The sequence below is a fragment of the Collinsella sp. AM31-2AC genome, assembly GCF_003469285.1.
Classification (GTDB): Bacteria; Actinomycetota; Coriobacteriia; order Coriobacteriales; family Coriobacteriaceae; genus Collinsella; species Collinsella aerofaciens_AT.
In genome coordinates this window covers 1-56,294 of record NZ_QSJB01000015.1, presented here as the reverse complement: position 1 = coordinate 56,294, position 56,294 = coordinate 1, and the positions used below count along the sequence as shown (strand labels likewise).

The window sequence follows — 56,294 nt, the reverse complement described above, 5'->3', positions numbered from 1 at the left end:
TCGCCGGCCACATTCTGGACGCCGGCTATCCCGTCACGGTCAACAACCGCACTAAGTCCAAGGCGGCGGCGCTTATCGAGCACGGCGCAGTCTGGGCCGATACGCCGGCAGATGCCGTGGCGAACGCCGACGTCGTCTTTACCATGGTGGGTTATCCCTCCGAGGTCGAGGAGCTCTACCTGGCGGGCGACGGCCTGCTGGCCTGCACTAAGCCCGGCGCGGTGCTGATCGACCTCACCACGAGCTCGCCCGAGCTCGCCCGTGACATTGCCGAGGCCGCCCAGGTTTCCGGCCGCATGGCGTTTGACTGTCCCGTCACCGGCGGCGAGTCGGGTGCTATCGCCGGCACGCTTACGGCTATCGTTGGCGCTACCGAGAACGACATCGCTCCGGTCCGCGATATCCTTTCCACCTTTGCGGCAACCATCTGCTGCTTCGATGGTGCCGGCAAGGGCCAGGCTGCCAAGCTCGCCAACCAGGTGTCGCTGGGCGCCTGCATGGTCGGCATGGCAGACGCCATGGCATTTGCCGAGCTGAGCGGCCTTGACCTGGAGAAGACCCGCCAGATGATCCTGGGCGGCACCGGCAAGTCCGGTGCCATGGAGAGCCTGGCCCCCAAGGCGCTCGACGGCGACTACAAGCCCGGCTTTATGGTCGAGCACTTCATTAAGGACCTGCGCCTGGCCCTTGCCTACGCCGACGACCGCGAGCTCGCGCTGCCCGGTGCCGACGTGGCCTTTACGCTCTACGATATGCTTGACGCCATCGGTGGCGCCAAGCTGGGCACCCAGGCCATCACGGTCCTCTACAAGGAGGAGGCCGACGCCATCGCCGCCGGTCTGGACTGGTCGCAGTATCGCCCCGAGGAGCACGGTGCCCACGAGGACGGTTGCGGTTGCGGCGAGCACGGCGACGACCATGAGTGCGGTTGCGGCCACCATCACGGCGAGGACCACGAGTGCTGCGGCGGCCACGGCCATGATGACGGCCACGAGTGCTGCTGCGGCCACCATCACGGGGAGTAGCGCCTATGAGCTGGACGTTCGTGGTGCTTGCGCTGGTGCTCTTTCTCTTTGCGATCTACATCGGCTTTTTGTGCGGCCAGTGGGCCTGCGAAAAGCGCGTCATCACCAAGCGCGACTACTGGATCGCCAACTTTGCAGGAGCGGCGGCAGTCGTCCTGCTGACTTGGGTGTTCTCGCTGTTCCCGCTGGTGCAGTTTGCGCCGATTGGCTGGCTCGGCGGCTTTATCGCCGGCCTTAAGATGAGCTTTGGCGAGTCCGTCGGCCCGTGGCGCAAGCACGACGAGGTTTTTAACGTCAACAAAGCCCATCGCGCCGCCGCCGATGCGGGCGATGCCGAGGAGCGCCGCCGTGCGCGTCGCAAGGGCGCAGCCAACCGGCAGCTCATCTCGGTCACCGATGACAGCAAGGGTGCTGGCAAGCACGCTAAGAAATAGTAAGAAGAGGTAACTATGGCAGAAAATAAAGACGAACAGCTCACCGACGAGGAGCTGGCACAGCTTCAGCTGGCAGAGGAGAACGAGAACGCCGTCGACCGCCTGGTCCAAGAGCTCGGCTGTCCCACGCGCCGCATCCGCCAGTTTGCCGCCCGCGTGCTGCACCTGCTTGCCGAGCGCGATCCGCAGCGCGTCGTGCCCTGCGTGCCCGCGCTGATCGAGGCGCTCGATCGCCCCGAGGCGCAGACCCGCTGGGAGGCCCTCGATGCCTTGGCGGCACTCGCCACCACCTGCCCCGAGCAGATGGAGGACGCCTTTGAGGGTGCCGAGACCGCGCTGTTCGACGAGATCTCCTCCACGCTGCGCTATGCCGCCTTCCGCCTGCTGTGCGTGTGGGGTGCCACGAGTGTCGAGCGTTCGCGCGAGGCTTGGCCCATCCTGGACGAGGCCATCCAGTGCTACCACGGCGACCTTGAGTATCGCGACATGCTCGGTTGCCTGTACGAGTTTTGCCAGGGCGAGATCGACGCCGAGGTCGCAGAGAAGCTTGCGCTGCGCCTTAAGTTCGATGCCGAGAACGGTAAGGGCAGCTATCTCAAGGCCCGTTCGAGCGAGATTTGCGAAATGCTTGTTAAACGTTTTGACCTGGATCTCTCCAAAAAGAAGAAGCGTGCTAGCGTTAAAAAATCTGACGACGCCGAAGACGAGGAGTAACAGATTATGGCGCACGATGTAGTCCTGATTCCCGGTGACGGTATCGGTCCCGAGATTACGCAGGCTATGCGCCGCGTGGTCGAGGCCACCGGTGTCCAGATCAATTGGAACGTCCAGGAGGCCGGCGCCGGCGTCATGGACGAGTTTGGCACGCCGCTGCCCCAACATGTGCTCGATGCGGTTGCCGAGACCAAGGTTGCCATCAAGGGCCCCATCACTACGCCGGTCGGCACGGGCTTCCGCAGTGTCAACGTGGCCCTGCGCAAGCACTTCGACCTGTATGCTTGCGTGCGCCCCTGCCTGTCGCAGCCGGGCGACGGCTCGCGCTTCCGCGACGTCGACCTGGTCATCGTGCGCGAGAACACCGAGGACCTCTACGCCGGCATCGAGTTCGACGAGGGTGCAGCCGAGGTCGAGGAGCTCTCACAGCTCGTCGAGCGCTCGGGTCAGAAGACCTTTGCCGCCGATTCCGCCATCTCGATCAAGCCCATCTCTATCGCCAAGAGCCGCCGTATTGTGGAGTACGCCTTTGAGTATGCCCGCCGCTGCGGCCGCAAAAAGGTGACGGCCGTGCACAAGGCCAATATCATGAAGGCGACCGACGGTCTGTTCCTGCGCGTTGCGCGCGAGGTGGCCGCCAACTATCCCGATATCGAGTTCAACGACAAGATTGTCGACGCCACCTGCATGGGCCTGGTCCAGAACCCCAACGACTTCGATGTCCTGGTGCTGCCCAACCTGTACGGCGACATCGTGAGCGACCTGTGCGCCGGCCTGGTGGGTGGTCTGGGCATGGCCCCCGGCTCCAACATCGGTGCCGACTGCGCCATTTTTGAGGCAACGCACGGTTCGGCACCCGATATCGCTGGCCAGGATATCGCCAACCCCACGGCCGAGATTCTGTCTGCGGCTATGATGCTCGATCATCTGGGCGAGAACGATGCAGCCAATCGTATCCGCGCCGCCGTGTCCGCCACGCTCGACGAGGGTAAGCAGGTTACCGGTGACGTGCGTCGTGCCCAGACCGGCTCCGTTGAGGGCGCTGTGGGCACGCAGGCCTTTGCCGATGCCGTTATCGCGCACCTGGCCTAAGGTATGCACGCTGCAAACGCCTAAATAGTACTTAAGTGTTTGCGTATAACCTAAGAATCAATACGCCCGGCGCCTCGTCGGGCGTATTCTATTGAGGACTATGTTTCCTAACAAGGAGTAACTGATATGGGTCTGATTCAAAAGAAGGACGAGAAGGACGAGATCGACGGCATCCAGATCATCGAGCGCGGCGAAGGCCCCGACGGTGACGAGGACGAGAAGATCGATCTGGTCGCCGGTACGTCTGCCGAGCACATTGCTGCCGGCACGACCGCCGAGGAAGAGGACGCTCGCCTGGAGGCAAAGATCGCCGCGGACGCCGCCGACGAGAACCTCATGTCCGAGGAACAGGGCGAGGACGACGGCTCCGACGCGGACGACCGCGCATCCAACCACAAAAAGACGATGATTGCCGCCTTTGTGGTTGCAGTCGTGATCGCTGCGGTGGTCGGCTTCTTTATTGGCAATGGCGGCTTTGGCGGCAAGGGTGTCGGCTCGGCGACCCTCACCGAGGACCAGCTCGATTCGAACGTGGCAAGCTATAGCTACAACGGCAAGAAGAGCGATATCACCGCGCGCGAGGCCATCGAGAGCCAGTACAGCCTCGATACCGTCAAGGATAGCAACGGCAACTACACCGCCCCCTCTGCCGACGTCATCCTGTCTTACGTGCGCAACAAGATTCTGCTCGATGCTGCTGAGGACGAGGGCATTACCGTCTCCTCTAAGGAGATGAAGAAGTACGCCGAGGATTCTATCGGCACCTCGGACTACGACACCATGGCCAAGCAGTATGGCGTGTCCAAGGACCAGGCCAAGCAGATCGTCCGTCAGTCCGCGACGCTGCAGAAGCTCTACAAGAAGAAGGTGGGCGATGCTTCCGCGAGCATGCCGACCGCTCCGACCGAGCCTTCTGACGGCAACGAGGACACCGCGAGCAAGGATTACGCCGACTACATCATCAACCTTGCCGGCGACGAGTGGGATAGCTCGAAGGGCACCTGGAAGGACGCCGACAGCACCTATGCTAAGGCCTTCGCCGACGATGCCTTTACCGCCGATAGCGCCACCTATAAGCAGGCCATGACCGCCTACTACACTGCCTATCAGCAGTATTCCTCGCAGGCCTCGAGCGCCAGCTCCAAGTGGACCGAGTATGCCAACGGCCTCTATGCCAAGGCCAACATCAGCATCTACGGCCTGTTTGCGTAAGATCTGCCTGAGCTTTCGAGCGCGAAGGCGAAATATCTGATTGAGCCCGCTAGAACGCATCGTTCTGGCGGGCTTTTTGCGTTGAGGGCGTGATTGGCGGCTTAATTATGGCTATTCATCTTTAAGCCCAAAGAGGCTATCGGCTTCATCGTCAGGTATGTATTCCAGAACATCGCCCGGTTGGCAGTCGAGTGCCCGGCATATCGCGTCAAGAGTTGAAAAGCGCACGGCAGAAACCTTGCCCGTCTTGATACGCGACATATTGACCTGGGAGATACCCACGCGTTCAGCAAGCTCTTTGGATGAAATCTTGCGTTCGGCAAGCATGCGGTCGAGCCGCAGAATAATCATGGATTCCCCCTAGAGCAACTCGTCATCTTGTTTTTGCAGGATACACCCGTACTGGAAGATGCTAGCAATCAGGCTAATAATTAGGCCTGCAAAGAGCATAGAGAGGTCGAGATGCTGCCCGCCAAGTGCATCCGTAAAGCTGCCGCCAAATCCTGAGAGTATCAGCCCTGTGACTATGGCACCAAAAAGTTTCACGGCGGCGCCGCCGATAAGGAACAAATGTCCTATTTGACGTAGTATGCGAATGCATTCGAGGTCAAAGGGCCTGCCCGCCTTTTCAATGGCGGAGAAAAACCTGTATGCGCTTAGCGCGATGGCAAGCGCGAGGCATGCCATCATGCCGCTCCCTATGGCAGTATGACCGTCGTGCGCGACAAGCATAAGAGGAGTCTGTTCATTGGTGCCGACGAGAGCGAGAATTGGCCCTTCGCTAGCCTCAAGCTCTACGGATTGGAGACAGAACCCTTGGGAGAGGCTAGGCAATATGAGTAGATCGTAGATTGCAATGACTGCGAGGAGTCCCAGAGCGAGCGCCACGATGGTGCAGATTGTGCCCCATTTGCAGTAGCGAGTGAGCTTCCTCAGTTTGGCTATTGCCTGTTCACGGTCGATGGCTTCATTCGATTTGGATACGTTCCAGCGGATCATAGCTCCTCCAACCAATGTCTTGGATGATACTTGTATCTTATATCATACTTAATGATAAACGATAAACAATTACAGATTAGAGTAAGAGTAAGTAATGTTTGTGAGACGAATAGCGAGAGCTTGTGGCATATTTAGGGAGTGAGAGTTTGGCACGTGGGGGATGGACGAGTATCTAAATATCCTGCAACCGCGCAAGTGCTTCATCGGGTCTCCCTAATTCATCCGGGAAAACGGCCGTAAACGATTGCAAATAACCGGTGAACGGTCGAAAACTACCGTTCACCGATAATATCGAAACTGGTTCTTACTGGTATTAAGTCAAAAAGACCAATTCACAAATCTTCACAATGACCTGCAATTTTTCTACACGCCATTTTTAGCCACCCTGCGTTGTTTAGACACAAAAAAAGTTCCAATCTTTCGTCAAATCATTTCGAAACGGTTTCAAAACCGCAGGTAGAAGTGTTAATGAGCGGTAAACGGTCGATTTTTCACCGTGAACGGTGCAAAAACGTTTTACTGTATGAATCAACGAAAGCAACCTCTTCTGTGGTGATATAGTGACAACAACACGTCACGTGGTTACTACCAGTTAAGAAACCACTGGTCTTTAAAGAACGCTTTCCAAGAAGCTTTAAGGGCACTCGCCCGCTGGCTTCCGAACATCATCGGACTCAGATCGTACACACCTTCGGAAGGGAAATTTGAATGGTTGGCTTTATTCTTACCGGTCATGGACAGTTCGCACCCGGCCTTGCAAGCGCTATCGCTATGGTTGCCGGCGACCAACCCGCTTTTACCGTCGTTCCTTTCGAGGGCGACCAGGCTGCTTCCTACGGTGAGGATCTCCGCGCCGCTATTACCGCCATGCGCGAGGAGTGCGATGGCGTGCTCGTCTTTACCGACCTGCTTGGCGGCACCCCGTTCAACCAGGCAATGATGATTGCCCAGGATGTCGACAACGTTGAGATTCTGACAGGCACTAACCTTCCCATGGTTATTGAGCTTCTGTTCCTCCGCGGCAATGCCACGCTCGCCGAGCTTGGCGAGCAGGCCGTGACCGTTGGCCAGACGGGCGTCACCGCCCAGACGGTCGCATCCGTTGCCAGCTCCGAGGATGAGGATATCTTCGGCGACGAGGACGGCATCTAATGGCCGATTTCGGAGCCAGCGTCCTGAGCTCCTCGGTTGCTCTTTTAGGCCTGCTTGTCATCATGGGCTTGATTTACACCATCTGGTCGCAAATCAACATGAAGAAGAAACAGAAGTACTTCAAAGAGCTACACACCGAGCTCAAGCCGGGTCAGGAGGTTCTTTTCGCCGGCGGTATCTACGGAACCGTCAAGGGCATCGAAGGCGAGAAGGTCCAGATTAAAGTCCGATCCGGTGCCGTCGTAGATGTTTCGCGTTACGCGATTCAGGAGATTAAGTAACTGTCGTCAGCAATCAACGAAAGGAAGCTGATCAACATGGCAGAACCCAACATTCTTCTTACCCGCATCGATAACCGACTGGTTCATGGTCAGGTCGCAACCCAGTGGAACTCCACCCTGGGCTCCAACCTCATCCTCGTCGCCAACGACGATGTGTCGACCAACACCATGCGTCAGAACCTCATGAAGATGGCCGCTCCCGCCGGCGTCGCTACGCGTTTCTTCTCCCTGCAGAAGACCATCGACGTCATTGGCAAGGCGAGCCCGCGCCAGAAGATCTTCATCGTGGCCGAAACACCGGAAGACGTGCTTACGCTCGTCAAGGGCGGTGTGCCTATAAAGAAGGTAAACATCGGCAACATGCACATGTCGGAAGGAAAGCGCCAAGTCGCCACCTCCGTCGCAGTTAACGACGAGGATGTCGCTGCGTTTAAAGAGCTGCAGGAATTGGGGGTGGAGTTGGAGATCAGGCGCGTTCCGAGCACGCCTGTTGAGGATACGAGCAAGCTCTTCTCGTAATCCTCGTGATCCACGTTGTCAGGAGTGAAACCCTGACATTCTGTACGTGAACCAAAAGTGCGTACATACATTTTGAAAGGAGGAGCAAGATGGAATTCTCGATCATTCAGGTCGCACTGGTCTTCGTTGTTACGTTCATCGCGGCAATCGACCAGTTCAACTTCCTCGAGTCTCTCTATCAGCCCATCGTCACCGGCGCCGTCATCGGTCTTATCCTTGGCGACCTCAACACCGGTCTTCTCGTGGGTGGTACTTATCAGCTCATGACGATCGGCAACATGCCGATCGGAGGCGCTCAGCCGCCTAACGCCGTCATCGGCGGCATCATGGCAGCCATTCTCGCTATCGCTACGAAGCTCGAGCCCAACGCGGCAGTCGGCCTCGCCATTCCGTTCGCTCTGCTTGGCCAGCTTGGTGTTACCCTGGTCTTCACGCTTATGTCCCCGCTTATGTCCTCGGCCGATAACATGGCTCACAACGCGGACACCAAGGGCATCGAGCGCCTGAACTACTTCGCCATGACCCTGCTCGGCCTGATCTTCGCTATCGTCGTCACGCTGTTCTTCATCGCTGGCGCCACCATCGGTGCGACCATCGCCGCCGCCATTCCGGATTGGCTGCAGACCGGTCTCTCCGCTGCAGGCGGCATGATGCGCTTCGTCGGCTTCGCCGTCCTGCTCAAGGTTATGATGAACCGCGATATGTGGGGCTTCTTCCTCATGGGCTTTGGCCTCGCGCTCATCACCGTTGCCAACGATTCTCTGGCAACCCCTGCTCTGCTCATCCTCGCTCTCATCGGCTTCGGCATCGCCTTCTGGGACTTCCAGCAGCAGACCGAGCTGAAGGGTGCAGCTGTTTCTGACGGAGGTGACTTCGAAGATGGCATCTAATGAGTATGTGATCCCGGAGCACTACGAGGATCTCACTCCTGCTCCGCAGCTCGACCAGAAGACCCTCAACAAGATGGCTTGGCGCTCCTGCTTCCTGCAGGCCTCGTTCAACTACGAGCGTATGCAGGCCGCTGGCTGGCTCTACTCCATCATCCCCGGTCTGGAGAAGATCCACACCAACAAGAACGACCTCGCGGCTTCCATGAGCCACAACCTGGAGTTCTTCAACACTCACCCGTTCCTCGTCACCTTTGTTATGGGTATCGTGCTTTCGCTCGAGCAGAACAAGGTTGACATCCCCACGATCCGCGCCGTCCGCGTCGCCGCAATGGGCCCGCTCGGTGGTATCGGTGACGCCCTGTTCTGGCTGACGCTCGTGCCTATCACGGCCGGCATCACCTCCAACATGGCTATCAACGGTAACGCCGCTGCGCCGCTGATCTTCCTGGTGATCTTCAACGTCGTCCAGTTCGCTCTGCGCTTCTGGCTCATGAACTGGTCCTACAAGCTTGGCACCAGCGCTATTGACGCTCTGACCGCCAACATGCAGGCCTTTACGCGTGCCGCTTCCATCATGGGCGTCTTCGTCGTCGGTTGCCTGGTCGTCACCATGGGTGGCACCCAGATCAACCTCCAGATCCCCAACGGCACCACCCGCGGCATTGCTGCCCACACGGTTGTCGTCTCCGAGGAGGAGGCCGAGAACTTCACCGGCCTGGAGGGTATTGATACCGAGACCGCTGAGGCTGGCACCATGGCCATGACCGATGCCGACGGTAACGCTCTTACCGCTTCCGATGCCGACGGCAACGCTGTCGAGTGCGGCGTCACCGATCTGGGCAACGGCATGGCGTCCGTTACCTACGGTACCGTCACCGAGGATCCGGTCAACTTCTCCGTTGCCGACACCCTCAACACCATCGTCCCGAAGCTCGTCCCGCTTATGCTTACGCTGCTGCTTTACTACATGTTCGCTAAGCACAGCTGGACCCCGACCAAGGGCATTCTCCTGCTCTTCGTCCTGGGCATCCTGGGCGCTGGCCCGCTTGGTCTCTGGCCGAGCATCTGGTAAGGCTCTAGCTTGAGGGGTGTGTCCCTACGCGGCTCACACCCCGACCCCTTAAGCCATGTGTATGTTAAAAGCCGCGTGCTCGAAAGAGCGCGCGGCTTTTGTTTTCTTAATGATTCGGGTGTTGCGGACAGATAATGCTTAACACCCAAGGTAGTTAGCCGAGTTCGAGCAAAAAGGGAGGATAGAATGACGATCGGAGCGCGCAAACAGCCCCTATACGATCAGCTGGTCGATATTCTGACCGAAAAGATTGACCATGAATATCATGCCGGTGACATGATTCCTTCCGAGCGCGAATTATCGGAGCGCTATGGTCTCTCGCGCACCACAGTGCGCCTGGCCCTGCAGGAGTTGGAACGCTTGGGGCTGGTGGTTCGGCAGCACGGTCGCGGCACCTTTGTGACCGACCGTTCGGCAAAGGTAACCAATCTTACGCAGTCCTACAGCTTTACCGAGCAGATGCGTGCGATGGGTCGCGAACCAGAGACCACGATTCTCGATTTTTGCGAGATGGAGGCCGATAAGAATCTGGCCGAGCATATGGGGTGCCGCATCGGCGACCGTATCTTTAAGCTCAAGCGCCTTCGTTCCGCCGACAACATGCCCATGATGGTCGAGCGCAGCTATCTGCCGGTGCGTAAGTTCTTGTCGCTCAAGCGTCCGCTCTTGGAGCGTAAACCGCTCTACGATGTGATTGAGCAAGATTTCCAACAAAAGATACGCGTGGCCGAAGAGGAGTTCTATGCGAGCATAGCCCGTCCCACCGACGCTCACCTTTTGGGAATCGTCGAGGGCTCGCCAGTGCTCGATTTGGTCAGGACTACGTATAACGAGTCAAACGAGGTTGTGGAGTATACGCTCTCGGTTGCTCGTGCCGACCAGTTTAAGTACAAGGTTTATCACCAGCGCAACGATTAATGATGCACTTGTTTCGTTGTGTTGATTCTTTGCAGTCAACTGGTTACTACCAGATAACCAACTGAAGTGTATAATTGCACGTCAGAGGATTACTTCTAGAGAGAGGTATTAGAAATGTTCGAGAAGAGTGTCGAGGAGCTCACCGAGCTCGGCGCCCAGATCACCACGGCCGAGATTGCTCAGCAGCCCGAGCTTTGGCGTGATACGCTCAACATCTATCGCGAGAACAAGGAGGCCATCGAGGCCTTTCTGGCTGAGGCTCGCGCTATGGGCGAGGGCCGTCTGTCCGTTGTCTTCACCGGTGCCGGTACGTCCGACTATGTTGGCGATACCTGCGCCCCGTACCTGCGTCACGCTGGCAACACTGATCTCTACGACTTTAAGCCCATCGCCACGACCGATATCGTGAGCGCCCCGCGCGACTTCCTGCGCGCCGAGGATTCCACGCTCGTGGTTTCCTTTGCCCGCTCTGGCAACAGCCCCGAGAGCCTTGCCGCCGTCGCCGTTGCCAAGGAGCTCGTCCACAACGTCAAGTTCCTCAACATCACCTGCGCTCCCGAGGGCAAGCTCGCTGTCGAGTCCGCTGATGACCCCAATGCGCTGACGCTGCTCATCCCGCGCGCCAACGACAAGGGCTTCGCCATGACCGGTTCCTACACCTGCATGACCCTGCTCTCTACCCTCATCTTTGACGAGGCTTCCGACGAGCAGAAGGCCGAGTGGGTCGAGACCATCGCCAAGATGGGCGAGGAGGTCATCGCTCGCGAGTCCGAGGTTGCCGATTACCTGGCTGGCGACTTCAACCGCGTGACCTACTTGGGTTCCGGCTCCTTCGGTGGCCTTGCCCAGGAGAGCCAGCTCAAGATCCTCGAGCTCGCTCACGGTCTGGTCGCTACTTCCTACGACACCTCTATGGGTTATCGTCACGGACCCAAGTCCTTCGTCGACGACAAGACCCTCGTGTTCGTGTTCGTCAACAACGATGCCTACACCCGTCAGTACGATATCGACATCCTCAACGAGATCGGTGGCGACGAGATCGCTCAGCACACCGTTGCCGTTCAGCAGGATGGCGCTACCGTCTACGAGGGCGAGTCCTTCACCTTTAAGGGCTATGAGGCACTCCCCGAGGGCTACCTTGCCCTGCCGTTCGTGATGTTTGCCCAGGCCATCAGCCTGCTCAACTCCGTGCGCGTGGGCAACACGCCCGATACGCCGAGCCCCACCGGCACGGTCAACCGCGTGGTTAAGGGCGTGACGATTCACCCCTTCACCGCTTAATCGCGTCCCCCCTGTAAGGGCGCCCGTCCGCTCATAACGGCGGGCGGGCGCTTTTTGTTTTCACTTGGACCGGGTATAAGCATCACCACAGTCAACTGCTTTAGAAGCAAGGAGTGCATATGAGCACGTACGCAATTAAGGCTGACAAGTTCTTCTTGCCGGCAGGTCCGCAGCTGGGCGGCTATCTTATGGTCGAGGATGGCGTCTTTGGCGCCTGGCAGGCCGACGAGCCCTCTTGCGAGATCAAGGACTACACGGGATCGTGGATCGCACCGGGTATGGTCGATACCCACATCCATGGCTTCTACAACCACTCAACTACCGATAACGACCCCGAGGGTATCGATATCAGCTCGACTGAGCTCGCCCGTCGCGGTACCACCAGCTGGCTACCCACGACGTTCACCGATGGCGTCGAGCAGATCAAGGACGCCTGCGCCGCCATCGCTCAGGCGGACGAGGGTCGCGGCCCCGACTTCTGCGGTGCTCGCATTCAGGGCATCTACCTGGAGGGCCCCTTCTTTACCATGAAGCACGTGGGCGCGCAGAACCCCGCTTATCTTATCGATCCCTCCGAGGAGGTCTTTGATCAGTGGCAGGAGGCTGCGGGCGGTCGCATCGTTAAGAGCGCCATGGCGGCCGAGCGCGACGGTGCCGCTGCTTATGCGGCTGCTCTGAACGCCAAGGGTGTGGTGACCAGCATCGGTCACTCCGACGCCACCTACGATGAGTGCATCGCCGCCATCAACGCCGGTGCCAGCTGCTTTACGCATACCTATAACGGCCAGCGCGGGCTGCATCACCGTGAGCCCGGTGTCGTGGGTGCTGCTATGTCCACGTCCGAGACCTACGCCGAGATCATCTGTGACGGCAAGCACGTAAACCCTGCCGCCATCAAGGCGCTGCTGCAGGCCAAGGGCTGGCAGCACACGGTACTCATCACCGACTGCCTGGGCTGCGGCGGCATGCCCGAGGGCAGCTACACCAGCGGCGGCATGGACGTCATCATGAAGGACAACCTGTGCTGGCTCGCCGATGGCAAGAGCATTGCCGGTTCGGTGCTCACGCTTGCCCAGGGCGTCAAGAACATCGTCGACTGGGGCATCGCCAGCGCCGATATCGCCATTCGCATGGCAACCGAGGTGCCGGCACGCTCCGCGCACATCGAGGATAAGTGCGGCAGCATCATGCCGGGTCGCGACGCCGACTTTGTCGTGTTCGACCATGAGCTCACCCTCGTCGAGACGTATGTTGGCGGCCAGAGCGTCGGCAACGCCTTTACCGAGTAACGAAAGAAAAAGACGGCGGGCCCGAATCTGCTCGGACCCGCCGTACGGGTTAAACGCTCAAAAGCACCTTTACAGTTACAGCTTGCTAGCGGTTTTCTTTGCCGTACGCTTAACGCCGGCCACCAGGCCTCCTGCAGGATGCTCCTTCTCGTATGCTAGGCGCTTCTCGCGCTTGGCGTACTCTTCGACGATGATGTCGCCATACTCGTCTTCGATCTTGTCGAAGAAGTCGACGGCGCCCTTAATTTCCTCAGCGTTCGGGTGCCCCTTTTGGACACCGCCGGTGAGTTTGAACGGCCCCCACGTATCAAAGCCGGGGCAGCCGTAGACGCCCATAAAGATGGCCTGCCTCATGCGGCAGATGCCATCGATATCCTTGCCGTACCACTTGTTTTTGCCACCGTAGGTCATAAGGCCAAACACCTTGTCCTGCGGCTGCAGCACGTTCGTGAGCACGCGTGCCATGTCCTTGTCGATCTCGGAGTAATAGATGCCCGTGGCGACACCGATCAGATGATATTCGTGCAGGTTGGGATACTCGTTTTTGCCGAGCGCCTTGACGTCGAGGGTATCGATTTCGGGGTGCGCCTCGACGATGGCGTCCACGAGCTTTTTCGTATTGCCGTGGTGGCGTGAGGCATAAAGGATGATGGTTCGCATAAGAAGGCCTTTCAGCTGTAATTGCATCAATGTCTGTATGGTACCCCGTTGCATGGCTGGGATACCGGATGCATCGATGAACGTGCGGGTTTGTCCTTTGGTCAGGGCCGAGACGGGTTCTTGCGAGCAAAAAGCAGTTGTTCGAAAGGATGGACAATGGAATACGCTCTCTCCAACGATTCGATTTCTATCAAGGTCTCCACGGCCGGCGGCTCGTTTACCTCGATTGAGGCTGGAGGTCGCGAGTACCTGTGGCAGGGTGATCCCGCCGTGTGGTCCGGCCAGGCACCGATTTGCTTCCCGATTTGCGGAGGCCTGCGTGATGGTAGCGCCATGACGTTTGCCGGGCATCATGTAAAGCTCGCTCGCCACGGCTTTGCGCGCAAGCAGGAGTGGAAGCTGCTGAGCCAAGGCGAGAACGAGTTGGCTATGTGCCTGGCTTCGGAGGATAACGCCGCGCTGCTGAGCGATTATCCGTATCCGTTTAAGCTCGTCGCCCGCTATACGCTCGAGGACGCTGCCGTGCGCGTCTCCTATGAGGTGACCAACGAGGGCACCGAGGACATGCCGTTCTTTATCGGTGGACACCCCGGCTTTAGGTGCCCGCTCGACGAGGGCGAGGCCTATACGGACTACGAGCTACGCTTCGAGAAGGACGAGGCGGCGGAGCTTTGCACTGCCGTCCCCTCGACTGGCTTGATTGACGTGACCAACCGCTCCAAGAACCCCATGGTGGGAAAGACGCTGCCTCTATCGCACGAGCTCTTCGATTTTGCGGAGACCATCTTTGACGTGCTCGAGAGCCGTCAGGTCACGCTTTCCAAGAAGGGCGAGGACAAGGGCGTCCGCCTGAGCTTTGAGGGCTTCCCATATCTCATTGTGTGGAGCAAGCCCGAGGGCGATTTTGTGGCAGTTGAGCCCTGGGGCGGCCTTTCGACCTGCTCCGATGAGGACGACGTGCTTGAGCATAAGCGTGGCTGCCTTGTCGCCAAGCCCAAGGAGACCGTCGTTCGCTCGTTCACGATTGAGATTCTGTAATTCCGTTTTGTCGACTCGTATCGCGAGGCACAAGGAGCCTGCGAGATAAGGAGCTAAAAATGATCCTCACCGTTACGATGAACCCGTCCGTCGATACACGCTATCAGCTCGATGAGCTCATTATCGACGACGTTAACCGTGTGACGCCCGAAAAGACCGCCGGCGGCAAGGGTCTCAACGTGGCCCGTGTACTGGGTCAGCTGGGCGACGACGTTGTGGCAACCGGTCTACTCGGCGGCCACATGGGCGCCTACATGGCCGAGCTCATGGATGCCAACGGCATTAAGAATGATTTTGTACCCATCAAGGGCGAGACTCGCATTTGCCTTAACATCCTCCACGCCGGCAACCAGACCGAGCTACTCGAGAGCGGCCCGACGATTGCCCCCGAGGAGCTCGATGCCTTTACCGCCAAGTTCGCCGAGCTTGCGAGCAAGGCCGCTGTCGTTACCATCTCGGGTTCGCTGCCCCGTGGTGTCGAGGCGGGCTACTACGCCAAGATCACGGGTATTGCCGAGAACGCCGGCGCCAAGGTGCTGCTCGATACCTCGGGTGCTTCGCTCGAGGCCGCCCTTAAGTCCGAAATTAAGCCCGAGCTGGTCAAGCCTAACCTGACCGAGATTAACGGCCTTCTGGGCACGAGCTTTACCACCGACGATGTGGACGAGCTCCGCGCCGCGCTCGCCTCTGATGCCCGCTTCTCCGATATCCCCTGGGTCGTCGTGTCCATGGGCGCTGCCGGCTCCGTGGGCTTCCATAATGGCCGTGCATTCCGCGCCAAGACCCCCGATATCCCCGCCGTTAACGCTACGGGCTCTGGCGATTCGACCATTGCCGGCTTCGCGCATGCGATTGCTGCTGGCGCGGATGACGAGACGGTGCTGCGTACCGCCAACACCTGCGGCAAGCTCAATGCCATGGATCCCATGACCGGCCATCTGGTCATGGACCGTTGGGACGAGGTCTACAACGGCGTTGTCGTGACCGAGCTGTAAAAGCCTGGGCGTCGGCCCCGGCATTGCTTGCTAGCTCATGTCGACGACAAGTGCGGTAGCATTATGCTGGGGCGCGACGCCGAGTTTGTCGTGTTCAATCCCGACCTTACCCTGGTCGAGACGTATGTGGGTGGCAACAGCGTCGGTAATGCATTTACCGAGTAGCTGCCAAATAAACGATCCGAGAGGGGATTTAGATGATTTACGGTGCATTGGGCGATATCGAGGAATACCGCGGAATGCTCAAGGGTCTCGATGTGCTGATCGACTGGCTCGAGGAGAACGACCCGGCGGAGCTCGAGGTCGGCAGCCATCCGATTCTGGGCGACAAGGTCTTTGCGAACGTCATGGCTCCCACGACGCGTCCCGAGGCCGAGGCTCACTACGAGACGCATCAGCGCTATCACGACTTGCAGATTGACGTCGAGGGTCGTGAGGCCTTTAAGGTTGCCACGGGCAGCCTGACGCTGGTCCAGGAGTTTGACGAGAAGGACGACTACGACCTGGTCGATTCCGACGCCTCGATCGCCGGCGATCTTGCCGACGACAAATTCGCGCTGTTCGTTGCCGGCGAGCCCCACATGCCCACGCTCGAGTTCCCGGGAGATGGCGCACAGCCGGTCAAGAAGATCTGCTTTAAGTTGCTTGCCGACGCCTACTGGGAGGAGTAGCGAGCTGCTCGGCTGAGCTGTTCGTCTGATGGCGTGATTCCCCTAGGGAAATCACGCTAGGACCCCGCCAAACGGGTTTTCCCTAGGGAAATCACGTTTGGCGGGGTTTTCTGTTTTGAATAGGGAAGCCTCATTTATTTGCGAAGAACATCGGCTAGCCGCAGGATTGAAATCATCGACCGATAAGTGAGTTCCACTTTTTCGCCCGCAAGCAGTCGTTTCGAGCCAATCTCATCTAGCCCCACAAGCCGAGAAAACAGCGGGCCGCTCATCGTGCCATCGTCAATTGATTCCCTTATGGTCTTCAAAACGTCCGTATCATGAAGCGATGCCGAGCTGTAGGGGGCAACACGAGCGGAACTCTCAATTAACGACGAGACAAAAGGATGGAGATGCTTTGGACATAGTCCATCAAACACCACATCCCCATTGTCGTTCGAGCCGACCAGGCGCCAAGTATAATGATCGACCCAGTCATCTCCGTCATATATGGCGTCCATGAGCAACTTCCCGTCTAGAGAGAGAAACCTATTTGGACATCGGGGCGCAAGACCGCAATCCATATCGGACCTGCAGCAGCTCCAACCCAACGCACCACTTAGGTTCCCTTTCGTACATGTGTATCAATCTGCCCCGAAATGCCGGTGAATGCAATTCCAGACCCGTTTGTCGGATAGCAATCGACGTATTTTTGTTTTCCGCTCACAACCTTGTATAGATAAATCGTTCCAGCAAAAGAGAAGGAATCGTTCGCAATTTTGTCCGGAAGAACTTGCCACCTCAAAATCCCGCTACCAATATGGTCAAGCTTGACCGTTCCGCCGTCCCCCTCAAAAGTGGCAAGGGGATTTACCCCAGACTGAGAGTCGGCATCGCCCTCCTTAGCAGTTATCAGCAGGCTGCCCGTATAAGACTGCTAAGGCTCACCTTCAGGACAGGCAGCCTTGGCCCAAGAAGGGCCACTCAGGCAGAACAGTCCGAGCAGCATCAATACCAGCAAAAGAAAACCCTTAGTTCTTTTCATCTATATCGCCAATATCTCTCGACATTTGTATATTGAGACTATTTTAGATCTATATGGCCAATTTGAGCCCTCACCATGGCAATTGTTGCAGCTTGGTTTCTTTTCATTAAGATTTCACTTTGGTAAATCCCCGCCCCTAAGCATTAAACCCGAAGTCCACCGAGTGGGCCGCCGTTGACGTGGCGATGTTTGGATTGGCGCGCACGCACTCAAAATCGGCAACAAAAAAGCCGCCCGAAGGCGGCTATCTTGTGTAATGGAGCCAGCGACCGGGCTCGAACCGGTGACCCCCGCTTTACGAGAGCGGTGCTCTACCAACTGAGCTACGCTGGCGGCCATATGATGACGCAACTGAGGCGTCAACGGCTGTCTATGATACGGGACATCGCACATCCGCGCAAGTGTTCTGACGGCTTTTCTCACTTTTCATGCACTAATATTGAAGGCGTGATGTCTGCGACGCCTCTTTGGTGCTTGACCTGCTGTCGAGTCAGCTGCCGGCATCCTGTTCGTATGGATGCCGAACGAAACGAGGCGGCGATGGCCCAGCCCAAGATTCTCCTTACGCGTATCGATGATCGCTTTATCTATGGGCAAGATGTTGAGCTGTGGAACGAAGTCGCAGGCACTAACCTTGTCCTGGTCGTCAACGACGAGATTGCGGCTGATTCGCGCAAGTGGGCGCCTATGAGGGTCGCGGCGCCCGAGGGCGTGTGGACGCGGTTTTTCTCGGTGCAAAGGACCATCGACATCATTCATACCGCAACGCCGCGCCAATTGATCTTGATTATGGTTGCCTCGCCTGTCGACGCGCTGGCTCTGGTTAAGGGCGGGGTGCCCATCACCAAGATCAGCGTCGGCCATATGCGTGCGGGGGAGGGCAAGCGTTCCGTGACGCCTGCAGTCGCCATAGACGATGCGGACGTTGCCGCCTTCAAAGAGCTGCAAGAGCTCGGCATAGAGCTGGAAATCCGCTATCTCCCCAGCTCCGACCCCGATCCCATCGAGAACCTGCTCGCGTGATTACCTGGGGGCGGAGGAAAACGGATCGTATTTTCCCGTGGAGGAGCGGCGAGATACCCTCGGCCAGGAATTGGGGCCATCTACTACTTTTGGTCGCTTACCTCGAAGCACGATGAAAATCGCAATATTAAAACTGCAGGTAGCGAACGTGCAATTTTTGAAAATAGGGGCGTATGGTCAGGGGTGCGGGAGTAAAAGTAGTAGATGGGCGCAATCTGTAGCGCGCCGATTTCAGGCATGTTGGCGCATGTGTCGGAGCTATGAAAAGAGTGTCCCTTTCGACTAGTCTTTTAGAACGTCAATGACTGCACCACAGCTTAAGCCGTTCGCAAAAATGGCTCCTAAATCTGTTTCGTTAATTGAATTGCGTAAATATGGTTAATCACAGAACCGAAATTTGGTTAAATGTAAACTGTAAATTAAGTTAAACGCGCTGGTAGCAATGGTGATAAATATGCCAAAAAAGTACTACACTAGAATTGTCGAAAATGAGCTCGACCAGCTGCTGGGTATATTCGGTGCCGTTCTCATCGAAGGACCGAAATGGTGTGGAAAGACGACCACGGCCGAGACCCGTGCGGCGTCCAGGCTCCTTCTCATGGACCCGTCCCGCAACTTCGAGAATCGCTTACGCGCCGAGACGGATCCGGCTCTTGCCGTTTCCGGCGAGGTGCCGCGGCTGATTGACGAGTGGCAGGAGGTTCCGAAACTCTGGGACGCGGCACGGTTTGAGTGCGACAACCGCGGCGGTGAGCCTGGCCAATTCATATTTACGGGATCGGCAACACCGCGAGACGACGAACGCCCGATGCACAGCGGCGCTGGAAGATTCGCCAAACTGCGCATGGACACCATGACGCTTTTCGAACTCGGGAAATCCAGCGGTGCGGTTAAGCTATCGGGCATTATTTCTGGCGAAAAGTTCAATGGAGCTTTCGGGTCGCTGGATTCTGCCTCGATTGCCGAGTGCGTTGTTCGCGGTGGATGGCCCGCCGCGGTCGGACACGATGCGCGGGCGGCGTCCGCGATGGCCAAACGCTATATCGGCATAGTCGCCGAAGAAGATTTATCTCGTGTTGATGGCTCTCGCCGCGACCCTGAGAAGGTCAAAGCCGTCATCGAATCGCTTGCGCGCAATGAATCCACTTTGGCGACACTCAAGACGCTCGTAGCCGATCTTGGCGGAGAGGTGTCGAGACAGACGGCGGCATCATATATATCTCTTCTTGCTCGGGTTAGTTTCGTTCGCGATATTCCCGCATGGAACCCTGCAATGAGATCTCCGGTGCATTTAAGAGACTCAAAGAAGCATCACCTCGCCGACCCGTCGCTGGCGGCCGCCGCACTCGGGGCGACCCCGGAGACACTACTGCTAGATTTCAAGACGCTCGGACTGCTTTTTGAATCGCTGGTGCTTCATGATTTGTGGGTTTATGCGCGAGCAAACGGAATGGGCCTCTATCACTATCATGATTCTCGCGATCTAGAAGTCGATGCGGTCATTGCGGCTCCCGGCGGAACGTGGATTCCGGTCGAAGTTAAACTCAGCTCTGCTCAAATCGAAGAGGCGTCTGACAGCCTTGTTGCTGTCGAGAAACGCATGGTTGCCGCCGGAAACAACCCGCCGGTTTCGAAAGTCGTGATCATCGGGTTTGGTTCGCAAGCCTATGTTACCGAGCGTGGCGTCCAAGTTGTTCCGCTGGATGTTCTCGCGCCGTAACGCGACGGTCGAAGCGGGACGGACGCCACCATTGCGCGCGAGGACACGGCATCATCGATGATGCGGCGGCCACATTCGACAAAGAGTGCCCACAACGACTAGTCGTTTAAGAACGTCGCAGGCGACTAGGTAGTAAAGCGCCCGTCGGGGGAGGTGCCGGCGGGCGCTGCTGTGCGATATGTTGCGTTATGGGCTTAGTGCCTCATAAAGTGGTACTCGATCACATTGCTGTAGGGGTGACCCGGGCCCACAATGCCCTGCGGGAATAGCGGCTGGTGCGGCGTGTCGGGGTACATCTCGGCCTCGAGGGCAAAGCCGGCGCCCCAACCATAGTTGGCGTCGTCCTTGGCGTGCTCGTCGCCCAGCCAGTTGCCGGTGTAGAGCTGCACGCCCGGGGCAGTGGTGTAGTAGTCCATCTCACGACCGGTCCACATCTCCTCGACGTGCATCGCGCGGCGCAGGTTGCGGCCGTACTGATAGCCATCGATGCACAGGCAGTGATCGTAGCCACGGGCCTGCTTGATCTGCGGGTCGTCGGCCTCCATGCCGGGTGCGACGGGGCGAAGCTCGCGAAAGTCAAACGGTGTTCCCTCGACCGGGGCAATCTGGCCGGTGGGAATGTTCTGCTCATTGATGGGCAGGTAGTGGGCGGCGTTAGCGACAAAGAAGTGCTCGCAGTCCATGCCGGCGTTATGGCCGGCAAGGTTAAAGTACGTGTGGTTGGTCATGGACACGTACGTGGCGCGGTCGCTCTCGCAGCCATATTCGATGCGGAAGACGCCGGTGCGCGTCACGGTAAACACGGCCGTAAAGGTGCGGTTGCCGGGCAGGCCCAGCTCGCCATCCTTAAGCGAGGTGGTCATGCGCACGGCGTTATGGACCTCGTCGAGCTCAACATCCCACACGCGCTTATGCAGACCGTGCTCAAGATCGCTGTGCAGGTTGTTGGCGCCCTCGTTGGCGGGCATATGCCAGTCCGTGCCGTCGATGGTGATCGTGGCGCCCGCGGTGCGGTTTGCCACGGGGCCGATGGTCGCACCAAAGCAGGCGGGGTTGTCAAAGTAATCCTCGAGCTTATCGAAGCCCAGCACCACATCTCGCACGTTGCCGGGAATGTCGGGCACATCGATGCCCAGCACGGTGGCGCCATAGTCCATAATGCGAACGCAGATCTCGGGCCCGTTGAGGGTGTAACGATGAACGGGGGTGCCGCACGGCGCGGTGCCGAAAAGCTCGGAAGTGATCATTTGGTTCCTAACATCGAGGTATTTCCGACAAACTCTAGCGCGAACAGGCGAGATTATCACTACACCCCACTAAAGCTGGGGGTATTTTTCTCAAAAAAGTGATGATTGGAGCTGTGCGGGCGTTCATTTTTGACGCGTACGAGTCTGATACAATTTGTTCGTTACTGTTTGAATGATATGCGCGCAAAGAACGGCGAGGATTCATCGTGATTAAGGCAGAGCGACAGGATAAGGTTCGTCAGCTGCTCGAGGAGCAGGGCACGGTCTCGGTCAAAGAGATTTCGGATGCGTTGGGCGTTTCGGACATGACGATTCGCCGCGACCTCGAAGAACTTGCGAGCCTAGGCGAGATCGAGCGCGTGCACGGCGGAGCCCGCAGTGCACAGGGCCGTCCGCACGCTATGTTGCGCCATGAGTATTCGCACAGCGAAAAGCGCACTAAGCATGCCGAGGAAAAGCTGCAGATTGCGCGCCGTGCTGTGGAGCTTATCGAGGAAGGCTCGACCATCTTTTTGGGCCCGGGTACCACGGTTGAGCAGATGGCCTCGATGCTGCCGGCGTTTCGCTTGCGCATTGTGACCAATTCGCTTTCGGTGTTTAACCTGCTCGAGGCGCGCGAAGACTGCGACCTGTGCCTCGTGGGCGGCATGTATCGCCGTCGCACCGCCGCCTTTGTGGGCCCCATGGCCGAGGACACCCTGCGCGCGCTGGGAATCGACGCAGCCTATATCGGCGCCAACGGCATTTTGGACGGCGACGTGTCCACGTCTAACATGGACGAGGGCCGTATCCAGCAGCTCGCCTTTAGCAAGGCGGACTCGCGCTATCTGATCGCCGACTCCAGCAAGATCGGCAAGCGCGACTTCTACACCTTCTGCCGCCTGGACAATTTGGATGCCGTGGTGTGCGAGCCGGGTATTACCGCCGAGGATCGTGCCGCCATCGAGGAACACACGCAGGTTATCTGCTAGCGAGTGCTGCGGGAGATACTTTTGCTCCTGCCATTGCGGAGTATTTACATCATCACGACGCATAATAGGTGCGCGTGCAGATTGCAGGTTCCCCTGTGCGATGAGTTGCAGCTGTTTTACGGTGAGGCATAGCATCCGTTATGCGTAAAGCTCGGTATTACTGTATGTCTCAACCATTGCAATGGTCGGTATTTTTGTAGCTATAAGCTCATTTAAAGCTCGGTATTTTTGTATTATTAGATATATCTGAAGGTCGGTATTTTTGTAAACTAGCACGTAAATTATGCTGAGGTGAGATTATGTTTAAACGGAAGGCATATGATCGTCTGAAGGAGTGGAAAGAACGCTCGCAAGGGCGCACTGCGGTGCTTATTGAGGGTGCAAGACGCGTCGGCAAAACGACACTCGTCAAGTGCTTCGCGCAAAATGAATACACGGATTATCTGTACATTGACTTTTCGGCCGCCAGCAAAGCCACACTCGATATATTTCTAGACCATCGTGAAGATGTCGATCTTTTTTTACGCATGCTTCAGCTGCAGTATGGTAAGGCCCTCGAACCGAGAGAGTCGTTGGTCATTTTTGATGAAGTGCAGCGGTTTCCCGTCGCGCGCGAATACATAAAGCATCTTGTAGAAGACGGCAGATTTGATTACATCGAGACAGGCTCTCTTGTCTCCATCAAAAAGAATGTCGATAGCATTGTCATACCGTCAGAGGAAGAAAGAATCCCTCTCGAGCCCCTCGATTTTGAGGAGTATCTTTGGGCGACCGGAAAAAATCTTTATGCGGAAGAGATCCGTAAAGCGAGCGAATCTCGGAACGCGCTTCCGGACGGTGTTCATGCGACGTGTATGAGATTGTTTGATGAGTATATGCTTGTCGGCGGTATGCCTCAGTCGGTCGATTCCTTTGTGGCAGAGAATGATTTTAGAGGATGCGACAGGGTTAAACGGCAGATTATCGCACTGTACAGGGAGGACATTGCCAAGTTTGGAGGTTCGGACGCTAGACGTGCGCGGGCGGTTTATGACGATATTCCGGGTCAATTATCTGCGGCAAATAAACGGTTCAAATTTGACAGCTTGGAGAAGGGGTCCCGTTTTGAGACATATGAGTCGGCGTTAATCTGGCTTGAGGATGCGCGACTGATTAACCGTTGCTATTTATGCAGTGATCCGAGCGTGGGTTACCGCCTGCACGAGGACGCGTCTTCGCTTAAATGCTATATGGCGGACACGGGATTGCTCGTGAGCTTGGCGTTTGATGATGGTCCGGACCTTATGGATGTTCATAGAGACATTCAATTTGGAAGAATTTCAATTAATAAAGGAATGCTAATCGAGAACATCGTGGCGCAGCAGCTTAAGAGTCTGGGGCATTCGCTTTTTTATTACAGCTGGCAGGAGCCTTCCAAAACAGAGGGGAGTCGGCCCAGAACGCGTGAAATTGATTTTCTTGTTTCGCGCGGCTTTGAAGACGCGGCTGGAAAACCGCGGGTCACTCCTGTTGAAGTTAAATCTTCCAAATCGTATTCAACAATCTCGCTTGACGATTTCGGCAGACGATTCGAACGACGAGTCGGAGAAGAGATAATTCTTCACCCAAAACAGCTCAGGGCTGAAGGGCATAGGATATATCTACCTCTGTATATGACGATCTTTATCTGATCGACGGCATGCGGTCCTGTGGCTCATTGAACCGCAGGACCGTGTATCGTTGGGGGTTTATTGTGATAATGCGCGCAAGCTAAGCCGGGGATCGAGTTTTCGGGATATGTCGGTGAAGTTCCGTCACCGCGGACTGGGTGTCCGTGCGCTCGACGAGGTCGTTGCGTGCCTAGAAGCCCCGAGCTCCAGAAGCCGTACGCTTGTTTCGGGCGTGCTGGTCGAATGCTCCAGCGTGAAAGACCTACGGGTGTAGCTTGCTCGGCCTGTTTGTCTCGATCTGTAACAGCTAGGACTGAAAAACTCGGCTACGTGTTACAGGTTGAGATTTTTCGGCTAGGTCTAATCTATTCATCTCGATCTGTAACATGTGGGGGAGAAATAACCCGCCAGATGTTACAGATTTAGATTGAGAGGGTTGGCTCGTGTGTTCATCTCGATCTGTAACAACTAGGACCCAAAAACTTAGCTAGATGTTACAGATTGAGACTGAGAGGATTGCCCTGTGTGTTCATCTCGATCTGTAACAGTTGGGGCCGAAACCGCGGGTCAGATGTTACAGATTGAGACAAACGGACCCCGACCCGCTCAAAAACAAAAAGGCCGGGGGCGGCGCGCCGTGTGACGTGCCGCCCCCGGCTGAGAAATGGGGGCAGGTTGTGTGAGCGGGGCATCTCGCTAGTCGCAAGTCGCTAGTCCAGACGACGGGTCTGCGCCACGTGCTTGTACCAGTAGGCGCTTGCCTTGGGCGTGCGCTTCTGGGTTTCAAAGTCAACGTAGAAGAAGCCGTAACGCTTGTTGTAGCCATTGGTCCAGGAGAACTGATCCTGCAGGCTCCACAGGAAGTAGCCGCCCACGTTGACGCCCACCTCCATGGCCTTGAGCAGCCAGCGCAGGTGCTGCTCGATGTAGTCGATGCGCGGCTGGTCGTCCACAAAACCGTCCTTGTAGGGGTCCTTGTAGCCCATGCCGTTCTCGGTGATGAAGATCTGCTTGTAGTTGGGGTAGCGCTGCTTAATGTAGACGAGCAGATCGAACAGACCCTCGGGATAGATGATCCAGTCCCAGTCGGTGGTGGGGATGCCGGGCTTGTTCACATGCTCGCCAATGCCCTTGACGCGCCAGCGACCGGTGCCCTTCTCGCCCGTACCGTTGTGGTGCAGGTCGTTCTCGCCGTCGTAAGCCTTGAGGAAGCGGCACTGGTAGTTGTTGACACCCAGGTAATCGTTGTAGAGCGCAGCCTCGCGCATGATTTCCAGATCATCGTCCAGGATCTCGATGGCGCCGCCCGAGACGGCAGCCAGGCGGTTGGCGCACTCGAGGGTGTCGGGAGCATAGTCCCCGCGGAAGGTGGCGTCGAGCAGGAACTGGTTTTGCAGCACGTGCTCGTTGTTGGCGGCCTTGATGTCGGCGGGGTCGTTCTCGTTGAGCGGGTACTTGAACTCCAACGACTGAATGACGCCGATCTTGCCCTTAAAGCCGCCGTTGTGGAAGGCCAGCACAGCCTTGGCGTGGGCAAGCATCATGTTGTGCTCGCACTGGAAGGCCTCGGCCAGATGAGCTTTGACGCCGCCGGGGAAGGTACCCTCGATGTAGGTGTTGGAGGCGTCAGCCCAGATCTCGTTAAAGGTGAACCAATAGGTCACCTGGTCAGCGTATTCCTTAAAGCAGAAGGTGGCAAAGTCCACAAAGGCGTCGATGGTCTCGCGATTGAGGAAGTCGCCCTTCTCAAAGAGGGGCAGCGGCGTGTCAAAGTGATGCAGCGTGACAAACGGCTCAACGTGGTGCTTGTGGCACTCGGCAAAGAGATCGTGGTAGAACTGCACGCCCTCGGGGTTTACCTTGCCAGTACCCTCGGGGAAGATACGGCTCCAGGCGATGGAGAGGCGGATGCCGTTGATGCCGAACTCCTCGCACAGCTCCAGATCGACGGGGTACTGGTTGTAGAAGTCGGAGGCGGGGTCGGGGGAGAAACGGCCCTGGGCCTCCAGGAAGTCGTCCCAGGCGACCTTGCCCTTTCCGTGGGTGCGGGTCTCGCCTTCTACCTGGTAGGCAGCGGTGGCGCCGCCAAAGACAAAGTCCTCGGGAAACTGCGCGGGCGGGTTGGTGACGCTGGCGGGGTTAACGGACATGATGATCCAATCGTTTAAATCGAAGGGCCAGCCGGTCTTGGATAGTCGGCTGGCCCTAAGCGTTACTTACTTCGACAGCTGCTCGCTCACAAAGGCGAGAGACTTGTCGCCGTTCTGGGAGAGTTCGATGTACTGCTTACCGCGGCAGGCTACGCACTTGTTGCCCACGCGCTCGCAGTCCTTCTGCAGGTCGGCCAGGTAGCTGGCAGCCTGCGGGGCCAGGACGACCAGGTCAAAGTCGGGAAGCATGTCCACGTGGTTGCCATAGGCGTCGGCAGCGGTCTCAAGATCGATGCCGCGCTCCTTGGCGGCCTTGGCCAGTGCGTTGGCGAGCAGGCCCGAAGTGCCGCCGCCCTGGCAGAGCACGAGTACGCGCTTGCCGTTGAGGTCGCTGGCGGCCGTAGCCTCGGTGGCGGCAGCAGCGGGGGCAGCGTCGGTCTTTACGACCTCGGCAGCGGCGCCGGCGGCAACACTCTTGGCGTCGGCCTTACCCTGGAAGGCGTCGTTGAGCTTGGCGGCCTTCTCGGCGTTCTTGGCGGCGAGCTCCTCCTGGGAGATCTCGGCCTCCTCGGCGCACTTCTGGGCGTCATAGGCACGGAAGAACGGGTAGTACAGGACAAAGTCGACGACCAGGATGAGGGCGAGCATCACAAAGGCGAGCGGCTGGAAGCCCAAGCCCATGATGGTGCCGATGGGGCCGGGGACGGTCCAGGGCAGGGTGTACATAAAGCCGTTCATGCCCAAGAAGTCGATAAAGATCTTGAGGATCCAGATGTTGGCGATCGGGGCAAAAACAAACGGGACAAAGAAGACGGGGTTGAGCACGATGGGCGCGGCGAACAGCAGCGGCTCGTTGACGGCAAAGCAGACCGGGACGATGGCTGCCTTACCGACGGCGCGCATCTCCTGAGACTTGGCCAGGAAGCAGAACATGAAGACCAGGACGAGCGTGGCACCGGTGCCGCCCATGCAGACGACGAAGTACTGGGCACCCTGGGTCAGGACAGCGGAAGCGTGCTGGCCAGCTTGGAACGCAGCCAGGTTGTCGGTCATGTTGGCAACAAGGGCGGCGGCGATGGCGGGCTCGACGATCGAGGGGCCGTGGACGCCGACGAACCAGAAGAGGCTCATGGCACCGTAGATCACAGCGAGGCCGATGTAGCCGTCGGCGGCGGTGAACAGGGGCTGGAACACCTGGATGACGCCCTGGGCAAAGCAGAAGCCAAAAGCAGCGCGAAAGACGATGTCAAAGACCCAAAAGACGGTGATGCAGACGGAGAAGGGGATGATGTCCTTAAAGGTCTGCGAGATGTTGGGCGGAACCTGCTCGGGCATCTTGACGGTGATGTTGCGCTTAATAAAGAACTTGTAGATGATGCCGGTCACAAATGCAGCGATGAAGGCAGTCAGCAGGCCTTTGGAACCAAGATAGGTGGTGTTGAAGCCGCTGTCGGCGTCCGTGGCGATCGTGTCGCTCGAAAGGAGCAAGAAGCCGATGATGGCCGCGCACATGCACGAGATGAAGTTGATCTGGTTGTTCTTGGGCAGGTCGCGGTTCTGAGCGTCGGCGAAGTGCTTGGCCGTGGTGGCGGCGCAGGCGATGGCCAGGATGCCCATGGAGTAGTTGTAGCACTTCCACAGGGCGTTGTTGATGTCATCGGGCCAGTAGAAACCCCAGATGTTGGGGACCGAGGCTACCAGGCAGAAGATGGACGAGAAGATGATGATGGGGATGACGGAGATAAAGCCGTCGCGGATCGCCTTGAGGTACTTGTTGCGGGCGATCGCGTTGAAAAAGGGTTGGCCCTTTTCGATGATGGCGATGAGTTGCTCCATGCAATGCTCCTAAGAGTCGGTGGGTTAGCAACGATGGTAACTTTTGGCGTTCGGTTGCCAAAATGTTGACGTTGCCATTTTGCGACACAAAAAAAGACGCGAACCGATGGTTCCTGTGCCTGCGAACCGTCGGTTCCTTGCGCGTAAACGTTTGAGCCGCCCGGTGGCTCTGTGTTTGCACAATGGCAACGTTAACATTTGATCGACAAAAGCCGTTCGGGGAAGCAAGATTGTCGGTGAACGGTAGGTTTTGGGTGGTGAGCGTATGGCAGGAGAGGCGTTGGATATACTTGGAGGCGTTCATTTTGTCTGTTGGGATGCCCGCGATGGCATCGTTGACATAGAAAGATCGACCTATGGCCGCTGTTAAAAAATCGGTTTCCGTTAAGGACGTGGCGCGTCTCGCGGGCGTCTCGGAGCAGACAGTCTCGCGTACGGTGCACGATTCGCCCAGCGTGCGCCCCGAGACCAAGGAGCGCGTGCGTGCCGCCATGCGCGAGCTGGGGTATCGCCCCAATTTTGCCGGTCGATCGCTGCGCCGCGGCAAGTTTAAGACTGTCGGCGTCGCCATGTTCAACATTACCGGCACCGGCAACCTCGACCGTATGGAGGGCTTTGCCGCCGCTGCCGACAAACACGGCTATGCCATCACCCTTACTAAAGTAGACGGACACCCCTATACCCTCGAGAGCGCATCGTCGCGCATGAGCGCACTGCCGGTGGACGGCATGGTTGTGATTATGAACCGCATGCCGGCGGACTTTGGCACCTTCGAGCCGCTGCCCGGTATGCAGACGGTGCTCGTTACCATGCTGGAGCACCCGCTCTGTTCAACAGTCGATAACGACCAGTTCGATTGCTCGCGCCAGGTGGTCGAGTACTTGCTGGAGCAGGGGCACAAGACCGTGCACTTTATCTCGTGTCCCGAGCGCTCGCTTTCGGGCATGCGTCGCGAGGAGGGCTGGCGCGAGACGCTGCGCGCGCATGGTATTGAGCCGCCGCGACTCGTCCGTGGCGATTGGACGGCACAGAGCGGATATGCCGCCGGCCAGGTGCTTGCGGACGATCCGAACTGCACAGCCATTTATGCTTCCAACGATGCCATGGCCTACGGCTGCATTCGCGGGCTCGAGTCGCGCGGGAAGCACGTGCCCCAGGACGTAAGCGTGGTGGGTGTTGACGATAGTTTGGGCGATATCGTGCCCGATCGTCGCCTGGCTACGGTGCGCTTTGACAACAAGCGCGTCGGCATGTGGGCGGTCGACAAGATTGCCGGCGCCGAGGGCGCTGCACCCGGTGTGGAGCACATGCTGTTTCCGGGTGTGCTCGTCGAGGGCGATACGGTGCGCGATGTACGCTAGGGTGCGGACCTGTTTGGGTTGCCGCTAATTGTGTTCGAGAATGTTCAGATTGGTTTAAAAACCGTTCACAGGTGAAAAGCAACCGTTCACAGCTCGAAATTACGTTTTGCGCTGTTCTTTTTTGTTTGAATGTTAATGTTCCTGCCATACACAGCGCAGCGCGTATGCCCGGACGCGATGCTCTCCGTTGGTTCATATGTGAAAGGAACGCAATATGGCAACCAAAGAAGAAATCTCGATGGTTGGATTCGAGATTGTCGCATACGCGGGCGACGCCCAGACCGATCTGCTTGCAGCGCTCGATGCTGCTCGCGTGGGTGATTTTGAGAAGGCCGAACAGCTGCACAAGGATGCCAGCGATGCACTCCTCGGCGCTCACGACACGCAGACCAAGCTGCTGTCGCAGGAGGCCGGCGGCGGCGAGATGGAGATGACCTTCATCATGGCTCACGCTCAGGATACTCTCATGACCACCATGATCCTGGAGAAGCAGACCCGCTTTACCATCGATGCCTATAAGCGCATCGCCGCACTCGAGGCTAAGCTCGCCTAACGAGCTCTCACAACCAAGTCCCCTTCCAAAAGCTCTGCAGCTACCCACGGCAGGGCTTTTTCTGCACTCCTCCAAGTTGCGGTGAAATAGGGACTGAATAGGGACCGGCGGGCGCAAAACAATCCCTATTCCACCGCAACTCATCCCGAAATAGTCATTGGGGACAGTCTTGGTGCCCGTTCGTCTTGCCGTTCGGTTTTTCGCTGGGTGGGTATACTTCCTTTCACATTAAACGCCGGACTGAGGAGGTATCCAAATGCCGGATAACGGGTCAATACAAAAAAGAGACGCGCACGAGATGGCTCATGGGCGTCCTGTCCAGATAACCGAGCACACGACGGTAACCGAACTGCAGCCCAGCCTGTCCGATGTCGTGTGCGCAAATAAAAAGCTGCAGATCGGTATCATCGTTGCGCTCGTGGTACTGGCCTTGCTGTCGGGCTTTGTGGCTCGTCCGCATTTTGCCGATACCAAGACTTGGGACTCCACCATCGAGGTTATCGACCAAAAGAAAGGTAACGTACTGGCGCTCACGGCCTCGTGCGTGGCGCTGTCTGCGGGCATTACCGCGCTGCCGGGTGATACGGGTACGCCGGTCGCTGAGCAGCTCGCACAGCTTTCGGGCAACTTGGGCATCGTGCTTGCCGTGCTCTACCTCGAGAAATATCTGCTGACTATTTTGTGGTCGGTTGGCTTGGGCATCTTAATCCCGTTTGCGTTGGCGCTCTTTGCGGTGTCGCTTGGCATTCACGGGCGCTGGAGCACGAGCGCCGTCCTGCGCCGTGTGGCGACGCGCGTGTTGGTGGTTGCCGTGATCGGCATGGCGCTTGTGCCCGCGAGCGTATGGGTGTCGCAGAAGGTCGATGAAACGTATCGCGTAAGTATTGAGCAAGCTGAGCAAAAGGCAGCGGACGCTGCGAGTGCGGCAGATAGCGATAACTCCAAAGCAAGCAAGAAAAAGGCCGAGGCCACGGAGTCCAAAAACGTGCTCGAGCAGTTGACTGACGGGGCCTCGAGCCTGGTCACGTCGGTAACCAGTGGTGCCAAGCAGATGACCGACGAGATCGTGCGGCAGGTGACCGATCTGATCGAAGGCGTCATCGTGATGATCGTGACCTCGTGCGTTATCCCGCTGCTGGTGCTCGCGGCGTTTCTGTGGCTGGGACACACGCTACTGGGGATCGATATCTCTGGCCCGGCGAACTATTTGACGGGCCGTTTTCTGAGCGCTCCGTCCAAACATGCCAAGAAGAGCGGGCAGTCTGAGTAGGCGGCAAAGCGATCTTTGGAAGATCAACCGTAAGAAGGGCGGCCGAGACACGTTCTCGGCCGCCCTTTTGTTTGTTGAACACATGGTCGCTACGTCTGCGCCGGGCTCAAACGGTCGCCAATCATGCGTGAATGGTATTTGTTCAAAAAAGAACAAAGATAAACAGATAATGGTTGCAGTCGCTGTTCGAATGTGTTCAAATAAACATGAACAGTGAAGAACCGCACATTCAGATGCCCGGACCTGAACGCGATTCAACACTTCCAAACAGAAACTACGCACCTGCGTATCTCTCAAGGAGGATGTCATGAGGGTTGTAATCGCTTCCGATGCCGACGGTATGTCGATGAAGGAGTCCATCAAGGAGATGCTCATCGCCGACGGTCACGAGGTCGTCGACTATTCCGAGACCCCTGCCGCGGACTTTGTCGATTCCGCGACCGCCGTTGCCAAGGACCTGCTGGAGCACAAGGATTCCCAGGGCTTCGCATTCGATAAGTACGGCGTCGGCTCCTATATGGCCGCCGTCAAGATCAAGGGCATGGTCGTCGCCAACATTTCCGACGAGCGTTCCGCCTACATGACCCGCGAGCACAACGGCTCGCGCATGGTCACCATGGGCCCGGGCGTTGTGGGCACCGAGGTCGCCAAGAAGATCGCCCGCGAGTTCCTGCGCGCCCAGTACGCCGGCGGCCGTCACCAGATCCGCGTCGACATGCTCAACAAGATGGCCTAACGAGAGCCACCGAGAACTCGAACTTCTACCTCAACTTGTGAATTCAGACGAAAGGACGTTCTGATGAAGAAGACCATCGCAATCGGTTGCGACCATATCGTTACGGACGAGAAGATCTATCTGGCCGACCGCCTGGAGCAGGCTGGCTACAAGGTGCTCGACTGCGGCACCTACAGCCACACCCGTACGCACTATCCCATCTACGGTAAGGCCGTGGGCGAGGCTGTTGCCAGCGGCAAGGCCGACTTTGGCGTGGCCCTGTGCGGCACCGGTATCGGCATTACCAACGCCGTCAACAAGGTCCCCGGCGCTCGCTGCGCCCTGGTCCGCGACATGACCTCTGCCCTGTATGCCCGTCGCGAGCTCAACGCCAACATCGTGGGCTTTGGCGGCAAGATTACCGGCGAGTTCCTGATGGCCGACATCATGCTTGCCTTCCTGGAGGAGCCCTACGAGAAGTCCCCCGAGCACGATGCCCTGATCGCCAAGATCGACGCTTGCAATAAGGCCGATGCCGAGGCTCAGGCTGACCCGCACTTCTTTGACGAGTTCCTCGAGAAGTGGGACCGCGGCGAATACCATGACTAAGGAGGTTACGCGGTTTTACCAAACCGCGTAACGGGTCGACGCTGCGCGACGCTCAGGCACCCCATCTCGCCGCTCAAACCGTCGCTCGCGTGCATGAAGTACGCGTCGCTCCTCTTTCGCGGCGATCTGCGGCACCTGGGCGCCGCTCGCTGACGTTGAGGGTGCCTGTGAGGTTGCCCCTTTTGTTGCGAAGCTTTCTGGTTCGGTAAGCTGCTCCGATAACACGTTTGCTTGCTTGGCTTGAGCGCTTTGCTCTTGGCGGTACCCGGCATTCTGCATCTTTTCAATTGACGGCTCGCGTTTCTGTGAGGGGGCGCGGGCCGGTTTTCTAAACAGGAGTTCAATATGATTCTGACCGTTACCATGAACCCGTCGATTGATACGCGCTATCAGCTCGACAAGCTGGTCATTGACGACGTTAACCGTGTGACGCCCGAAAAGACCGCTGGCGGCAAGGGCCTCAACGTGAGCCGCGTGCTGCTGCAACTGGGAGACGACGTGCTCGCGACTGGTCTGCTTGGCGGCCACATGGGTGCCTATATGGCCGAGCTTATGGATGCCGACGGCGTCAAGAACGACTTTGTGCCCATCGCCGGTGAGACGCGCATTTGCCTGAATATTCTGCACGAGGGTAATCAGACCGAGCTGCTGGAGAGCGGCCCGCAAATCGCCCCGGCCGAGCTCGAGGCCTTTACGGCCAAGTTCGCCGAGCTTGCAGCGAAGGCGGACGTCGTGACGCTTTCGGGCTCGCTGCCGCGTGGCGTCGATGCCGGCTACTATGCCGAGCTCGTCAAGATCGCCGAGGAGGCGGGCGCCAAGGTGCTGCTCGACACCTCGGGTGCATCGCTGGAGGCTGCGCTGGAGTCCGACGCTAAGCCTGAGCTCGTAAAACCCAACCTGACCGAGATTAACGGCCTGCTGGGCACGTCCTTTACGACCGATGATGTCGATGCCCTGCGTAAGGCGCTTGCTGCCGATGGCCGTTTTGCCGGTATTCCCTGGGTTGTCGTTTCGATGGGCGCTGCCGGTTCGGTGGGCTTCCATGAGGGTCGCGCGTTCCGCGCCAAGACGCCCGCGATTGCGGCTGTGAACGCAACGGGTTCCGGCGACTCGACCATCGCCGGTTTTGCGCATGCCATTGCTGCTGGTGCCGACGACGTCACGGTGCTCAAGACCGCCAATACCTGCGGTAAGCTCAACGCCATGGATCCCAAGACCGGCCACCTGGTCATGGACCGCTGGGACGAGATCTACAGCAACGTTGAGGTCGTAGAGTTGTAGCGGTTGCGACTCCTAATAGAATGAGCGTGGATAATCTCCTGCTTTTGGTGCCCATGCGAGCTCAAAGTGGGAGATTTTCCACGCTCGAGTCATTAGTCGTTGGGGACGCTCTTTAATGACTGGTCGTTTAAGAACGTCCCCAATGGCTACACTCAAAAACGGCGCCCGTCGGCGATGTTGCCGGCGGGCGCCGTTGTCTTGAAGACGAAATAGTCCGTTTTCCTCCGTCCCCAAGGGATCATTACAGTGAGTCGATAAAGCGCTGCTGGGCGGCGCGGCCGGCTTCGTCCCACTTAAAGACGCCGGCGTTGTCGAGCACGTGGCCAAACACTACGCCGACTTCCTCGTGCAGGATGCCGATGGCGCTATCCGCCGTAAGCTCGTCGGCGCGGCGGGCATAGACATCCTCGGCCCACGCGGCATGGCTACGGCAGAGGTCGTCGCCCTCGAGCGCGCCGGCAAGGTCGTAGCTGGTATCGGCTTTGGCCGCCAGCAGGTGCTCGCGGACAGCGCCGAGCTCGGGAACCAGACGCGGCGGCAAAATGGCCAGGCCCATGACCTCGATCAGGCCGATGTTCTCCTTCTTAATATGGTGAAACTCGGCATGCGGGTGGAACACGCCCAGCGGGTGCTCGTCGGTCGTGATGTTGCAACGAAGCGCCAGGTAGGCCTCGTAGATCTCGCCGCCGGCATTGCCGCGGGAGTCGACGCGGCGGATGACGGGCGTCACGGTGTTGTGCGCTACGCCGTCGGCCGTGTGCGCGATAACGCCCACAGACTCGTCGGTCCACTCGCGCCAGGCGAGGATAATCTTCTCGGCAGCGTCGAGCAGCTGAGCGCGGTCATGCGAGCGCAGGCGCAGCACCGAGAGCGGCCACTGCAGCACAGTGCCGGTGACCTGGCCAAAACCGGGCACGCTAAACTGCGAGACCTCGGCGGCATGCATCATGGGGAACTCGTGCGCGCCGCCCTGGAAGTGGTCGTGCGACAGAATCGAGCCGCCCACGATAGGCAGGTCGGCGTTGGAGCCGATGAAGTAATGCGGGAACAGGTCCACAAAGTCGAGCAGGCAGGTCAGGCTCTTGCGGTCGACGTGCATCGGACGATGCTCGGAGCTCATGGCAATGCAGTGCTCGTTAAAGTACGCGTACGGGCTGTACTGGAAACCCCAGCGCTCGCCGTTGAGCTGGATGGGGATAATGCGCAGGTTTTGGCGAGCGGGGTGAGCGCCGCCGTCGGCTGCGGCGGAGCGTCCGGGATAGCCCTCGTTTTCGATGCAGAGCTGGCAGGCGGGATACTTCTCGCCCGTGTTCTTGGCGGCACCTGCCGCGGCGATATCGCGCGGGTCCTTCTCGGGCTTGGACAGGTTGATGGTGATCTCAAGATCGCCCCAGTTGGTGGGGGTGCTCCATTTGATGTTGCGCGCGATGGCGGCGCGGCGCACGTAGCCGGCGTCGCAGCACAGGCCGTAGAACCAGTCGGTTGCGGCGCGGGGCTCGTTGACGCCCATGCGTCCGTTGAACTCCTCGTTTACAACCGAAGGCCTCGGCATGAGCGCACCCATGATGCGCATGGCGATGCGGTCGCGGCCTGACGCCGTGTCCTCGGCGGCACCGTTGGTAACGGCGGCCTCGGAAAGCGCGGCAAGCGTGCCTTCAAGATCAAAGTCGGGCAGGGTATTGGGGTGCAAGAGCGAGAGTTTCTCAACCTGGAGCGCCCAGGCCATGTCGAGCGCCGGACCCGTGGCACCAATGCGCTCCAGAATAGTGTTGTAGGCCCAGATGCGATCGTCCTGGCCGACCATAGACCGATGGATGGCGTATTCGATCAGGCTCTGCGCAGCTTCGCGCACATCAGTCATTACAGCCATGCCGCGTAAGCCCCCTTGTCAGAAATCGCGTAGTGGCGGGCAGAGTCCTCGCCCAGCCAGTCGTTCATCTTGGCAATGAAGGTGTCGACGAGGTCGAGCGGCACGAAGGCCTGGATGGTGCCGCCAAAGCCGCCGCCGTGGATACGCACGGCGCCGCGGCCGTCGAGCACGTGCTCGGCAAGAGCAAGCGCGTACATGGAAGGCTGCTCGGCACCCAGTTTGGCAACAACATTCTGCAGGTACATGGCGGAGCTGGCGCCGGACTCACGCGTCAGGACCAGGAACTGGTCAATGTCGCCGGCGTTCAGGGCCGCCCAGCGCTTATCGACCAGGCCGTTCTCGTACCAGTAATGAACGGCGCGCAGGCAGGCGCGGTCGCCCAGCTTGGCGCGCAGCTCGGGGAGCTTGGCGTCAAAGTCCGCCACGTTTACCTCGCACAGGCGTGCCTTGCCAAACTCGGCGGCGACGTCCTGCATCTCGCGCGGAACAGCGGCGTAGTCGTCGGTGGCTGCCACATGGTCGGCGCCGACCTTGACGAGCACGAGCGCATAGCCGTGATCCTCAAAGTTGAGCTCGAGCTTCTGGGTCTTAGGCTGAGCCTGGTCCTCAAAGTCCATGTAGGCGAGGCCGCCCAGGCACACGGCGGCTTGGTCCATAAGACCGCAGGGCTTGCCGTAGTAGTTGTTCTCGGTTCGCTGGCTCATCTGAGCGAGCGTGACGGGCTCAATGGCGGGCGCGCCCCAGAGCGTCTCCATGGCACGGCCGTACGCGGCCTCGACGGCGGCAGAGCTGGAAAGGCCGCCGCCCGAGGGGACGGAGCAGGTAAAGGCAAAGTCGAAGCCCTGGGGCTCAACGCCCAGAGCAGCGATTTCGTGGGCCATACCGCGCACGAGGCTTGCGGACGTGCCCTTCTCGGACTCCTGGACATCCAGCGTGTCGAGCGTGATCTCAAACGTAGGATAGCCCTCGTCGGCGACGCGGACCTTGTTGGAATCGGTTGCCACGGCGATGCCGTCGACGGCGACATCGAGCGAGCCGGCGATAACGTGACCGCCCTCGTGATCGGTGTGGTTGCCGCTGATCTCGGAACGGCCGGGCGCGTGCACATAGAGCACCTGGCGATCGCCGATGGGGCCAAACTCCTCCTCAAACAGCTTGGTGAGCGTGGCGAGTGTCTTTTCGTCGGGGGTGGTCATGAGGGTCCTTTCCTTGGCGCATACTGACGAGTTTTCCGTCGTAGTGAGTACGTTAACAATCTGAAGCGGCATAAACTCAGCATCTACGATGCCGCACGTTACGGGCTATGTTAACGTACTCATAACACAACACTTATCACTTTTTGAGAATCTGGTAATCGGTAGAAATTCAGCCGTGAACGGTACTGCCGTATGGACTTATAAAGCAGAAGAGGCGCTGATAGAAAAAGTAGAGTACGTTAACATGCGTCCGACGATAGCGGGCCTCGGCGCGGGATGTATTTCTGGCCGGGCCGGCATTCACGCTATTCAGATCTCGCAAGGGTGAAGGTGATCCTGTGGCAAGGCGCCCGTCCAACGATACAGGTACGCGTCCGGTCTCCATGGCCGACGTCGCCCGCGCTGCTGGCGTTTCGCAGCAGACGGTTTCGCGCGTCGCCAACGGCTTGCCCAACGTTAACGAGCAGACGCGCCAGCGCGTGCAAGCCGCTATGCAAGAGCTCGGCTTCCGTCCGAGTTATGCCGGTCGTTCGCTGCGCGACGGCCGTTACCATTCGGTCGGCCTGTGCGTCAACGATGTCACCAAGTTTGGCAACCTTACGATGATCGACGGCATTGCCAGCGCGGCCCGCGAGCGTGGCTGCGCCATCACGCTGGTCGAGATGTCCAAGACCGAGGAGTTCTCGCTTGCCGAGGCAACGCGTCGTATGGCTGCGCTACCCGTCGACGGCATCATTATCGGCATGAGTCGTATGGCGCCCGATTTTGAGACATTCGATCCGTTGCCGGGTATTGGCACGGTTATCGTCACCATGTATGCGCACCCGCGGGTGACCACAGTCGACTCCGATCATTACGGTTGCTCGCTGCTGCTCATGGATCATCTGTTTGAGCTGGAACACGAGCAGATTCGCTTTATCGGCGGTCCGTCCTTCTCGGTTGACGAGCAGTTTCGCCGTGCTGGCTGGCAGGATGCACTCGAGCGTAAACACATTAAGCCGCAGGCACCACTCGAGGGCGACTGGTCTGCCAACAGCGGCTACGAGGCCGCTCGGTACCTGGCTGAGCACGACCGCACCATGACGGCGATTTACGCGGCAAACGACCAAATGGCAAACGGCGCTATCGCCGCGCTGCGCGACAGCGGCTTGCGCGTGCCCGAGGACGTGAGCGTGGTGGGCGTCGATGACTCGCTCGACGACTTTGTCGCACATAACGAGCTCACGACCGTTCGATTCGATCTGCATCAGCGCGGGCGCGAGGTGTTCGAGCGCGCAGTTCCCAAGGCGGGGGCATCGGACAAAACCGTCGCCATTCGTATTCCCGGTCAGCTCATCGTTCGACACACCACGGCAGCGCCGCGCGCATAGTTTTCGCAGGTCAACGGCTCGGCGTTGCATATCAATAACAATCGGTAAGGATGCCGGCAGATAGCCGTGACTATGAAGGCGAGTGCTATGATAGACGGGTTCATTTGTCTATCTAGGAGGCTTTGCCTGATGGAGATCACCAAGGATATCCGCTACATTGGCGTTGACGATCATGACATCGACCTGTTCGAGGGCCAGTACGACGTGTCCGAGAACGGTATGGCATACAACAGCTACGTTATCTTGGGCGAGAAGATCGCTGTCGCCGATTCGGTCGATGGCGGATTTGTCGACGAGTGGCTCGGCAACCTCGAGACCGTACTCGACGGCCGCACGCCCGACTACCTGGTCGTTCACCATATGGAGCCCGATCACTCCGCTGGCATCGCTGCCTTTATGGAGCGCTATCCCCAGGCACAGATTGTGGCTAGCATGGGCGCCTTCCGCATGATGGTCAACTACTTTGGCACCGACTACCCCGAGCGCAAGATGGTCGTCAAAGAGGGCGACGTGCTCGATCTGGGCAGTCACAGCCTAACGTTTGTCGGCGCTCCCAACGTGCACTGGCCCGAGGTGCTGTTCTCTTACGAGGCCACCGACAAGGTGCTCTTTAGTGCCGACGGCTTTGGCAAGTTTGGCGCCAACGACATCGAGGATCCGGAAGGGTGGGCCTGCGAGGCGCGCCGTTACTACTTTGGCATCGTCGGCAAGTTCGGCAAGTTTGTGCAGGCCGTGCTCAAGAAGGCCGCCGATCTGGACATCCAGGTTATCTGTCCGCTCCATGGCCCCGTGCTAACCGAGAACCTGGGCTACTACCTCGACACCTACAACACCTGGTCGAGCTATCAGCCCGAGGACGAGGGAATCACCATTGCCTACGCGAGCGTCTACGGCCACCTGAAGGCCGCCGTCGATGAGCTCGCATCTGCGCTCGAGGCCCGCGGCCAGAAGGTCTCCGTTTTTGACTTGGCTCGCGACGACATGGCCGAGGCCGTTGAGGATGCGTTCCGCTATGACCGTCTGGTACTCGCTTCCATTACCTATCAGGGCGAGATCTTCCCGTTCATGAGCACCTTTATCCACACGCTTGCCGAGCATGCCTACCAGAACCGTACCGTGGCGCTTGTCGAGGCCGGTTCCTGGGCGCCCACTGCCGCCAAGGTAATGACCAAGGAGCTCGAGGGTATGAAGGACATCACCCTGACGCAGAACAAGGTGACTGTCCTGGGTTCGCTCAACGACGCCTCGCGCGCTCAGATCGAGGCCCTCGCTGACGAGCTCTCCAAGTAACGACACGTTCACTTTTAACGCTCAAACCACCACAAAGGGGACAGGCACCTTTGTGGTGGTTTTTGTTTAAGCGCCGGCGATGAGGAGATTTGGGCGGGCGTTGTCGACGATCTCGGCGATTGAGGTGGCGACGGCGTGATCGGGGTCACGGTCCATCACGATGGCGTTGACGTCGATTAGCTCGGCAAAGCGGTACATGCCGCGTCCGTTGACCTTGCTGGCGTCCATGAGGGCAACGCCTTGACGGGCGGCGGAGATCATGGCTGTTTTGGTCTCGGCCATCTGCGGAAAGTCGGTCGTAAAGCCGCAGCCGGGAACAAAAGCGCCGGGGCACATGACGGCAAGGTCGGCATGGACCATTTGGAGCGCCTGCATGGTGAGCGGTCCGTACAGATAGCGATGACCTTTGCGCAGTGCCCCGCCCAGCATGACGACATCGACCGAGGGCATGCTCTCGTCGATGTAATCGGCAATGGTAATGTCGGCCGTGATGACGGTGATGCCATCGCGCTGGTCGAGGAGCCGGACAAACTCGAGCGCCGTGGTGCCCGAGTCGACGAGCAGCGTGTCACCATTGCCGACGAGTTCAATGGCGCTTTGCGCGATGGCCTGCTTGGCGGCGACGTTGACATTGATGCGGCGATCCTGCGTGGAAACGGTCAGGCGTTTGTGGAGCGATACGGCACCGCCATGCGTGCGGCGCAGCTTGCCTGCTTCGGCGAGCGCGTCCAGGTCGGCTCGGGCGGTGACGGAGGACACGCCAAAGGTCTGGGCGATTTCTGCTACCTGCACCGAGGCGTTATGCTCGAGCATCTCCATGATGGCGGAACGACGCTCGTCGGCGAAAGCTCGGGTTGTTGCGTGGGCCATATCTGCTCCATCATCGTCTGAAATTTGCAGGAATTGTGTTGACTCTATTTTCGTTCATTTTCTTTTTGAGTAAGAAAATACCTTTCGATTACTTATCTTTTCTATAAAAGAAAGACGATCAAGGCTCAAAACTCAATATCGAACACGCGCGCTCGGGTTCGATCCCTTCCGTTTGCTTTTCAAAAATGAAGGTTGAACCTCGCGCGATGACAATATCTCGCACGTGCAAAGCCGCTGAATTTCATACAATGAGCGCAGCAAAACGCAAGGTAAAACGCCTTGTGAACAACTACGCCCGATGTCCAGATGCGGGCGAGGGAGAGGAGCAAACGCTCATGGCACTTGTTACCACCGAAAAGATGCTCAAGGACGCTCAGGCCGGCCACTACGCCGTCGGCGCGTTCAACGTCGAGAACCTCGAGTTTGTTATGGCCGTTCTGGCCGCTGCCGAGGAGACCAAGTCCCCCGTCATCATGCAGACCACCCCGGGCACCATCAAGACCGCTGGTCTGGACTACTTCTACGGCATGGTCAAGGCTGCCGCCGAGCGCGCTTCCGTGCCCGTCGCTCTGCACCTCGATCACGGCGATGGCTATGACCGCTGCATGCAGGCTTTCCGCACGGGCTACACCTCCGTTATGATTGACGGCTCGCACGAGTCCTTCGAGGACAACATCGCCCTGACCAAGTCCGTCGCCGATGCTGGCCGCGCCATGGGCGTGCCCGTCGAGGCTGAGCTCGGCAAGGTCGGCGGCAAGGAGGACGACGGTCCCGCGGTTGAGGGCGAGAGCCCCTACACCGATCCTGCCGAGGCCAAGGAGTTCGTCGAGCGCACTGGCTGCACCTCCCTCGCTATTGGCGTTGGCACCAGCCACGGCGTGTACACGAGCGATCCGCACATCGAGCAGTCCGTGGTCAAGGCCATCCGCGACGCCGTCGACGTGCCGCTGGTCCTGCACGGCACCTCCGGTGTGCCCGATGAGCAGGTTGCCGAGGCCGTGAAGAACGGCATCTGCAAGGTTAACTACGCTACCGAGCTGCGTCAGGCCTTCACCAAGGGCTTCATGGCCTACATGGCCGAGAACCCCGCCTGCTTCGATCCCAAGAAGCCGGCCAAGGAGGGCATGCGCGAGATCACCGAGCTGGTTAAGATCCGCATGACCAACCTCAACTCTGTGGGCAAGGCAGAGTAACAGCAAGGGTACTCCGACTCGCTACATATCCCGGGGAGGGACGGGGGCTTAGTTCCCCAATCGTCCTCGGGCATGCAAAAAGCCTCGCTGCGCACTTCGTGCGGCGAGGCTTTTTGCCCCCTGCGGAAAGATTGGGGAACTAAGCCCTCGTCCCTCCCAGGTTGACCTACTCGAGGTCGTCGCCCTTGTGGCGTTAGGGCGGAAAATAATAAGAAGCCTTCGCGCTGCGGAATGATTTTGGAAACTAAGTACGGGGACCCGCCCAAGCCGTTCTGCTCAATCGCCCTTGTGGTGTTGGGGCTGAAAGGGTGGGACGCGTGGGTTATTTGGTTGTTAGGGTTAGTAGGTCGTTGGGGGTTTTGAGGTTGTAGGTGGCGTTTGGGATGTCTTGGTGTGATCCCCATGCCGCTCTGGCAAAACTGACCCCTGCCGAAGTTGCGCATTGTTCGTCGTAGACGGTGTCGCCAACGTAGACGACGTTGCCAGGATTCGCGCCCGTACGCCGGAGATATTCGAGCATGGGTGCGGGTGCGGGTTTATGTTCGGTTGTGTCTTCGACAAGGATGATGTGCTCAAAATACTTATCGAAACCAAGGGGTGCAATTTCTTTTGTGTATTCGTCGCGCGCACGTGAGGAGACGATGCCAAGTTTGCAGCCGCTATCGGCGAGTGTTGCGATGACTTCAAGCAAACCTGGAAACACGCTGATGGTGCTTTTAAAGCTGGCGGCAACTTGGCACCAGCGATCCAACGTTGCCTGCGAGTAGATTCCAAGTTTCTCAAGGGCATCCTTGCCGGGTATGCCGAGGGCAAATTCAAGCTCGTGTCGGGGGAGCGTTTTGCCGGTCTCTTCTTGGACAATCTGGACAAGCGATGATAGAACGCTTTCTTCTGTATCTGCCAATGTCCCATCAACGTCAAATACGATATGGTCAAAGTGCTTCATATGATTGCTCCTCTCTGTTGTTTGCCTGCAAGTTTGATGCGGTGACAGAAGAAAGGCTAGCGGGATTTCTGCCTGGTGCTATCGAGATTCTGCCTCGCTGCTCGATAGCTCGAAGGAGTGCATCCCATTTGTTCTTTAAATACCTGGCCAAGATGGCTTGCTGTCGCAAAGCCGCATTGGCGCGCGACTGTCTGGACCGTTCGCGTGGTGTGTGTCAAAAGTTCGCAAGCACGGTTTACGCGGTATGCGCGCAGATATGCCGCCGGGGTCGTTCCTGCGCAAGCTTCGATAATGCGGTAACACTCTCTTTCGCTTACGCCGGCTGCAGATGCCATCTGGGGCACATCTATAGCGGCTGCATAGTTCGCGCGGATATAGTCCAGGATTGCCTTGAACTGTACGTCGCGGTTGGTCATCCAAGAGGCGTTGTCGGAGGAAAAGAGCGGTTCGGCCTTGGCGTAAATCTGAATCCAGAGCTCTGACAAGCTATTCCGAAGCGCCATCTCGTTCTGCGGCCGTTGAAGGTCGTGGTTAAAGGAACTCTTTAGCAAATCGATAAAGGGCATATCGTCGGGGTTGGTGGGCGACCATTTGAGCACATCGACGCCTCGACATTGCAGTAAAGGATTGATATAGCGCTTTTGAAGGCGTCCCGCGGGATCGCCGAGCATCGACGGCTGAAAGATATGCAACATTTGAATGGCTGGTGCCGAATTGGGTGATTGCAGCGTGCTGTGCAAAATGCCGCCGTTGATAAAGCCGGCGGACCCTTCCTCAAAGCGTACGTGCTCATGAGCCGCGCGCGTTCGATAGTCAATCGCTCCCTGCTCCATGTAGAAAAGCTCAACTTCGGAATGCCAGTGCCAGGGGACGGAATTGCCCGGATAGCGAGCGAATTCTGCGCGTTCGGCAATATAGGGCCAGTCATCGGCGGTCTCGGGAAACGCTTCCTCGCGTCCTCCGCGGTGCAATTCTATGTGATCCATGTTTCGCATGGCATCAGTATAAAGCGCGATGGGCTTAGATTGCTCTTGCCTGTTCGGGGAACGCCTTGTTTAGGGATGCTTGGAGCTTTTCGAACGATGCTCGCAAGTTGAGGTTCTGGTCGGTTGAGCGTTTTGCTTTTGTGGTGGGGGAGTCGAGGAGGCCATTTCTCTGTGTCGGGGGGAAGGAGAAAAGGTCTGCATGTGTTAGGGATGGCTGCTGTGTTGCGTCATTGGAAGAATGCATGCTTATGCGGCCTCCTCGATGTCCACCAAAAGGTTGCGCACAGGGTGTGCTGCTAGGTCCCGTGCGTTGGCAGTATTATGCAGCGGACCGTTCAAAGAAGCGCTAAAGAAAGGCTTAACCTGGTTTGGTGTTACGATGAAACCGCAGGTCAAGGCTATTGAGTAACACTCTTGAAAGGTTTTGGGCTTAAGGGCTTTCTAAGGTTTGTGACGTGGATGTGGCTCGCCTGTGTGGGGCGTGTGAATGCTCGCTGTTAGCGCTGCGGCTCTGCAGCCCGTACCTGCTCGATGACCTTTTCCATCGTGGCGTCGATGCGGTCTTTTTTGAGCTCGCATTCCCAGATGGTTATGGGTGTCCAGCCCATTTGAGTGAGTGCCGCCACGGCAGCGCGGTCGCGCTCGACGTTGCGACGGAACTTTGCCTCCCAAAAATCAACATTGCGCTTGGGCTGGCTCGGGTTGCACTTGGGGCAGCGGTGCCAAAAGCAGCCGTTGACGAAGATGGCGATCTTGCGGCCGGGGAAGGCGATGTCGGGCTTGCCGGGTACCTTCCATTCCAAACGATAGCCCGTAAGGCCCGCGGCCCGTAGGCGCTGACGTACGAGCAGCTCGGGCTTGGTGTTGGCGCGCTTGTTGCCCTTCATGGACTTTTTGATGGCGGCGCGCCGGCGGACCAGTTCGCGCTCGTCAGCGGAGAGGTCCGAGGTATCGATGCCGTCCAGCAGGCCGGGCTTGGGGCGCTTTTTGCTGCGGCGCTTAGGTTTGCGCCTGGGTTTGGCGGCTGTGTTGGGCGCGGCGTCATCGGCGGCGCTTGCCTCAAGCCGGTCTTCCTTCAGCTCAATCAGGGCATCAATGAGCCCCTTGTCGGCGGGCATCCACTCAACGGTGGCAAGCGAGGTGCGCGGAATCCAGCGGATATCGAGCTGGCGGTCGTGCTTCTGAGGCTCATCGGATTCATCGGCGAGCGAGCAGTAGTAGCACTCCATGGAGAGATGAAAATCGGGGTAGTCATACTCAACGGTGTAGAAATCGCGCAGGTTGGTGACTTTTACCTGCAACTCTTCCATAAGCTCGCGGCGTACGGCGTCCTCGGGCGACTCGCCGCGCATGAGCTTACCACCCGGGAACTCCCAAAGTCCTTGCATGTCGCCGTAGCCGCGCTGCACGGCCAGCAGCTCGTCGGATCCTTCCTTGCGAATGATCCCGGCGGCAACATGAACAGTCTTCAACAGGAGTCCTCTCTCAACATCAACACGTGACAGGCTAGCTACCCGTACCTTACACAACGGTAAGGCAAGCGTAAGTCATATCGATGGTAGCCGACTCGGCTTCTTGCGACTATAGATGCCGTAGACTAATCGCAAGAAAGGACTCGGTATGCAAACCACGCACATGGCGACCCCGGTACTGGAGGTCGCGCATCTCGAAAAGGTATATGGAGCGCTGGGCAACGTGACCCGCGCGCTCAACGACGTCAGCTTTACCGTCAACCGCGGCGAATTTGTTGGCATCATGGGCGCTTCGGGCTCGGGCAAGTCGACGTTGCTCAACTGCGTGTCGACCATCGATAGCGCCACAAGTGGCACGATCCGCATCAACGGCCAGGACGTGACGCGCATGAAGCAGGCCAAGCTCTCGCAGTTCCGCCGCGAGGAACTGGGCTTTATCTTCCAGGACTCCAACCTGCTCGATACGCTCACGGCGCGCGAGAACATCGCCCTGCCGCTCACCATCGCCCGCACAAACTCGGCAGAGATCTCGACCCGCGTGCAGGATGTGGCAGCGCGCCTGTCCATCAGTCAGGTGCTCGACAAGTATCCCTATCAGATGTCCGGCGGTCAGCAGCAGCGCGTTGCCGCGGCTCGCGCGCTCGTCACCGATCCCACCATGATCATGGCCGACGAGCCCACCGGCGCCCTCGATTCCAAGAGCGCTCGCCTGCTGCTCGAGAGCCTGGAGGCCCTCAATCGCCGCCTACGCGCTACCGTGCTCATGGTCACGCACGACAGCTTTGCCGCCAGCTACACGAGTCGTGTACTGTTTATTCGCGACGGCAAAATCTTCACCGAGTTGCGCCGCGGCGACACCGACCGCCGAGAGTTTTTCGACCGCATTATGGAGGTCGTTGCCATGATGGGCGGTGAGGGCTCCGATGCTCTGTAAACTCGCTTGGGGCAACGTCCGCCGCGCCGGCCGCGACTATCTCGTCTACCTTTTGACGCTCACCCTGGGCGTCACGGTCTTCTATGCCTTTAACACCATCTCGATGCAGGTTGACATCGCCGGAATCGATGAAAAGGGCTTGGCGCAGGTTATGGGCAGCATGCTCGGCTACCTGACGTACTTTTTGGCCGGTGTCATGGCCTTTTTGATGGTGTATGCCAATAACTTCATCATGAAACGCCGCAAGAAGGAGTTTGGCCTGTACCAGGTGCTCGGCATGGGGCGCGGGCGCGTCGCCACGATCATGGCGCTCGAGACCGTGATAGTATCGGTCGTGGCCTTTGTTGCCGGCATTGTGCTGGGCGTGGGGCTCTCCCAGCTCATGACGTTCTTTACGGCCTCGCTCTTTAAGACGCAGATTGCCAATTTCCACTTTTTCTTCTCGGCGCATGCGTTCAACCTGACCCTTGCCTGCATGCTCGTGATGTTTGTGCTCACGCTACTGCTGAACCTTCGCGCCGTGCGTCGTACCAAACTCATCGAGCTTATGGGTGCCGAGCGTCGCAACGAGAGCATCAAGACACGCAACCCCTGGATCGCGATTGCCATCTTTGCCGTGGGCGTGGTGCTTGTGGGCGTGGCCTATTACCGTCTGCTACGTGATGGGTTCCCGCTAACCGCGACGGACAGCAAGCTGCAAGAGGCTATGAACCAGTTTGGCATTACGACCGCTATGGTTACAGTGGGCACCTTTGCCCTGTTCTGGGGACTCTCGGGCATGCTTATCAAGCTGTTGCAGAGCCTGCGCGGCGTGTATTGGCGCGGACTTAACATGTTTACCGTGCGCCAGCTTGCGGCCAAGGTCAACACGGTGTGCTTTTCGATGGGCGTCATCGCGATGATTCTGTTTTTGGCCATTACCTCGGTGACGTGCGGTATGTCTATTGCCAATGTGATGAACGAAAACCTGGAGCGCTATAACCCTGTTGACGTGTCTCAGACGTATGTCTATTACACGCCCGAAACGCTCGACTACTACAAGGAGTATGTCAATCCGTCTGAGGCCGATCGCATGGTGCTGGCCGATGCAACGGTCGATTTGTACGCTGCATGGCATGGCGAGCGCAAGTCGGCGGACAACAACGACGAGACCGGCAAAAAGGTCAATATCGCCGATGTTGCCGGTGAGCATGTGCAGATCGATTCGTATCTGAGTTACCCGCTTGGCGGCTCGGGCCCCTCGGTGGTGGCGGGCGAGATGTGCAAGGCCATGGGCGAAAAGCTTCCCAAGGCGCTCGAGGGAAGCAACGCCGATGCGATGGGTCTGTATGTGACGCCGGCGAGCCAGTACAACAAACTGCGCCAGATGATGGGCGAGGAGCCGGTGAGCATTGGCCGCGACCAGTATTTGCTCACGTGTGATATGGGCGGTGAGCTGGGCGACCTGTACACCAAATACATGGCCGGCGGCCATACCCTCACCTTGGGCGGGCATGAGCTCAAGCCCGCAACCGATAAGTCGGACGAGGACACGGCGGCCATCGCCAACTCGGCGATGGGCAGCAATCCCGGTACCGTGGTCGTAGCCGATGAACTGCTGTCCCAGCTTAATCTGCAGCCGTATTCCAGTAATCTGCTCGTTAATTACAAACAGGGTATGGATACGACCGAGGCAGACGAGAGCATTAAATACACCTTGCTCGATAATCTGCTCGTTGACGGCAAGGAGCCGGGGTCGTGGGGAGTCTTCATCACGCGTTCCGAGATGTACACGCAAGCAGCGCAGATGAACGGCATGATTAGCTATCTGGCCATCTACATTGGCTTTGTACTGGTCGTTGCGTGCGCGGCAATCCTATCGATCCAGCAGCTCTCCAATGTGGCCGACGGCAGCCGCAGCTATCGTGTGCTGGCACAGATCGGCTGTGACGACCGCCAGATTCGTCATTCGGTGATGGCGCAGCAAGCGGTATTCTTCCTGTTCCCGCTGGCAGTGGGCTTGGCGCACTCCTTTGTGGCGCTCAAGGTGATCATCGAGCTGGTGAGCGTATTCGGCGATATGAGCATCGCCGGCACCGTGGGCCTCACCTGCGCGATTTTCCTGGCGGCCTATGGTGGCTACTTCCTGGTAACGTACCTCATGAGCGCCGGCATGGTACAAGCTGCCATCGCCACCCGCTACAGCGAGTAGCAGACGGGTAAAACCATCGCAAAGCCACTGCGTACAGCCGCCGCGAACGGGGTTCGGACCCCTTTCGCGGCGGTTTTTTGCCTTTCTGGTGCGCCTCAGATGCAAGTGAGTAGACTTTCTTGGATTTGCCGAGCACACCGCGACAAGTGCCCAATAAAACCGCAGGTCAGGGCTGTGTCGATTTGGGGCGTGCTCGGCCTTCTGCAAAAAGCCTACTCACTTGGTTTTCGCTGTTAGAAGGCCGTCGCGAGGGAAAGCAGTTCCCTCGCGACGGCCTTCACGTTTGCCCAGATAAAACCTGCCAAAATAAACCTGTCCCTTTTTGGTAGGTTATCGCTTCCAGAAGTGGAGGATCAGCGTCGTGCGGTTTTGCTGCTCGGTTTTGACCAGGATGTTGTGGATGTGGGTCTTGACGGTGCCCACGGCAAGGAATAGCTCGTCGGCGATCTCTTGGTTCGATTTGCCCAGCACAACCAGGCGCATGACTTCGGTCTCGCGGTTGGAGAGCTTGTAGGCGTTGCGGTAGAAGGGCATCTGCTCTTCGATGTGTCGATCAAGATCGCTGACGTTCTTTTCCTCGGGTGCCTCCCGCATGCGAATCGAAAGCACGTGATAGGCATAGATAATCAGCAGAATCGCAAAGTAGCACGCAAAGATGTTCTCGCTAAAGTTGCGCTCGGATAGGTACAGCTGCAGCCAGGAGGGTGCCAGGCTCATGGGAACAACAAGGATGTTGTAGAAATCCTCGGCAACGATGCAACCGACCAGAATGGCGCCGATAATGAGGTGCTTTCGTTGATTGTTGACGCGCGCCTTAAGCTCGACCTGCGTGCTTTTATGCGCCGTCCAAAAGATATAGAGCCCCACAAATACAAGGAATGCCTGACGTATCGTGTAGTAGAGCCATTGATGCATGGGGCCGTAGGGGACAGCGACAATGATCAGCAGCTCGCTCAGGAAGAACGTTGCGACGGGAATAACAAACTGCTTTTTTGAATGTTTGTCGAGCAAGTCCATGGCAATGAGCCAGATAAAAGCTTGTGAAGCGGTCGCCACAAGGGTCCGCAACACAGGCATGGTAATTGAGTAATAGTCGCTGGCCGGAAAACTCTGGTTTTGCAGCGTGTATTCGAAAAAGAAAATCTCGGTCATCTCGATGGCATAGCAGATAAATACGCCGCTGCCATAGATAAAGAACCGTCGACGAGACGAGGCATAGGCGGCAAGCGAAAGCACTGCCGTCACAATACAAATCAGGAGTATCGCTAGGGTATAGAAGAACATCAGAGTGTTCATCTGCCACCGTCCCATCTCATTTCGTCTATGGCCGAGCCCTGTATATCTTGCGGGATATAGACGCCTCAACCCATCGTTTCATTGCGGATTAGGCGCCGAGTTACAGCATAGCGATATACCGTTCGCGGTTCCAGATAGTAAACCCCCTGCAAGCTCGCTACCTGCGGGTTTATATTGGTTTAGAGGGGGTGTAACTCCGTGAACGGTCTTTAATCCCGAATAAACTAGGTAAAAATTGCATACGGGTGAATGATGGTCTTGTCAACACGAGGCGTGATGTTCGAGCGTCTCATAGTAATAGTCGGCAAGACCGGCGGAAAGGAAATCGACATGGCACTGCCTAAGGATTTCATCGACACCAACGACTTCACCAAAGAGCAGATCCTGGCTATCGAGGATCTTGGCCTGGCAATGAAGAAGGCCATCAAGGTTGACGGTTATTATCCGCACCTGCTCCGCAACAAGAGCCTTGGCATGATCTTCCAGCAGGTCTCCACCCGCACCCGTCTTTCCTTCGAGACCGCTATGACCGACCTTGGCGGCCATGCTCAGTTCTATGGCCCTGGCACCATCCAGCTCGGCGGTCACGAGTCCCTGGGCGACACCGCTCGCGTTATGGGCTCGCTGCTCGACATCATGATGGCTCGCGTTGACCGTCACAAGGACGTCGTCGGCCTCGCCGAGGGCTCCGCTGTGCCCGTCATCAATGGCATGTCCGAGTTCAACCATCCCACGCAGGAGATGGGCGACCTCATGACCATGCTCGAGAACCTCCCCGAGGGCAAGAAGATCGAGGACTGCACCCTGGCCTTCATCGGCGACGCCACCCAGGTCTGCGTCTCCCTCATGTTCATCGCCTCCAAGGTCGGCATGAAGTTTGTCCAGTTTGGACCTAAGGGCCACCAGATCCCCGACGGCGGCCTGCACGTTGGCACCGTCGAGGAGCGCGCCGAGTTCGGCAAGCAGATGATGGCCATCGCCGAGGAGAACTGCAAGGTCTCCGGCGGCTCTGTCGTCATCTCCGACGACATCGAGTGCATCAAGGGCGCCGACTTCATCTACACCGACGTGTGGTATGGCCTGTACGACGAGGAGGTCTCGGGCGAGAACTACATGGACGTGTTCTATCCCAAGTATCAGGTCACCATGGACATGATGAACTTTGCCGGCCCCAACTCCAAGTTCATGCACTGCCTGCCGGCCACCCGCAACGAGGAGGTCGTCGACGAAGTCATGGACGATCCCGAGCGCTCCCTGTGCTGGGTCGAGGCCGAGAACCGCAAGCACTCCATCCGTGCTCTCCTTGCCGCCCTGGGCAAGCGCACCCCGCTCAACGACGAGGGTGTCGAGTACTCCGCCAAGGCTGAGCTCCACGCCGCTCTCGAGGCTCTCGAGCAGCTCTAAGCCTCAAGGCTTCTAAAAGCACGTTTGCGGGCGGCGGATGCTCGTCTCCTGTCGCCCGCTCACCGAGGCCCAAGCAATTGCCTTAATACCTTAGGGCCTCGGATCTGTCCAAGACTGAGCGAAGGAGCTCATCATGAGCGACGGAAAGAAAAAGCTTTCCTTCTTGACGGTCATTTCGACCATCATCTGCGTCGTCTTCGTTTGCGAGGCCGCCGCTCCTGCTGCTGCCATTGGCAACCAGCAGTTCTTCTGGTGGATCTTCCTGATCCTGACCTTCCTGCTTCCCTACGGCATGGTTGTCGCCGAGCTCGGTACCACCTATGACGGCGAGGGCGGCATTTACGACTGGGTACGCGATGGCCTGGGCGACAAATGGGGCGCCCGCATCTCGTACTACTACTGGGTCAACTACCCGCTGTGGATCGCCTCGCTGGCTACCATGTTCCCCGACATTTTGGGCATGGTCTTTGGCGTCGAGTTCAACTTGATCGCCAAGATGGGTATCGATCTTGCCTTTGTGTGGATCGTCTACCTCATGGGCCGCTCCAAGGCGGCCGACTCCGAGTGGGTCCTTAACGGTGGCGCCATCATCAAGGTCGCCGTCGCCGTTATCGTTGGCGCTTTGGGCATTTGGTATGCCATGGAGAACGGTTTTGCGAACGACATGTCCGCTGCCACCTTCCTGCCCGAGCTCACCAACACCAACGCTCTCGGCTACCTGTCGATCATCATCTTTAACTTCATGGGCTTCGAGGTCATCTGCACTATGACCGACGACATGGCCGATCCCGCTCGCGATATCCCCAAGGCTATCATCGTCGGTGGCCTGTCCATCGCCGTGATCTACCTGTTCGCTGGCTTTGGCATCGGCGCTGCTGTGCCGGCCGATTCCATCGACCCCGACTATGGCATGATTGTCGCAGTCCAGACCATGGTGGGCGACTCCATGATCTTCAGGGTCATCTGCATCGCCTTCCTGATCACCCTGTTCGCCAACATGGCCGCCTGGTCCTTCGGCGTCAACTCCGTCGCCCGCTACGCTGCCGAGCACGGCAACATGCCCAAGGTCTTCGCCTCGATGATTTCGGATGATGACATGCCCAACGGCGCCAACCTGGTCAACGCCGTCGTTGCCTCCCTGGTGCTGTGCCTGCAGCTCGTTCCCATCGACGCCATCTCCAACGGCGTCTTCTGGATGCTCTTCGGCACCTCCGTCGTCTTCCTGCTGCTGACCTACATCCCGATGTTCCCGGCGTTCCTCAACCTTCGCAAGAGCGACCCCGACCGCGAGCGCATCTTCACGTTCCCGTTTAAGGGTGCCATGATGAAGGTCATGCTGGCCATCCCTTGCATCGAGCTGATCCTGGCCATCGTTGCAACGCTGGTGCCGCTCTCCGCCGCCGAGATTGGCGACAAGCTCCCGATGATCGTTATCTTCATCGTGCTTCTGCTCATCGGCGAGGTTGTCCGCGTCGTCAGCGCCAAGGGCCGCGAGACCGAGTACAAGGGCCTCACTCCCGAGCTGGCAGCTCAGCGTCTCGCTGAGGAGGCCGCCGAGGCCGAGGAGAACTAGAGCACCCGGTTCTGGGGCTCCAACCCTCCTCGTGTACCAACGCGCGCTTCGTCGGGCTTGTCGCTCCCGACTCCGGGCACTCTAGCCTCTTCGGAGACGTGCCCAAGCGACAGGTTTGCTAACCATTCCCCGGGGTGGGTGTGAGCGATAGCTCCGGTAACCACCGCCCACCCCAATCTCTCTTCCGTATCCTTCGTGCGTTTTGTCTCCGCGCACTTGGTTACGTCGTCGCTTGCCGGTGCGACTCCGTGAAAACCGGCGCCGGGCGCCCCGACCCTTGCCGGGGAACGGGCGCCTACCATCTCTTGGTTTTAGGCTGCGGGTAACCCGCCCGCAGCAAGCGATCGTTCGATTTGGAGGATATCTTATGCGTACGATCACCGAGTCCGAGTCCACCCCCAAGGCCGACGGCTTCTTTATGCCCGCTGAGTTCGCCCCGCAGGATCGCGTGTGGATGGGTTGGCCCCACCGCACCGACACCTGGGCCCACGGCGCCAAGCCGGCTCAGAAGCAGTATGCCGCCATCGCCCGCGCCATCGCCGAGTTCACCCCGGTTACCATGTGCGCCAACCAGGTCGACTATGCCAACTGCAAGGCCGTCTTCGAGGAGGACGAGAACGTCACCGTCATCGAGATGACCACCGACGACGCCTGGTTCCGCGACACCGCCGCCACCTACGTCATCAACGGCAAGGGTGAGAAGCGCGCCAACCACTGGCACTTCAACGCCTACGGCGGTCTCGTCGACGGCCTCTATTTCCCGTGGGACAAGGACGAGCAGATCGCCCTTAAGATGGCTGAGCTTTCCGGCTGCCGCCGCTATCGTCCCGATGACATGATCCTCGAGGGCGGCTCCATCACCGTTGACGGCGAGGGCACCCTTGTCGTGACCGACCAGTGCCTGCTTTCCCCGGGCCGCACCTGCTCTGCAGTGCTCGAGGAGGAAGAGGATCCCGAGTCCATCTGGCCCAAGTTCCACAAGAAGTTTGAGCCCTGGAGCGAGGAGCTTCGCGCCTACATGGACGAGCACCTCAAGGATTACCTGGGTGTCGAGAAGGTCATCTGGGTCAAGGAGGGCATCGACCCCGAGGAGACCAACGGCCACATCGACGACGTCGCCACGTTCATCGCGCCGGGCGTCATGGCCTGCATTTGGACCGACGATCCCGAGTATCCGTTCTACGAGCAGTGCCACGCTGCCTACGAGACCCTCTCCAACGCCGTCGACGCCAAGGGCCGCAAGATGAAGGTCTACAAGCTCTGCATGCCCGTGAACCCGCTGTTCATGGACCAGGCTTCCTGCGACACCATCGACGCCGACGAGAACGCCGAGCCGCGCGTCCCCGACGAGCCGCTGATCGCCTCCTACATGAACTACCTCGTGACCAACCACGGCGTTATCGTCCCGCAGTACGGCGACGAGAACGACCAGCTGGCCGTCGACACGCTCCAGAAGATCTACGACGAGGTCTGGGGCGAGGGTGTCTACAAGTGCGTCGGCGTTCAGTCCGAGCAGGTCGTCTTCGGTGGCGGCAACATCCACTGCATTACTCAGCAGGAGCCGTCCGCGTAATTGTCTGTCTTCCCGAGGCACGGCACCTTCCCGTTCATTCGTCGCTTGCGTACCAAAGTACGCGGCGCTCCTCTTTCACGGGAATCTGCCGCACCTCAGAAACCCAGCCGATCAATCGGACGGTCGGTGAATCGGACCATCTCGGGGCATTGATGGTCGGTTTATTCGATGTCTTGGTCGGCTGGGTTTTTCTTTGGGCACTCCGTTGCCTCCACTTCGGAGTGTCCGCCTCTTTGATTGAGTACGCGTCTGATCTGGGATTTATTGCGGGTTAGGCCAATTGTTCGCTTGAATTTCCCAGGTCAGACGCGTCTTCAATTGCTGATAGTTTCCGGTTGCGAGCGCGACCGTTTTGATCGGAGTATCTATGTACCAGCGTATCGTTATCTACACGCGCCTGTTCCGCGAGCGTTGGTCCAACAATTGCATCCTCTCTTCTCTTTGGGATGGCACCTGCACCGGTGACGCGGCCTGCAACCCTACCTTGGGCTGCGCCTTCGGTACAGATGCCATCCTTTTTGCTGTAGGGGGAGCGTGCCGTGGCAGGTAAAAAGTTCTCCCTGTTCGAGGTCATCCTCTCGGTTATCTGCGTCGTTTTTACCATCGAGGCGGCGGCTCCGGCATCTGCCATGGGTAACGTGCAGTTCTTCTGGTGGATCTTCCTCATCATTACGTTTTTGCTTCCCTATGGCCTGGTGGTGGCCGAGCTCGGTACGGCGTTCGATTCCGAGGGCGGCCTGTACGATTGGGTTCGTCTGGGCTTGGGCGACCGTTGGGGCGCCCGCTGCTCCTGGTGCTATTGGGTCAACTTTCCACTGTGGGTGGCAAGTATCGCCTGCATGTTCCCCAGTGTCATTAATGCGGTGTGGGGTATCGAGTTTTCACTCGGGATCCGAATTGCCATCGAGATTGCCTTTGTGTGGGGCGTCACGGTCATGGCAATGCAGCCGGTGGCCGAGGCAGATTGGGTCATGGACGGCGGCGCCGTCATCAAGGTACTCATTACCGCCGTGGTGGGAATCGTCGGCATTTGGTTTGCCTGCAATAACGGCTTTGCCAACGACATGTCGTTTAAGACCTTCATTCCAGATCTGGGAGACACCAATTCGTTGACGTACCTATCGATTATCCTGTTCAACTTTATGGGCTTCGAAGTGGTCGCGACCTTTGCCAGCACGATGAAGAACCCGTCGCGCGATATCCCCAAGGCGGTTATTGCCGGTGGTGTGGCCATTGCGGCAATTTACATCATTTGCGGCATTGGCATTGGAGCCGCGGTTCCCACCGAGCAGCTTTCACTCGATTCGGGCATTGTGGACGCAGTCGTCGCTATGGTGGGGCGCACCCACCCGCTGACGATGGTCGTGGGCGTGGCCTTTTTGGTGACGCTGTTCGCCAATATGATCTGCTGGAGCTTTGGCGTCAACAACGTAGCGAGCTATGCCGCGCGCCATGGCAACATGCCGCGTCCCTTTGCGTTGGTGTCCAAAAAGACCGGCATGCCCAACGGCTCGGCGCTCATTAACGGCTGTTTTGCCAGCCTGGTGCTGCTGCTCCAGATTCCGCTGGGTGAGGGTTCCGACGTCTTTTGGGTCTTCTTCTCGATGAACGTCGTCTTTCTGCTCATGAGCTATATCCCCATGTTTCCAGCGTTTTGGCGTCTGCGCAAGCACGATAATCGCTCGCGTGTGTTCCGTACGCCCTTCGAGGGCAAGGTGCTTGCGGTGGCACTTGCGATTCCCGTGGTGGAGCTTGTGCTTTCGATTGTCGCTACGATTGTGCCGCTCAACAGCTCACCTGCCGAGATGGCAAAGTTGCCGATCCTCGTGGGCGTAGTGATTGGCCTGTTATTGGGCGAGGTTTCGCGCCTCATATCGTGCCGCGGCCGAAGCGTCGACAATCCCGGCGTTGGTGCACGGGGGTCAGGTTACTTTGCACCAAAACAGTAAGCGCCGCGAGTTGCGCAGCGCTTGGTGCATCTTGGGTTACTGTTCGCGGTGCTCGGGATCGGAAACGAGCTTAGGCGCAAAGTAGGGGACGTGGCCCAGGTAGGGGCAGCTGTCCTCGCGTGATTCGACGACGCAGGGGATATCTTCGTAGGTGAGTGAGTCGCTCAGGCGGGCGATGGTCTTGGCGGCAGGAGCGACGAGCATCTTGAGCGGTGCGATAGGCGCCATGGCATCTCCTTTCTTGCATGCGACCCGTGTTTTGGCGCGAATGTATATGCCGCAAGTCTAGCATCCCGCCCAGGAGAGCTTCAAACCACCACAAAGGGGACAGGCGCCTTTGTGGTGGTTTTGGCGTTTGCCCAGATGAAACCCGCCAAAATGAACCGGTCACCAGGAGAGGAAATGGCGTTGGGCGAGAATTTGGTTTGTTAAATAGGGTCCCGACCTGGGCTACTTATAGATTGTGGAAAACTCTACTGGTGGCGCGCGCAGACGTGGTGTAAGAGCGTCCCGAGGTCCGTCGCTGCAAG

At 58.2% G+C, this 56,294-nt stretch carries 52 protein-coding genes and 1 tRNA gene (1 of these 53 running past the window's edge); 37 read left to right on the top strand and 16 right to left on the bottom strand.

Annotated elements, in window-relative coordinates:
• From DW796_RS08125 to DW796_RS08105, 5 genes are all read left to right on the top strand, one after another.
• Positions 1 to 1,025, top strand: the 3' portion of a protein-coding gene (locus DW796_RS08125; protein WP_118094796.1) for an NAD(P)-dependent oxidoreductase. 55 nt of this gene lie to the left of the window's left edge; the window shows 1,025 of its 1,080 coding nt (coding positions 56–1,080); its start codon lies off the left edge, out of view; the stop codon is at positions 1,023 to 1,025.
• A 5-nt stretch (positions 1,026 to 1,030) separates the two neighbouring features.
• Complete coding sequence (locus DW796_RS08120; protein ID WP_117772898.1) at positions 1,031 to 1,459, top strand: hypothetical protein; 429 nt, start codon at positions 1,031 to 1,033, stop codon at positions 1,457 to 1,459.
• Positions 1,460 to 1,474: 15 nt separating this feature from the next.
• Positions 1,475 to 2,173, top strand: coding sequence for a hypothetical protein (locus DW796_RS08115; RefSeq protein ID WP_118094795.1), 699 nt, complete (start codon positions 1,475 to 1,477; stop codon positions 2,171 to 2,173).
• 6 nt (positions 2,174 to 2,179) lie between these two features.
• A complete protein-coding gene (locus DW796_RS08110; RefSeq protein WP_117802809.1) occupies positions 2,180 to 3,265 on the top strand; it encodes an isocitrate/isopropylmalate dehydrogenase family protein in 1,086 nt (361 codons plus the stop codon).
• A gap of 126 nt (positions 3,266 to 3,391) precedes the next feature.
• The gene (locus DW796_RS08105; protein WP_118094794.1) at positions 3,392 to 4,477 is read left to right on the top strand and encodes a hypothetical protein; all 1,086 of its coding nucleotides are present in this window, start codon (positions 3,392 to 3,394) and stop codon (positions 4,475 to 4,477) included.
• 111 nt (positions 4,478 to 4,588) lie between these two features.
• Here DW796_RS08105 and DW796_RS08100 read toward each other — a convergent pair whose 3' ends face one another.
• Together DW796_RS08100 and DW796_RS08095 are read right to left on the bottom strand one after the other, a co-directional pair.
• Positions 4,589 to 4,828, bottom strand: coding sequence for a helix-turn-helix transcriptional regulator (locus tag DW796_RS08100; RefSeq protein ID WP_117654920.1), 240 nt, complete (start codon positions 4,826 to 4,828; stop codon positions 4,589 to 4,591).
• A gap of 9 nt (positions 4,829 to 4,837) precedes the next feature.
• Complete coding sequence (locus DW796_RS08095; RefSeq protein ID WP_117637056.1) at positions 4,838 to 5,476, bottom strand: DUF2975 domain-containing protein; 639 nt, start codon at positions 5,474 to 5,476, stop codon at positions 4,838 to 4,840.
• 708 nt (positions 5,477 to 6,184) lie between these two features.
• On the opposite strand from DW796_RS08095, the gene DW796_RS08090 reads away from it, so the two are divergent.
• The 8 genes from DW796_RS08090 to nagA all read left to right on the top strand — a co-directional run bounded on the left by DW796_RS08090 (position 6,185) and on the right by nagA (position 12,878).
• Positions 6,185 to 6,628, top strand: coding sequence for a PTS sugar transporter subunit IIA (locus tag DW796_RS08090; protein ID WP_117802811.1), 444 nt, complete (start codon positions 6,185 to 6,187; stop codon positions 6,626 to 6,628).
• Positions 6,628 to 6,909, top strand: a complete 282-nt coding sequence (yajC, locus tag DW796_RS08085; protein WP_117583566.1) for a preprotein translocase subunit YajC — start codon at positions 6,628 to 6,630, stop codon at positions 6,907 to 6,909. The genes DW796_RS08090 and yajC overlap by 1 nt, the downstream gene beginning before the upstream one ends.
• A gap of 36 nt (positions 6,910 to 6,945) precedes the next feature.
• Complete coding sequence (agaV, locus tag DW796_RS08080) at positions 6,946 to 7,428, top strand: PTS N-acetylgalactosamine transporter subunit IIB (RefSeq protein WP_089572404.1); 483 nt, start codon at positions 6,946 to 6,948, stop codon at positions 7,426 to 7,428.
• A gap of 89 nt (positions 7,429 to 7,517) precedes the next feature.
• Positions 7,518 to 8,318, top strand: a complete 801-nt coding sequence (locus DW796_RS08075; protein WP_117648359.1) for a PTS sugar transporter subunit IIC — start codon at positions 7,518 to 7,520, stop codon at positions 8,316 to 8,318.
• On the top strand, positions 8,308 to 9,390 hold the full coding sequence (locus tag DW796_RS08070; protein WP_117716287.1) for a PTS system mannose/fructose/sorbose family transporter subunit IID: 1,083 nt from the start codon (positions 8,308 to 8,310) through the stop codon (positions 9,388 to 9,390). Before DW796_RS08075 ends, DW796_RS08070 begins: the two co-directional genes overlap by 11 nt.
• 186 nt (positions 9,391 to 9,576) lie before the next feature.
• Entirely contained in the window at positions 9,577 to 10,308 is a 732-nt protein-coding gene (locus DW796_RS08065) for a GntR family transcriptional regulator (RefSeq protein WP_117802812.1), read from the top strand.
• Positions 10,309 to 10,422: 114 nt separating this feature from the next.
• A complete protein-coding gene (locus DW796_RS08060) occupies positions 10,423 to 11,589 on the top strand; it encodes an SIS domain-containing protein (RefSeq protein ID WP_118094793.1) in 1,167 nt (388 codons plus the stop codon).
• Between the two features lie 119 nt (positions 11,590 to 11,708).
• Positions 11,709 to 12,878, top strand: coding sequence for an N-acetylglucosamine-6-phosphate deacetylase (gene nagA, locus DW796_RS08055; RefSeq protein ID WP_117646248.1), 1,170 nt, complete (start codon positions 11,709 to 11,711; stop codon positions 12,876 to 12,878).
• A 75-nt stretch (positions 12,879 to 12,953) separates the two neighbouring features.
• Here the strand turns inward: nagA and DW796_RS08050 are convergent, their stop codons facing one another.
• Positions 12,954 to 13,538, bottom strand: a complete 585-nt coding sequence (locus DW796_RS08050; protein WP_233539709.1) for a flavodoxin domain-containing protein — start codon at positions 13,536 to 13,538, stop codon at positions 12,954 to 12,956.
• 156 nt (positions 13,539 to 13,694) lie between these two features.
• Between DW796_RS08050 and DW796_RS08045 the strand changes: the two genes are divergently transcribed.
• From DW796_RS08045 to DW796_RS08030, 3 genes are all read left to right on the top strand, one after another.
• On the top strand, positions 13,695 to 14,576 hold the full coding sequence (locus tag DW796_RS08045; protein ID WP_118094791.1) for an aldose 1-epimerase family protein: 882 nt from the start codon (positions 13,695 to 13,697) through the stop codon (positions 14,574 to 14,576).
• 59 nt (positions 14,577 to 14,635) lie between these two features.
• Entirely contained in the window at positions 14,636 to 15,571 is a 936-nt protein-coding gene (locus DW796_RS08040; RefSeq protein WP_117648435.1) for a hexose kinase, read from the top strand.
• 197 nt (positions 15,572 to 15,768) lie between these two features.
• Entirely contained in the window at positions 15,769 to 16,242 is a 474-nt protein-coding gene (locus DW796_RS08030; protein WP_117778978.1) for a YhcH/YjgK/YiaL family protein, read from the top strand.
• A gap of 134 nt (positions 16,243 to 16,376) precedes the next feature.
• On the opposite strand, the gene DW796_RS08025 is transcribed toward DW796_RS08030, so the two are convergent.
• Positions 16,377 to 16,742, bottom strand: a complete 366-nt coding sequence (locus DW796_RS08025; RefSeq protein WP_117564756.1) for a hypothetical protein — start codon at positions 16,740 to 16,742, stop codon at positions 16,377 to 16,379.
• A gap of 781 nt (positions 16,743 to 17,523) precedes the next feature.
• Positions 17,524 to 17,599, bottom strand: a tRNA-Thr gene (locus DW796_RS08020).
• A gap of 207 nt (positions 17,600 to 17,806) precedes the next feature.
• Here DW796_RS08020 and DW796_RS08015 point away from each other — a divergent pair.
• Positions 17,807 to 18,289 (top strand): PTS sugar transporter subunit IIB, encoded by a 483-nt coding sequence (locus DW796_RS08015; protein WP_158567715.1) that lies wholly within the window; start codon positions 17,807 to 17,809, stop codon positions 18,287 to 18,289.
• A 454-nt stretch (positions 18,290 to 18,743) separates the two neighbouring features.
• The gene (locus DW796_RS08010) at positions 18,744 to 20,009 is read left to right on the top strand and encodes an ATP-binding protein (protein WP_158564966.1); all 1,266 of its coding nucleotides are present in this window, start codon (positions 18,744 to 18,746) and stop codon (positions 20,007 to 20,009) included.
• A 194-nt stretch (positions 20,010 to 20,203) separates the two neighbouring features.
• Here DW796_RS08010 and DW796_RS08005 read toward each other — a convergent pair whose 3' ends face one another.
• Positions 20,204 to 21,256: an aldose epimerase family protein gene (locus tag DW796_RS08005; protein WP_118094789.1), complete on the bottom strand. Its 1,053-nt coding sequence runs from the start codon at positions 21,254 to 21,256 to the stop codon at positions 20,204 to 20,206.
• Positions 21,257 to 21,462: 206 nt separating this feature from the next.
• On the opposite strand from DW796_RS08005, the gene DW796_RS08000 reads away from it, so the two are divergent.
• The 3 genes from DW796_RS08000 to DW796_RS10445 all read left to right on the top strand — a co-directional run bounded on the left by DW796_RS08000 (position 21,463) and on the right by DW796_RS10445 (position 24,150).
• Entirely contained in the window at positions 21,463 to 22,227 is a 765-nt protein-coding gene (locus DW796_RS08000; protein ID WP_233539708.1) for a DeoR/GlpR family DNA-binding transcription regulator, read from the top strand.
• 299 nt (positions 22,228 to 22,526) lie between these two features.
• Positions 22,527 to 23,897: an ATP-binding protein gene (locus tag DW796_RS07995; RefSeq protein ID WP_118094788.1), complete on the top strand. Its 1,371-nt coding sequence runs from the start codon at positions 22,527 to 22,529 to the stop codon at positions 23,895 to 23,897.
• A gap of 106 nt (positions 23,898 to 24,003) precedes the next feature.
• The gene (locus DW796_RS10445) at positions 24,004 to 24,150 is read left to right on the top strand and encodes a hypothetical protein (RefSeq protein ID WP_158567714.1); all 147 of its coding nucleotides are present in this window, start codon (positions 24,004 to 24,006) and stop codon (positions 24,148 to 24,150) included.
• A gap of 436 nt (positions 24,151 to 24,586) precedes the next feature.
• Here the strand turns inward: DW796_RS10445 and lacG are convergent, their stop codons facing one another.
• Positions 24,587 to 26,026: a 6-phospho-beta-galactosidase gene (gene lacG / locus DW796_RS07990; RefSeq protein WP_118094787.1), complete on the bottom strand. Its 1,440-nt coding sequence runs from the start codon at positions 26,024 to 26,026 to the stop codon at positions 24,587 to 24,589.
• 66 nt (positions 26,027 to 26,092) lie between these two features.
• On the bottom strand, positions 26,093 to 27,862 hold the full coding sequence (locus tag DW796_RS07985; protein ID WP_118094786.1) for a PTS transporter subunit EIIC: 1,770 nt from the start codon (positions 27,860 to 27,862) through the stop codon (positions 26,093 to 26,095).
• Between the two features lie 356 nt (positions 27,863 to 28,218).
• On the opposite strand from DW796_RS07985, the gene DW796_RS07980 reads away from it, so the two are divergent.
• From DW796_RS07980 to DW796_RS07955, 6 genes are all read left to right on the top strand, one after another.
• On the top strand, positions 28,219 to 29,223 hold the full coding sequence (locus DW796_RS07980) for a LacI family DNA-binding transcriptional regulator (protein ID WP_117736091.1): 1,005 nt from the start codon (positions 28,219 to 28,221) through the stop codon (positions 29,221 to 29,223).
• Between the two features lie 214 nt (positions 29,224 to 29,437).
• Positions 29,438 to 29,776, top strand: coding sequence for a PTS lactose/cellobiose transporter subunit IIA (locus tag DW796_RS07975; protein ID WP_118094785.1), 339 nt, complete (start codon positions 29,438 to 29,440; stop codon positions 29,774 to 29,776).
• Between the two features lie 298 nt (positions 29,777 to 30,074).
• The gene (locus tag DW796_RS07970; RefSeq protein ID WP_118094784.1) at positions 30,075 to 31,046 is read left to right on the top strand and encodes a hypothetical protein; all 972 of its coding nucleotides are present in this window, start codon (positions 30,075 to 30,077) and stop codon (positions 31,044 to 31,046) included.
• Between the two features lie 307 nt (positions 31,047 to 31,353).
• Positions 31,354 to 31,782: a galactose-6-phosphate isomerase subunit LacA gene (gene lacA / locus DW796_RS07965; protein WP_006234830.1), complete on the top strand. Its 429-nt coding sequence runs from the start codon at positions 31,354 to 31,356 to the stop codon at positions 31,780 to 31,782.
• A 63-nt stretch (positions 31,783 to 31,845) separates the two neighbouring features.
• Entirely contained in the window at positions 31,846 to 32,370 is a 525-nt protein-coding gene (gene lacB / locus DW796_RS07960) for a galactose-6-phosphate isomerase subunit LacB (protein WP_118094783.1), read from the top strand.
• A 345-nt stretch (positions 32,371 to 32,715) separates the two neighbouring features.
• The gene (locus tag DW796_RS07955) at positions 32,716 to 33,651 is read left to right on the top strand and encodes a hexose kinase (protein ID WP_118094782.1); all 936 of its coding nucleotides are present in this window, start codon (positions 32,716 to 32,718) and stop codon (positions 33,649 to 33,651) included.
• Positions 33,652 to 33,892: 241 nt separating this feature from the next.
• On the opposite strand, the gene DW796_RS07950 is transcribed toward DW796_RS07955, so the two are convergent.
• Together DW796_RS07950 and DW796_RS07945 are read right to left on the bottom strand one after the other, a co-directional pair.
• Positions 33,893 to 35,521: a UDP-glucose--hexose-1-phosphate uridylyltransferase gene (locus DW796_RS07950; RefSeq protein WP_233539707.1), complete on the bottom strand. Its 1,629-nt coding sequence runs from the start codon at positions 35,519 to 35,521 to the stop codon at positions 33,893 to 33,895.
• Entirely contained in the window at positions 35,512 to 36,717 is a 1,206-nt protein-coding gene (locus tag DW796_RS07945) for a galactokinase family protein (RefSeq protein WP_118094780.1), read from the bottom strand. The genes DW796_RS07950 and DW796_RS07945 overlap by 10 nt, the downstream gene beginning before the upstream one ends.
• 383 nt (positions 36,718 to 37,100) lie before the next feature.
• Between DW796_RS07945 and DW796_RS07940 the strand changes: the two genes are divergently transcribed.
• Together DW796_RS07940 and DW796_RS07935 are read left to right on the top strand one after the other, a co-directional pair.
• A complete protein-coding gene (locus DW796_RS07940) occupies positions 37,101 to 38,087 on the top strand; it encodes a LacI family DNA-binding transcriptional regulator (protein WP_118094799.1) in 987 nt (328 codons plus the stop codon).
• 129 nt (positions 38,088 to 38,216) lie between these two features.
• Positions 38,217 to 39,377, top strand: coding sequence for an FprA family A-type flavoprotein (locus DW796_RS07935; RefSeq protein ID WP_187362392.1), 1,161 nt, complete (start codon positions 38,217 to 38,219; stop codon positions 39,375 to 39,377).
• A 66-nt stretch (positions 39,378 to 39,443) separates the two neighbouring features.
• Here the strand turns inward: DW796_RS07935 and DW796_RS07930 are convergent, their stop codons facing one another.
• On the bottom strand, positions 39,444 to 40,247 hold the full coding sequence (locus tag DW796_RS07930; RefSeq protein ID WP_118094778.1) for a DeoR/GlpR family DNA-binding transcription regulator: 804 nt from the start codon (positions 40,245 to 40,247) through the stop codon (positions 39,444 to 39,446).
• Between the two features lie 335 nt (positions 40,248 to 40,582).
• On the opposite strand from DW796_RS07930, the gene DW796_RS07925 reads away from it, so the two are divergent.
• Positions 40,583 to 41,440, top strand: a complete 858-nt coding sequence (locus DW796_RS07925; RefSeq protein ID WP_117629873.1) for a class II fructose-bisphosphate aldolase — start codon at positions 40,583 to 40,585, stop codon at positions 41,438 to 41,440.
• Between the two features lie 322 nt (positions 41,441 to 41,762).
• Here the strand turns inward: DW796_RS07925 and DW796_RS07920 are convergent, their stop codons facing one another.
• The 3 genes from DW796_RS07920 to vsr form a co-directional block, all read right to left on the bottom strand.
• Entirely contained in the window at positions 41,763 to 42,386 is a 624-nt protein-coding gene (locus tag DW796_RS07920; protein ID WP_117629872.1) for an HAD family hydrolase, read from the bottom strand.
• 56 nt (positions 42,387 to 42,442) lie between these two features.
• On the bottom strand, positions 42,443 to 43,372 hold the full coding sequence (locus tag DW796_RS07915; RefSeq protein ID WP_158567713.1) for an AraC family transcriptional regulator: 930 nt from the start codon (positions 43,370 to 43,372) through the stop codon (positions 42,443 to 42,445).
• 497 nt (positions 43,373 to 43,869) lie between these two features.
• Positions 43,870 to 44,844: a DNA mismatch endonuclease Vsr gene (vsr, locus tag DW796_RS07910; RefSeq protein ID WP_117629870.1), complete on the bottom strand. Its 975-nt coding sequence runs from the start codon at positions 44,842 to 44,844 to the stop codon at positions 43,870 to 43,872.
• 148 nt (positions 44,845 to 44,992) lie between these two features.
• Here vsr and DW796_RS07905 point away from each other — a divergent pair, with 148 nt between their 5' ends.
• Positions 44,993 to 45,778 carry an ABC transporter ATP-binding protein gene (locus DW796_RS07905; protein WP_006234847.1) on the top strand — a complete coding sequence of 262 codons (786 nt, stop codon included), beginning with the start codon at positions 44,993 to 44,995 and terminating at the stop codon, positions 45,776 to 45,778.
• On the top strand, positions 45,768 to 47,969 hold the full coding sequence (locus DW796_RS07900; protein WP_118094776.1) for an FtsX-like permease family protein: 2,202 nt from the start codon (positions 45,768 to 45,770) through the stop codon (positions 47,967 to 47,969). The genes DW796_RS07905 and DW796_RS07900 overlap by 11 nt, the downstream gene beginning before the upstream one ends.
• A gap of 330 nt (positions 47,970 to 48,299) precedes the next feature.
• Here DW796_RS07900 and DW796_RS07895 read toward each other — a convergent pair whose 3' ends face one another.
• Positions 48,300 to 49,265, bottom strand: coding sequence for a response regulator transcription factor (locus DW796_RS07895; RefSeq protein WP_158551685.1), 966 nt, complete (start codon positions 49,263 to 49,265; stop codon positions 48,300 to 48,302).
• 330 nt (positions 49,266 to 49,595) lie between these two features.
• Here DW796_RS07895 and ptcA point away from each other — a divergent pair, with 330 nt between their 5' ends.
• The 5 genes from ptcA to DW796_RS07870 all read left to right on the top strand — a co-directional run bounded on the left by ptcA (position 49,596) and on the right by DW796_RS07870 (position 55,764).
• A complete protein-coding gene (ptcA, locus tag DW796_RS07890; protein WP_117583532.1) occupies positions 49,596 to 50,669 on the top strand; it encodes a putrescine carbamoyltransferase in 1,074 nt (357 codons plus the stop codon).
• 133 nt (positions 50,670 to 50,802) lie between these two features.
• Positions 50,803 to 52,242, top strand: a complete 1,440-nt coding sequence (locus DW796_RS07885) for an APC family permease (RefSeq protein ID WP_118094775.1) — start codon at positions 50,803 to 50,805, stop codon at positions 52,240 to 52,242.
• Between the two features lie 367 nt (positions 52,243 to 52,609).
• The gene (locus tag DW796_RS07875) at positions 52,610 to 53,815 is read left to right on the top strand and encodes an agmatine deiminase family protein (protein ID WP_089572369.1); all 1,206 of its coding nucleotides are present in this window, start codon (positions 52,610 to 52,612) and stop codon (positions 53,813 to 53,815) included.
• 367 nt (positions 53,816 to 54,182) lie between these two features.
• Positions 54,183 to 54,365 (top strand): hypothetical protein, encoded by a 183-nt coding sequence (locus tag DW796_RS10385; protein ID WP_147327489.1) that lies wholly within the window; start codon positions 54,183 to 54,185, stop codon positions 54,363 to 54,365.
• Positions 54,355 to 55,764, top strand: a complete 1,410-nt coding sequence (locus DW796_RS07870; RefSeq protein WP_118094774.1) for an APC family permease — start codon at positions 54,355 to 54,357, stop codon at positions 55,762 to 55,764. Before DW796_RS10385 ends, DW796_RS07870 begins: the two co-directional genes overlap by 11 nt.
• A 36-nt stretch (positions 55,765 to 55,800) precedes the next feature.
• Here the strand turns inward: DW796_RS07870 and DW796_RS07865 are convergent, their stop codons facing one another.
• Entirely contained in the window at positions 55,801 to 55,992 is a 192-nt protein-coding gene (locus DW796_RS07865) for a hypothetical protein (RefSeq protein ID WP_118094773.1), read from the bottom strand.
• Between the last annotated feature and the right edge of the window lie 302 nt (positions 55,993 to 56,294).

What these genes read in the sequence shown, in the direction of transcription:
- DW796_RS07950 (WP_233539707.1), bottom strand. Translation starts at nt 35,521, where the DNA reads ATGGCTGTAATGACTGATGTGCGCGAAGCTGCGCAGAGCCTGATCGAA.
- nagA (WP_117646248.1), top strand. Translation starts at nt 11,709, where the DNA reads ATGAGCACGTACGCAATTAAGGCTGACAAGTTCTTCTTGCCGGCAGGT.
- DW796_RS07980 (WP_117736091.1), top strand. Translation starts at nt 28,219, where the DNA reads ATGGCCGCTGTTAAAAAATCGGTTTCCGTTAAGGACGTGGCGCGTCTC.
- DW796_RS07935 (WP_187362392.1), top strand. Translation starts at nt 38,217, where the DNA reads ATGGAGATCACCAAGGATATCCGCTACATTGGCGTTGACGATCATGAC.
- DW796_RS08100 (WP_117654920.1), bottom strand. Translation starts at nt 4,828, where the DNA reads ATGATTATTCTGCGGCTCGACCGCATGCTTGCCGAACGCAAGATTTCA.
- DW796_RS07925 (WP_117629873.1), top strand. Translation starts at nt 40,583, where the DNA reads ATGGCACTTGTTACCACCGAAAAGATGCTCAAGGACGCTCAGGCCGGC.
- DW796_RS08025 (WP_117564756.1), bottom strand. Translation starts at nt 16,742, where the DNA reads ATGGACGCCATATATGACGGAGATGACTGGGTCGATCATTATACTTGG.
- ptcA (WP_117583532.1), top strand. Translation starts at nt 49,596, where the DNA reads ATGGCACTGCCTAAGGATTTCATCGACACCAACGACTTCACCAAAGAG.
- DW796_RS07885 (WP_118094775.1), top strand. Translation starts at nt 50,803, where the DNA reads ATGAGCGACGGAAAGAAAAAGCTTTCCTTCTTGACGGTCATTTCGACC.
- DW796_RS07920 (WP_117629872.1), bottom strand. Translation starts at nt 42,386, where the DNA reads ATGAAGCACTTTGACCATATCGTATTTGACGTTGATGGGACATTGGCA.
- lacB (WP_118094783.1), top strand. Translation starts at nt 31,846, where the DNA reads ATGAAGAAGACCATCGCAATCGGTTGCGACCATATCGTTACGGACGAG.
- DW796_RS07875 (WP_089572369.1), top strand. Translation starts at nt 52,610, where the DNA reads ATGCGTACGATCACCGAGTCCGAGTCCACCCCCAAGGCCGACGGCTTC.
- DW796_RS08030 (WP_117778978.1), top strand. Translation starts at nt 15,769, where the DNA reads ATGATTTACGGTGCATTGGGCGATATCGAGGAATACCGCGGAATGCTC.
- yajC (WP_117583566.1), top strand. Translation starts at nt 6,628, where the DNA reads ATGGCCGATTTCGGAGCCAGCGTCCTGAGCTCCTCGGTTGCTCTTTTA.
- DW796_RS08090 (WP_117802811.1), top strand. Translation starts at nt 6,185, where the DNA reads ATGGTTGGCTTTATTCTTACCGGTCATGGACAGTTCGCACCCGGCCTT.
- agaV (WP_089572404.1), top strand. Translation starts at nt 6,946, where the DNA reads ATGGCAGAACCCAACATTCTTCTTACCCGCATCGATAACCGACTGGTT.
- DW796_RS10385 (WP_147327489.1), top strand. Translation starts at nt 54,183, where the DNA reads ATGTACCAGCGTATCGTTATCTACACGCGCCTGTTCCGCGAGCGTTGG.
- DW796_RS08110 (WP_117802809.1), top strand. Translation starts at nt 2,180, where the DNA reads ATGGCGCACGATGTAGTCCTGATTCCCGGTGACGGTATCGGTCCCGAG.
- DW796_RS08115 (WP_118094795.1), top strand. Translation starts at nt 1,475, where the DNA reads ATGGCAGAAAATAAAGACGAACAGCTCACCGACGAGGAGCTGGCACAG.
- DW796_RS08075 (WP_117648359.1), top strand. Translation starts at nt 7,518, where the DNA reads ATGGAATTCTCGATCATTCAGGTCGCACTGGTCTTCGTTGTTACGTTC.
- DW796_RS07865 (WP_118094773.1), bottom strand. Translation starts at nt 55,992, where the DNA reads ATGGCGCCTATCGCACCGCTCAAGATGCTCGTCGCTCCTGCCGCCAAG.
- DW796_RS07895 (WP_158551685.1), bottom strand. Translation starts at nt 49,265, where the DNA reads ATGAACACTCTGATGTTCTTCTATACCCTAGCGATACTCCTGATTTGT.
- DW796_RS08005 (WP_118094789.1), bottom strand. Translation starts at nt 21,256, where the DNA reads ATGATCACTTCCGAGCTTTTCGGCACCGCGCCGTGCGGCACCCCCGTT.
- DW796_RS07945 (WP_118094780.1), bottom strand. Translation starts at nt 36,717, where the DNA reads ATGACCACCCCCGACGAAAAGACACTCGCCACGCTCACCAAGCTGTTT.
- DW796_RS08070 (WP_117716287.1), top strand. Translation starts at nt 8,308, where the DNA reads ATGGCATCTAATGAGTATGTGATCCCGGAGCACTACGAGGATCTCACT.
- DW796_RS08010 (WP_158564966.1), top strand. Translation starts at nt 18,744, where the DNA reads ATGCCAAAAAAGTACTACACTAGAATTGTCGAAAATGAGCTCGACCAG.
- DW796_RS07930 (WP_118094778.1), bottom strand. Translation starts at nt 40,247, where the DNA reads ATGGCCCACGCAACAACCCGAGCTTTCGCCGACGAGCGTCGTTCCGCC.
- DW796_RS07940 (WP_118094799.1), top strand. Translation starts at nt 37,101, where the DNA reads ATGGCCGACGTCGCCCGCGCTGCTGGCGTTTCGCAGCAGACGGTTTCG.
- DW796_RS08015 (WP_158567715.1), top strand. Translation starts at nt 17,807, where the DNA reads ATGGCCCAGCCCAAGATTCTCCTTACGCGTATCGATGATCGCTTTATC.
- DW796_RS07975 (WP_118094785.1), top strand. Translation starts at nt 29,438, where the DNA reads ATGGCAACCAAAGAAGAAATCTCGATGGTTGGATTCGAGATTGTCGCA.
- DW796_RS10445 (WP_158567714.1), top strand. Translation starts at nt 24,004, where the DNA reads ATGTCGGTGAAGTTCCGTCACCGCGGACTGGGTGTCCGTGCGCTCGAC.
- DW796_RS07915 (WP_158567713.1), bottom strand. Translation starts at nt 43,372, where the DNA reads ATGGATCACATAGAATTGCACCGCGGAGGACGCGAGGAAGCGTTTCCC.
- DW796_RS08040 (WP_117648435.1), top strand. Translation starts at nt 14,636, where the DNA reads ATGATCCTCACCGTTACGATGAACCCGTCCGTCGATACACGCTATCAG.
- lacG (WP_118094787.1), bottom strand. Translation starts at nt 26,026, where the DNA reads ATGTCCGTTAACCCCGCCAGCGTCACCAACCCGCCCGCGCAGTTTCCC.
- DW796_RS07970 (WP_118094784.1), top strand. Translation starts at nt 30,075, where the DNA reads ATGGCTCATGGGCGTCCTGTCCAGATAACCGAGCACACGACGGTAACC.
- DW796_RS07985 (WP_118094786.1), bottom strand. Translation starts at nt 27,862, where the DNA reads ATGGAGCAACTCATCGCCATCATCGAAAAGGGCCAACCCTTTTTCAAC.
- DW796_RS07995 (WP_118094788.1), top strand. Translation starts at nt 22,527, where the DNA reads ATGTTTAAACGGAAGGCATATGATCGTCTGAAGGAGTGGAAAGAACGC.
- DW796_RS08105 (WP_118094794.1), top strand. Translation starts at nt 3,392, where the DNA reads ATGGGTCTGATTCAAAAGAAGGACGAGAAGGACGAGATCGACGGCATC.
- DW796_RS07955 (WP_118094782.1), top strand. Translation starts at nt 32,716, where the DNA reads ATGATTCTGACCGTTACCATGAACCCGTCGATTGATACGCGCTATCAG.
- DW796_RS08060 (WP_118094793.1), top strand. Translation starts at nt 10,423, where the DNA reads ATGTTCGAGAAGAGTGTCGAGGAGCTCACCGAGCTCGGCGCCCAGATC.
- lacA (WP_006234830.1), top strand. Translation starts at nt 31,354, where the DNA reads ATGAGGGTTGTAATCGCTTCCGATGCCGACGGTATGTCGATGAAGGAG.
- DW796_RS08050 (WP_233539709.1), bottom strand. Translation starts at nt 13,538, where the DNA reads ATGCGAACCATCATCCTTTATGCCTCACGCCACCACGGCAATACGAAA.
- DW796_RS08045 (WP_118094791.1), top strand. Translation starts at nt 13,695, where the DNA reads ATGGAATACGCTCTCTCCAACGATTCGATTTCTATCAAGGTCTCCACG.
- DW796_RS07900 (WP_118094776.1), top strand. Translation starts at nt 45,768, where the DNA reads ATGCTCTGTAAACTCGCTTGGGGCAACGTCCGCCGCGCCGGCCGCGAC.
- DW796_RS08120 (WP_117772898.1), top strand. Translation starts at nt 1,031, where the DNA reads ATGAGCTGGACGTTCGTGGTGCTTGCGCTGGTGCTCTTTCTCTTTGCG.
- DW796_RS08095 (WP_117637056.1), bottom strand. Translation starts at nt 5,476, where the DNA reads ATGATCCGCTGGAACGTATCCAAATCGAATGAAGCCATCGACCGTGAA.
- DW796_RS08065 (WP_117802812.1), top strand. Translation starts at nt 9,577, where the DNA reads ATGACGATCGGAGCGCGCAAACAGCCCCTATACGATCAGCTGGTCGAT.
- DW796_RS07905 (WP_006234847.1), top strand. Translation starts at nt 44,993, where the DNA reads ATGCAAACCACGCACATGGCGACCCCGGTACTGGAGGTCGCGCATCTC.